Below are 42,014 nucleotides of genomic sequence, written 5' to 3' on the forward strand. Positions count from 1 at the left end.
TACAGGGATCGCGTCTGGGCTTAGTCGTTAGGCACCGGCAAGGGGGCCTCACTGTTCCAGGCCGTAACCGGCCGGCTGAACTGGTTCTCGGTCTGGAAGTGAGCCATGCGCCACTGCCCCTCCTCCAGCGCAAAGCGCACCGTCAGCCGCGCAGCATTCAGGTGCGATGCACCGTCGGCAAAGGTGCTGGTCTGCAACATCACCCAGCGCCCCACACCCTGCTCGCCGTCCATCTCGATCACCTCACTGGTGAGAAAGTGCACGTTCAATGCAAAGTGCGCCGGGGTTTTCATGTAGGTGGCAAACATCGCACGGATCGCCTCACGGCTACGGTAGCCGCCAAAGCTGGCGGCATACCGGGCGCCCTTGCCTTCCCACACGGCTTCACGGGTAAACAAGCCAGCCAGTTCGTCCAGCGGGGTGCTGCAATCGAGCTGATCGCACAGTTCCATATAGCGATTGATGCACACCCGAATGGCCTGCTGACGCTCGAACACCTGCAAGCGGGCCTGCAACTCATGCAAGTCAGTCATTGCTGCCCCCGTTGCCGCCATACAGGTTGAGCAACAAACGCTCGGCCACTGCCAGCAGCTTCTCGTCCGCACCTTTGGCCCCCACCAGTTGCAGGCCCACCGGCAGGCCGGCCTCGCTACCCAGTGGGATGCTCAACGCCGGGTGCCCGGACAGGTTGAACGGCCGCACCAGCGAGGTCATGCCCAGTACGGCGCGAGTGTCGCTGGCCTCCTCCAGCCGCAGCGGGAAGTCCGGCATGGTCGGCAACGCCAGTACATCGTAACGGGCAAGGGCTTGGTCGACTTCCTCGGTAAACCGCTGGCGTACCGCCTCTGCCTCAGCCAGCGCGGCATCATGGGTCTGCCCCGCCGCCGCCAGGCGCCCGGCGATGTCACTGCCAACCTTGCCGGTTTCCAGCAGGTGGCCACAGACCTGGAAGGTTTCGCGGTTGATCACCACCATGCCAGCCTCATACGCCGCGCCAAAATGCTTGAGCTCGACATTGCCCAGCGGCAAGCCGCTGGCGCTGAGTGCCCCCTGCACCGCCTTATGTATGCCCACTTCAGCCGTTACCCGCAGCACACCGATACGCGCCTTCGCAGGTACCTGGGCGGGCACGAACGTCGGGTCTATCATGGCCATGGCGCGCACCAGCATCGGTAGGCTCGCAGCGAACGGGCCAACACAATCGAGGCTGCTGCTGGCCGGCATCACCCCTTGGCGGCTGACCCGGCCAAAGGTCGGCTTCAAGCCGAACACGCCACAGCAACAGGCCGGCACGCGCACCGAACCACCGGTGTCGGTGCCCAGGCTGAAGTCGACCAGGCCAGCAGCCACTGCAGCCGCCGAGCCGCTGGACGAGCCTCCGGGAATACGCCCCGGAAAACGCGGGTTGGCCGCCGTGCCGGTGTGGCGGTTGATACCGGTAGTGCCGAAGGCCAGCTCGTGCAGGCCGACCTTGGCAGTCAAGCGCGCACCGGCCGCCAGCAGGTGGCTGACCACCTCGGCATGCCGCACCGCCAACGGCGCATCCTCCAGCGCTTGGCTAGAGGCACGGGTGGCGGTGCCGGCGACATCGATGGTGTCCTTGATCGCGACCCGCGGGCCGCTGCCGCCAAGGTCGAGGGGTTCTACGATTATTGTCATTGTCATACCGCCCTTTGGATGAGGGAGCCTTGCCAGATACTTGAAATGTCAACTGAATATTCCAGCACCTAGGCGCACCTTTGTAATAGCCAAATGCATGGAAACGTCTATGATGTCGCGACTATTTCCGCACACGTAGTGAAGCGATGAGCACTTCGAAGAACACAGGCCACAGCCATCACGATCCGGCCAGCGATGAGTTTCGCAAGGAAGACTTCCCTTTTTACTGGCTGGCCCGTGTGCATGGCCGCTACACCCAGAACATGGAACGGCTGCTGAAGAAGATCGACCTTGACGTGCCGCGCTGGCGCGTATTGTGGATCCTCAACGAGAACGGCGAATCGAGCATTTCCGAAATCTCCACCCATGCCATCGCCAAGCTGTCGACCATCACCAAAATCGTCTATCGGATGAAAGACGACGGCCTGGTCGACACCGCCCCCAGCCCCGAGGACGGCCGCGTGACCCAGGTACGCATCACCGAGGCTGGGCTGCAGAGCATCGCGCGCATGCAGGATGTGACCCGCGACCTGTTCCAGCGCAGCTTCAAGGGGCTGACCGAGGCGCAGGTGCAGCGGTTGAACAAGATGCTCGAAGTGGTTTTCCATAACCTGGATACCTTCTAGGCCGCAGGAGCACGTTCAGCAGGCCTTGGAGGTTTCGCACACCCGGTGATACGCGCGGTTGAAGTACACCAGCCCATCATCGGCACCGCCCTGGCGGATGTCCTGGATCTCGCAGTAGAAAATGCTGTGCGAGCCAACTTCATGCACCTGGGCAATGCGGCAGTCGAAGTTCACCAACGCCTCCTGCATCACCGGCGCCCCGCTCTCCAGGACCGTCCACAACGTCGAGGCAAAGCGTGCTTCCATGCTCAGGTTGCGGTTGGCGAACACCCCGGACAACTCCTGATGGGTGCCGGCCAGCACGTTCACGCACAAGGCGCCGTTGGCCTTGAACTGCTCGTTGGAATACGAAGCACGGTTCATGCAAACCAGCAAGGTGGGCGGTGAGTCGGTCACGCTGCACACCGCCGAAGCGGTGAAGCCGAAGCGCCCGGCCGGGCCGTCGGTGGTAATGACCGAGACGGCGCCACCGAGCATGGCCATTGCGTTGCGAAAACGGGTTACCTCTACCATGGTCATGCTCCTCAGATATCCAGCACCAGCTTGTTCGACTTGGCCCGCGAGCAGCACACCAGGATCTGGTCGTTCGCGGCCTTCTCTTCATCGGTCAGGTACACATCGCGATGGTCGGGCTCGCCTTCGAGTACCTCGCACATGCAGGTGCCGCACACACCCTGCTCGCAGGAAATATCGATGCGTATACCCACCTGGGCCAAGGCATCGAGGATGGTCTGGCCCTCGGCGACCTGCACAGTCTTGTTGCTGCGCGCAGCGACCACTTCGAAGCCCTGGCCAGTGGCGTCGACCTCGACCTGGAAGTACTCCTTGTGAATGTGCTCCTCGGCATAGCCCTGCTGGCGCGCTCCTGCGATCACCCAGTCCATGAAGCCCGACGGGCCGCAGGTGTACAGGTGTGTACCGGGCATGCCAGCGCCGAGTACATCGGCCAGGTTCAGGCGCTGCGTCACCTCTTCATCGTCAAAATGGGTAACCACCCGTGCCGCGAATGGCGCATCGGCCAGCGCTTCGAGAAACGCACTGCGGCTACGCGAGCGCCCACAGTAATGCAGTTCGAAATCGGCGCCCTGCTGGTGCAAGGCGTGGGCCATGGCAATCATGGGTGTGATCCCGATGCCGCCACCCAGCAGGATCGAACGGGCGGCGCCAGCCGCCAACGGGAACAGGTTGCGCGGTGCGCTGATCTGTACCTCGCGCCCCTCCATCAGGGCCTCGTGCACACCCACCGAACCACCACGGGACGCCGGGTCTTTCAAGACGCCCAGGCGATACACCGTCACATCCGCCGGGTCGCTGCACAGCGAGTACTGGCGCACCAGGCCGGGCGCCACATGGATGTCCACGTGCGCGCCGGCCTCGAAAGCCGGCAAGGCAGCGCCGTCGGCTCGCCCAAGGTCGAGTACGACCACGTCGGCCCCTTGAATCTCGCGTTTGCGCACGACTACGTTCAACAGTTCTTCATTCATGCTCGGTGTCCTGTAGTAACCAGGGGCGCGCGGGCGCCCCGTCAATGTCAACGCATGAACAAGCCGCCGTTCACGTCCCAGGTCGCCCCGGTGGTGAAATAGGCCTCGGGCCGTGCCAGTTGCACGATCAGGTCACCCAGAAAGTCGGCATCCCCCAGGCGCTGTACCGGAATGTTGGCCAGAAGGCCCGGCAGCCGTTCGACCGGCACCGCGGCATGCACCGCTGGCGAGTCGACAGGGCCCGGGGCGATGGCATTGACGGTAACGCCGCGAGCGGCAAACTCCTTGGCAAACACCTTGGTCAGGGTGATGATCCCGCCCTTGCTCGCCGCATAGTGCGCGCCGGTGGCCGTGCCGCCGTTTTGCCCTGCCAGCGAAGCCATGTTGATGATCCGCCCGTAACCGGCCTCGGCCAGGTACGCGCCGAACACCTGGCAGCCGAGGAACACGCTGCGCAAGTTCAGGCCGACCACGGCGTCGAACTCTTCCGGGCTGATCTGCATCAGCGGCGTGGTCCTGGTCACGGCGGCGTTGTTCACCACCACGTGCAAGCCGCCGAAGCGCTCAAGCACCTGGGCCAGGGCCTGCTCGAAATCGGCCTTGCTGGCGACATCCAGCTTTACCGCCAACGTGCGTCCAGCCTGCCCTTGCAGCTGCTCGGCAGTGGCCTGGGCAAGTGCCAGGTCACGGTCCGAGACCACTACGTCGAAGCCTGCGGCCAGCAGCCGGGCGCAGAAACGCTGGCCCAGGCCCTGGCCGGCGCCGGTTACCAATGCGACTTGGTTCATGGCCTCGCCCTCAGAGGATGTAGCCGATACCGGCGAGGGTATCGTCACTGTTGATCAGGCTGATTACCTTGCGATGGACCCTGAACCCGCCCTCGGCTCGCACCAGGGTGTACGTGAGGTCGGCGCTGTAGTGCTTGAGGCTTTCCTTGCGGAACTCGCGCACGTTCTGCGCAGCGCGCACGGTGACATTGACGCCGTCGTCCGCGAGCACACGGATACGCGAAATCGTGCGCACGGTACGTGGCTGCGGGCTGGTCGAGATCGACTCGCCACCGATGAGCCGCTGCACACGCAGGGCACGCATGTGGTGGTCGTCATAGGCGTAGTTCAAGGTGTTCTCGTAGTCGCTTTCCTTGGGGTCGATCGGGATGATGTAGGTGCCTTTGTCAGTCCACAGGTTGAGCCAGGCGTCGTACTCGCCATGGTCGAGCATGTCGCCTTCCTGCCAGATGAACGCGGTGACTTCGTTGAACAGGTTCAGGTTCATCATTTGGCCTCCGCGGTCATCATCTTCTTCCACTGCTGGTACGCCGCGCGCATGCCGGTCTCGGCACTGACGTCGGAAATCAGGCCATCGGCGCTGGGCTTTTCACCCACCAGGCCACGGTTGAGCATGATCCACAGGTCTTCACCGGCGCGGGCGCCCTTCTGCACCCGCTCCCACGCCTCGGAATCGTCCGGGGTGCCGAAGCCCATCGGCCCCTGGAAATGCTCGTGCAAGCGCAGGCGATAGCGGTTGGCCGCCGCCGGGCCGCCATCCATGGTGATTACCGCATGATGGATTTCGGTTTCGCTCACCGAAATCGGCTGCAGCACACGGAAGAACGCCATCGAACAGGCCACATTGGGGAACAAATTGAGGTTGAAGCCCGAACCACCGACCGCGCGGACGATGCGCCGCACCTGCGCCTCGTCGATGCCTTCGTCGCGCAGTTCGGCGGCAAGGCTTTCGAAGCGCTCCGGGATCGGTTTGTCGAGGTCGGCCTCCAGGTCGACCAGTTCGGGGATCATCACCATCACGCTGTGGCCGTTGCCCAGGTCTTCGACATAGCCAGGGCCCTTGACGAAGTCGAACAGCTCCAGGGTCTGCTCATCGACCGAGGACAGGAAACTTTTGTGCACCAGCGGGAAGTGGTAGGCGTCAGTGGTGTTTTCCAGCTGGATCTTCCAGTTGCCGGGGAAGCGGAAGCGGTGCTCGCCCGGCACTTTGATGCCATAACCGGCGCCCTGTTTCATGAACAGGTCCATCCACTTCTTCGCCGCACCGAGAAAGTCCTCCAGCGGCTCGATGTCATCCTTGAACGTGGCGAAGACCATGCCGGCGTAGCTTTCGGTGCGCAGGCTGACCAAGGGCAGCTCGGCCTTGTCCAGGCAGTCGCCGTAGCTTTCCGGGTGCGGGATACCGCGCAGCGAACCATCCAGGGCATAGCCCCAGCCGTGGTACGGGCAGACAAAGCTGTTGGTCTTGCCCTTCTTGTGCTCGCAGACGGTGGCGCCACGGTGCCGGCAGCGGTTGAGCAGCACGTTGATGGCCTTCTTGCGGTCGCGTACCACGATCACCGGCTGCTTGCCGATGTAGGTGGTCTTGTAACTGCCGGCTTCGGGGATTTCGCTTTCATGGGCGACCCAGATCCAGGTGCTGTGGAAGATTTTTTCCAGCTCGGTATCGAACAGCGCCGGGTCGGTGTACAGAGAGGTGTGGACACGGTCGGGCTGCACCAGCTCGGCCGGATCGATTGCCAGGTTGATGGCGGGAATCAGGTTGCTCACGGGATTATTCCTCTTCTCAGGCGCGCTGGATGATCAGTTCACGGCCAACACGGGCCTCGACCTTGGCGTAGCGCCACAGCTTGTAAGGCCCCTCGCCCACCGCCGTGGTGCGGAACAGGTTGCAGGCGGCGTGCACGGCCTCGATGTTGGGCACATCGGCCAGCAGGTAGGTGGTCCAGGGGAAGCCATCGGACGGCCCGACCATGGCTTGGTCATCGTCCATGTTGCCCAGCACGCGTACCCCGGGCAGGTCGTGGATGCCGTTCCACATGGCGCTGAAGGCGGCCCACACCTGCAGTTGCTCTTCACGCGGGGCATCGAAGAAGTTCTGGTTGATGCCCATGCAGAACAGCACGCGCAAGGCTTTTGTGTCGCTCATGACAAATCTCCCGAGGGTTACAGGTAGCCCGGCAGGGGCTGTTTGCCGAAGAACATGGCTCCGGCGTTCTGGTAGGTGACGTCGCCCATGAAGGCGTGCTGGGTGACCACTTGCGCATCGTTGACGCAGCGCGCCAGTGGGCTCTCGTTGTAGATGCCAGTCATGCCGGACAGCAGTTGCGCACTGCGCGCCACTTCGGCGGCAACGCGCGCGGCATGGGTCGAGGACAGGCGCAGCAGGTTGGTCACCTCGACCGGCACCGGGTCGCCAGCCAGCACATGCCCCCAGGCCTGCTCGATGGCTTCGTAGAAGAAGGCCCGCGCCGAACGCAGGGCGGCCTCGGCCTTGGCCACGTCCACCTGGGCCAGCGGCCGGTCGGCCAGGGCCGGGGCGCCGGTGACCGAAATGCGCCCGCTGGCCATGCCCGACAGCTCGTCCAGTGCGGCGCGGGCAATGCCCAGGCCGACCACCGACAGCACCTGGGTGGCGAACGACAGCGACGGGTAGCGGAAGAACGGCTCGTCCAGGTTCGGCTTGCCGCCACGCACGAAGGTCCACTGCTCGCCCACCCGTACATCCTCGACCACCAGGTCGTGGCTGCCGGTGCCGAGCAGGCCGACGGTGTCCCAGGTTTCTTCGATGCGCGCCTGGCTGCGCGGCAGCACCGCCAGGCGCGGCAGGTCGAGCTTGTCGCCGTTGCGCGGGGTGATACCGACGCCAACGATATCGGCGCCCATCGAGCCGCTGGAGTACTTCCAGCGGCCGTTGACCTTGAAACCGCCGGGCACGGTTTCGGCCGGCTGCGGCGGGAAGATGCCACCGGCGAACACGGTGTCAGGGCTGTTGCCGTAGATTTCGGCGATGGTATCCAGCGGCAGCGCCGCCAGGTACACCGGGCTCATGCCGAAGCTGGCGACCCAGCCGGCAGAGCCGTCAGCGTGGGCGATGCGCTCGATCATTTCGCAGAAGGCCGCTGGCGAGCACTCCAACCCACCAAAGCGCTTGGGCACCAGGGCGCGGTATACGCCATGTGCTTTGAACGCATCGATCACGTCGCGGGAAATATGGCGCTGGCGATCGAACTCGCCGAGGCGGGCACGATCACGAACGCCGTCAAGCAAGGCCTCGAAAGCAGGGCCGCAGGCAAGCGCCGACAGGGGCGCGTCACGCAGGCAAAGCGAATCCATGGACTATCTCCGTCTCAGGCGCGGTTCGGGTGTTGAGGCTGGGAATGGCGGGCGGCGCTGGCCACTGGCAAGCACCGGCCACGCGGGGAAGCGAAGGCAGGTTGGGGCGGCATATCTGTCTCTCTTGTTTTGGGTGCCGGTGACAGATATTTGCGATTATTTACGTGAATTGTCAATTGAATTTTCACGCTAAACACAAAGAGAATCACCTCGCTCACTTGCGCTTGAAAACAGATAAAACCACGTTAATCGTTGATTTATGTGGATTTTTTATAAGAAACAGGTAGACCTGAGCTCACGCGCAAGCGAAAAATATTTAGACCACTTTTCACGTAATTCGGCGAGGGATATTTCGAAAGGACCAGAGGGGGGAAACAGAAGGGAAATGCAGATGGATTTTCAGCGGACAGCAAAAAGCCCAGGCCCTCCCCGCACGGAAAGGCCCAGGCAAAAAACACAGTGAAAGACGCTCAGAATGCCGGGGGCTGCTGCGCAGCCCCAACGTTCTGCGCCTGGTACTCAGCCTTCCTGCAACGCACGCGGCCGGTGGCTGCGCGCCTCGGCCTCCGGCGCCGCGGCCCCCTGCAGGTGGAAGTCGAACGAAAGCTCGGCAAAGCGCTCGCCTTGCACGCCACGGTCACGCGCCGCCGCCGCATCTTCGACAAAGCGCAGCTCGCCAATCAGCCCGTCACGGGTAGCGTAGGCAAAGTCGTCCCACAGGTACTTGTCACCCTCGAAGTTGATCTGCGTGGTCAGGTGGCGGTACCCCGGCGCCGAGATGAAGAAGTGCACATGCGCCGGGCGCTGGCCATGACGGCCGAGCAGGTCCAGGCATTCCTGGGTCGGCCCCTGCGGATCGCAACCATACCCCGACGGCACGATCGAACGTGCACGGTAGCGGCCCTCGGCATCGGTGATGATGCGCCGGCGCAGGTTGTAGTCGGACTGGGTCGAGTCAAAGTACGAATAGGTGCCCTGGGTGTTGGCATGCCACAGGTCGACGGTGGCACCGGCCAACGGCTTGCCGTCGGCATCGAACACCTGGCCCTGGAGGAACATCACCACACCTGGGTCGGTGCCGTCGTCCATGCGCACTTCGCCTTGCGCCAGCGGCGCCCCGGCGACGTACAGCGGGCCTTCGATGGTGCGCGGAGTGCCGCCAGCAAGGCCGGCTTCGGCGTCCTTGGCGTCTTGCAGCAGGTCGAGGAAGTGCTCGATGCCCAGGCCAGCAGCCAGCAGGCCCGCCTCGTTACGGCCGCCCAGGCGGTTGAGATAGTCAACGGCGTGCCAGAACTCGTCTTCGGTGATCTCCAGGTCTTCGACCAGGCGTGCAGTGTCTTGCAGCACGCGCAGGATGATCTGCTTGAAGCGCGGGTTGCCTTCGGCATGGTCCAAGCCAGCAACCTGCTTGAAGAAGGCTTGAATGTCGGCAGTGTGGGAAATTTTCACGGTCATCGTGCTTACCTCATATTGTTCTTGTCAGGTAGACAGGTGCGAATCAGCGGTCGTCGCTGTGGATCGACGAGGGATGCCGGCACAGGCCGTCGACCTCGATGTCCATGTACGGGAACAGTGGCAGCTGCATCAGCGTGTCATGCAGCGCCTCGACGCTGGGCACATCGAATACGCTGTAGTTGGCGTAGTGCCCGGCAATGCGCCACAGATGGCGCCAGGTGCCTTCGCGCTGCAGGCGCTGGGCCAGTTCCTTTTCGTCGGCCTTGAGCTGGGCGGCCTTGGCCGGGTCCATGTCGACCGGCAGTTTCACGGTCATCTTCACGTGGAACAGCATGGTTATCTCCTTGCTTGCTTATCAGCGACGGGCGAAGCGCGCCAGGCGCTGTTCGTCCAGGGTCAGGCCCAGGCCTGGGGTACGGGGGATGTGCAGTTGGAAGTCGCGGTACTGCGGCGGCTCGTTGACGATTTCCTCGGTCAACAGCAGTGGCCCGAACAGCTCGGTGCCCCAGGTGAGCTGGCGCAGCGTGAGGAAGGCATGGGCCGAGGCCAAGGTGCCGATCGAGCCCTCGAGCATGGTGCCGCCATACAGGGCGATGCCGGCGGCCTCGGCAATCTGCGCGGTGCGCAACACGGCGCGCGGGCCACCGTTCTTGGCGATTTTCAGGGCAAAGATACTGGCGGCGCCGTCGGCGGCCAGGCTGAAGGCGTCTTCGACGCTTTCGATCGACTCATCGGCCATGATCGGTGCCGGGCTGCGCTGGTTCAGGCGCACCTGGCCACCGCGATTGATGCGCGAAATCGGTTGCTCGATCAGGTCGATGCCGTTGTCGCCCAGTACCTGGCAGGCACGAATGGCCTGGGACTCGTCCCAGTATTGGTTGACGTCGACACGCACGCTGGCGCTGTCGCCCAGCTCACGCTTGATCGCCACCACGTGTTTGAGGTCCTGCTCCACCGGGTTGGCGCCGATCTTCAGCTTGAACACACGGTGGCGGCGGATTTCCAGCATGTGCTGAGCTTCGGCGATGTCGCGGGCGGTGTCGCCGCTGGCCAGGGTCCAGGCCACTTCCAGGCTGTCACGCACACGGCCGCCCAGCAGCTCGCTGACCGGCAGGCCCAGGCGCTTGCCCTGGGCGTCGAGCAAGGCGCTTTCGAGGCCGGACTTGGCAAAGGTGTTGCCCTTGGCCAGCTTGTCCAGCTTGAGCATGGCGGCATTGATGTTGTCTGCCGGCAGGCCGATCAGCGCAGGTGCCAGGTGCGCGTCGATATTGGCCTTGATGCCCTCGGGGCTTTCGTAGCCATAGGCCAGGCCGCCGATGGTGGTGGCCTCACCGATACCTTCCACGCCATCGCTGCAGCGCACGCGCAATACCACCAGGGTCTGCTGCTGCATGGTGTGCATTGCCAGCTTGTGCGGGCGAATGGTCGGCAGGTCGACGATAATTGCCTCTATACGTTCAATCAGCGCACTTGTCATTGTTGCCAGGTCCCGTCAGATCGGGCTGCCAGTTGCAGGCCCGAATGGTGCATTTACTTGATTGTTCAAGGATTGCGCGAGACCCTGATGACAGTCCAATATCAAATGAATCTCCCACCATACCCTGGAGGTCTGATGGAGCTGCGCCACCTGCGTTACTTCAAGGTTCTGGCCGAGACCCTGAACTTCACCCGCGCCGCCGAGTTGCTGCACATCGCTCAACCGCCGTTGAGCCGGCAGATCAGCCAGCTGGAGGACCAGCTCGGCACCCTGCTGGTGGTGCGCGAACGCCCGCTGCGGCTGACCGAAGCGGGTCGCTTCTTCTACGAGCAGACCTGCACCGTGCTGCAGCAGTTGCAGAACATCAGCGACAACACTCGTCGTATTGGCCAGGGCCAGCGCCAGTGGCTAGGCATCGGTTTTGCCCCCTCCACCCTGTACAACGTGCTGCCAGAGCTGATCCGCGAGCTACGTCAGGACAGCGAGCTGGAGCTGGGCTTGAGCGAGATGACCACGCTGCAGCAAGTGGAAGCGTTGAAGACCGGGCGCATCGACATCGCCTTCGGGCGCATTCGCATCGATGACGCGGCCATTCAGCAACAGGTACTGCGCGAAGACCCGCTGGTGGCCGTGCTGCCCAAGGGTCACCCGCTGGCGGGTAGCCCGCTCAGCCTGGCCCAGCTGGCGGGCGAAGCGTTCATCCTCTACCCGGCCAACCCTCGGCCCAGTTATGCCGACCATGTGCTGGCGCTGTTCGCGCAGCACGGCATGAGTATCCGCGTCAGCCAATGGGCCAACGAATTGCAGACGGCCATCGGCCTGGTGGCTGTAGGTGTAGGGATAACCCTGGTGCCGGCGTCGGTACAGCAGCAGCATCGCACCGATATCGAGTATGTCGGTTTGCTGGATAGCGGCGCGGTCAGCCCGATCATCCTTAGCCGGCGCAAGGGGGATGTGAGCCCGGTGGTGCAGCGGTGCCTGGCGTTGATTGCGCAGCAGGCAGTCTGAGTGAACAGCACAGGACCTTGGGGGCAAGCGTTTTAGCGGACATCGTTTGTTGCGGGTGCACTGCGAGATTCAAGGTCGATTTCCGTTGGCCACCGGACCTTGGGCGCTAGGCGATGCATGGGGCTAAGACCATCGTCATCGTTCCAGTCCCGGGGTGGGTGGACGAATTTTGGTAGGGCGTCAGGGCCTCAGCAAAGCCACGACTCCTCTTAAGCTGAACGTTGATCTTGGTAGTTCTAGATACACGTCATCATAGTAATTGGGTGATGGCCTTACATTTTTCACGTCGCATCTGAGATCAGGTATTTCTCTGACATGGGGCAAATCGTAGCTCCACCCAAGCGACCGCTCCCATTGAGTTTTTGATCCGCGATTAATCATTTTCCCCTCGCTCACATACCTCTAGGTAAGCACTCGGAATAGTCCGATCTAGCCAATACATGACCAACAGCGTTGCTCCAGTTATTGTGCGCTTCCCGACAGTGGGCATAAGCTCCACTACGCCTGAGACCTCCAACCAGCAAACACCGTTCTGCTCACTATATTTTCGCTGTTTTATTACTATAGAATCAGCTTTATAGTCGGGTATCCTTGGTGGGGTGAAACTAGAAAATCTTGTAGATTTCGATAACTCCTCTGTAGTGATAGCGTGAAAGTCATCAACAACAATGGTCTCTCCACCTTTGTACTCAGGAAACTCTCCGTCGCCGACGCGGTGGACAATTAGAACCCAGCGAAAAGCAGAAGCACCATCTCTATAGTTTGGCAAAACCACCTGAAATCTAAGTTTTTGCTCTGTCACCAGACCCACTAGACCTCCAATTTTCGGCGCTGCGGGATCTGTTACCATGCTCGACTCAAAATTTAACTTCGCCTTAACACCAAGAACTGCTGCATTAAGCTCTGTAAACGCAATATCTGCGTATTCAGGCGCATCCCAATGTACTGCCGGTGCTTCATCTCCTTTTCCAAACCAGCAGCGCCTTGCCCAACGCTCCAATGCTGAAGATCTATTTTTTTCAGCCTGCTTGCTCAATGCAAATGCAGTCAAGCTCAATATTACAGCGAGGCCTAAAGGTCCTAAAATTAGCGATTTAAATACGGCACCAGCAAAAGCCACAGCACCTATTCCGTAGAATACAGCAGAAGTAGCATGAAGAATCCGCGCTGTTTTATCCCCCGCTGCCGAAGCTCGCTTGGCGGCGGATATTGCTTGTGCGGTATCGAAAACTCCGGCTACTGCACTGAACAAGGCGCCGAACTTAACGAGCGCTACTCCAACTGCTGGTACGCCGCGGGTCCAAGGCGCTTTTATATAACCAGCGCTGGAGCGCATAACGAGTCCAACCAGTTCAATCTGCCCTCCCAATATCCCCAGCTGCGCTCCCTGCAGCGCCAGCTTGGCCTCATGCGCTTTCGGTCCAATCTCCTCCTCCGCTTTTTCCTGATTCCTGACCAGGCTGTCGTATTGAAAGTACAGCCCTCCAATTGCCAGCAGTACTTCCCAACTTCCCGCCACACCGCGCAAGCCGCGAAAGCCGGTTCGCACCAACTGCGCCGCCTGCTGCGAAGTGATCCTCATCCCCTGCAACACCTTGCGCGCATTCGCCTCCAGCGTCCCCGCCGCCACCGAGACATCCACCAAGGCTATCTGTGCCGCGCTGCTGGCCTGAGTCACCTTCATATTGGCCTCTTCAAACAACCGGCCACGCACCTCTTCAGCCGTGCCTTCGACCCACACCGTCACGCTGATCATGGTGTTGGTGAACCGTGGGTCGAGCACTGCCAGGCTCATCAACCCATGCTGGATGATCGGGCGCACCTTGCGGAACGCCTTCATCGAGCCAAATTCGAAGTCATCGATGCTGCGATGCATCCGGTCCCGTGCCTCGGCGATAGAGGCATTGGCCTTGTGCTGCAATTCGCGCAGGTGGGCACTTTGCAAGGCGTAGTACTCGCCCAGCTTCATCTTCACTTCCAGTTCGATCAGGTGCACGCCGTTGTAGAGGAACTGCGTCGCGCTGTTCAGGTGCCGCACCGCTTTTTGAATGCCAGGGAGCACGTTGGGCGCCAGGCGCTGGCTGGCCGCGTTGAGCGCGCTCTGCGTTTCGGCGATGGCCTGTTTGAGGGTGTTGCGCATGCGCAGGCCCGCGTCGTCGCTGGCAATGATCTTGCTCAAGATGCCGTAGAGCTTGTCGCTGTCGTTCCAGTTGATGGCTTCGGCAGCGGTAAAACTGGGCAGCAGCCCGGCCAGCAATGCACGGTCCCGCATCAACAACGCGCGGTAAGGTGGGCTGTCGGGGTCTTGCAGCCATTTCAGCCAGAGCGTTTCGCTGGTGCCGGCCGCTGGCACCGTACCAAGCACCACGGCCTCGGTAATACCGCCCCCCAGGCACAACGCCATGGTCTTGGCATACGCCACGCCAGACTCACGATGATCACCGTCGTAATCGTACTGCTCGGCCACCTTGAACATGGGCGTGTCGAACAGTGCGGCATACGCACGGGCGTCCTTGTCGATGTAGCGCTGGAACTCGGCTTCCTGCTGGTCGTATTCGGCCTGGAACGCCGCCCGTTGCGGTTCGTGGTAGCGCTCTTCAAGCCGCTCGTCACTTTCCAGCTGCGCACGCTCGACCAGGCGCTGACGCTCTACTGCCGGATCCACGAACACCGGAGGCCCGTCGCCGGTCATTGGCTCCAGCGACGGTATTTTCTGTGCCGCCCACTGCCGGTGCGTCGCGCGAATGATCTGCAGAATTTGTGAAGTCTGCAGTTGATACGCCCGCATGGGCTCTTCGCGCCAGACTTGACGCTTCACCACCCAGTTCAGTCGTTGATGGTTGTACTCCTGAATCAAGCCAACGGTGTCGTCGAGCACCACCGCCAGCACACCGCTCTCCAGCTTGTGCCGGTTCATCGCGTTGACCAGGTACCCCTTCAGTGCAAACCGGCGCAGCCAGCGGGTGTGAAAGCCATGCGCACTGTCGAACGGCGAACACCCGTGCTGCGCGTACTCGAACACCTCCTTGTCGATTTGCAGGTTGTCAGGCGTCATGGCGATGCCCAGCAATTCGGGGTTGTTGCGCGCCTGAGTCAGGTCCAAACCCTCAAAGCGATGCGCAGGTGCCGTGCCGCGTTTGTAGGCATTCAGCACGCTCACCGGCCAAGGGTCGCTCGAAAAGGCCAGCCAGGCGCTGCCATAGCGGTCGGTATCGATGTTCAGGAAAGATGAGGGAATGTCGTGGTTTTCATTCACGCACTTTTCGGGGAGTGGTGCGGGCAGGCCGTCGAAAGGTTCGTAGGGGTTGAAGCGGCGCAGGTGGCCCTGCTCGCTGACTTCGTAGGCATGCCAGACCTGTTGGTCCAGCAGCACGTACAGGTAGCCCATGCGCAAGGTGCGCAGGCCCATTTTCGTCGAAACATGTAGGCTGCCGGCAACAGTGGTGACACAACCAGGACGTGCATCCGGCACTAAGGCGCGGCGCAGTGGCAGAATCGGCAGGCCTTGCCGCTCGCAGGACATGCACTGGTCGTGCGGCAGCCCGGCTTCGGCTACCGCAATGGCGATACGTTGGCTAAGGGGCATAAGCGACCTCGCGTAGAAAGGGACCCTGATGGTCCCTGAACCCTAACGAGGAATCGCTTGCCGGAGGCTCAGTGGGCTTCCTAAAAACCTGTAGGAAACTTCTCTAAATCAACCACTGGACGGTCACGCCACTGTCGGCTCATTAATTGTGCTCACGGCGACGATGGTAAGCCACCAGCAAAAACACGAACCACAACGGCATCACGCATAGCGCCAACCGGGTATCCGGCTGCAGCGCCAGCAGCACCAGCACAAAGCCGAGAAAGCCCAAGGTCGTGACTGCCATCGGCACCCCGCCCGGCAACTTGAACAGCGAGGCGTCGTGCGCAGCTGGGTTGCGTCTGCGATAAGCCAGGTACGCAGCAAGGATCATCGACCAGGTGAAGATCACCAAAATCGCCGACACCGTCGAGATCAGCGTGAACACGGTCATCACCTCGGGAATGATGAACAGCAAGCTCAACCCGATCAACATGCACACCCCGGAAAACACCAGGCTGTACACCGGCACGCTCAGTGCCGAAAGCCTGGCGAACAGGGCCGGTGCGTTACGCCGCTCGGCCAGGCCGAACAACATCCGGCAACCCGAGTACACCCCACTGTTGGCCGATGACGCAGCTGACGTCAGCACCACGAAATTGATCATGCCCGCCGCCGCCGGAAAACCCGCCAGCAGGAACAGTTCGACGAAGGGGCTGCGGTTGGCCGGCACTTCGGCCCACGACACCACGCTGATGATGCACACCAGCGCCAGGATGTAGAACAGCAGGATGCGCAGCGGGATGGTGTTGATCGCCTTGGGCAGCGAGCGACGCGGGTTCTTGGCCTCGGCGGCGGTGGTGCCGATCAGTTCGGTACCGGCGAAAGAAAACACGGCAATCTGGAACCCGGCAAAGAAACCGCTGATGCCATGGGGCAGCACCGCACCCGGCGCGACCACGTTGGACAGCGAGGCGACCACACCATTGGGCGAGGTATAAGAGGTAGCGATCATCACCGCCGCCGTGATGATCAACAGCACGATGGCGACGATCTTGATGATACCGAACCAGAACTCCACCTCGCCGAATATGCGCACCGCCAGCAGGTTCAACCCCAGCAGCACGAACAGGGTGAAGAACGCGGGCAGCCAGGCCGGCGCATCGGGGTACCAATACTGAAAGAACCCCGCCACCACGACCACGTCGCCGACCACCGCCACGCTCCAGCTCAGCCAGTACGACCAGCTCAGCACAAAGCCGGCGCGCGGGCCCAGGTAATGGGCAACGATGTCGGCGAACGACTTGAAGCGCAGGTCGGACAACAACAGCTCGCCCATGGCGCGCATCACGAAGAAGACGAAGAACCCGAGGATGGCGTAGACCAGAAGGATCGAGGTACCGGACAGCGCGATCACCTTGCCCGACCCCATGAACAGGCCGGTGCCGATGGCGCCTCCGATGGAAATCAGCTGGATGTGGCGGTTTTCCAGCGTGCGTTGCAGGTGCCCGTCACGGGCGGGCTCTGCCGGTTTGCTTTGCTCAAGGCTTGCGGACATGTCTTGCATGGGCGACCTCTTGTTATTGTTGGTCTGGCTAGTCGTGCTGTGCCGTGGCCAGCGTAGCCACGGCTTGTCGCGGGGCTTACCGCGCGCTTTCGAAGCCTTGCAGGGTGTTCACCGCGTTGATGCCGATCTCATCGACCATGTAGCCGCCTTCCATCACGAACAGGGTCGGGATGCCAGCACTGGCGATCTCGGCGCCCATGCGCAGGAAGTCTTCACTGGTGAGTTTGAAATGGCTGATCGGGTCGTCCTCGAAGGTGTCGACGCCAAGCGACACCACCAGGTATTCGGGCCGATGCGCGACGATGCGCTTGAGCGCGTCCTGCAGGGCCAGCTGGTACTGCGCCCAGCGCGTGCCTTTGCCCAGCGGGTAGTTGACGTTGAAGCCTTCGCCTGCCCCCACACCCTGCTCATGGGCGTAGCCGGAAAAGTACGGGTAGGACACGTGAGGGTCACCATGCAGGGAGGCGAACAGCACATCGGGGCGATCGTAGAAGATGTTCTGCGTGCCGTTGCCGTGGTGGAAGTCCACGTCCAGCACGGCCACACGCTTGGCGCCCTGGCTCAGGCAGCGCTCGGCGGCGATGGCAGCGTTGTTCAGGTAGCAATAGCCGCCCATGTATTCACGCGCCGCATGGTGCCCAGGCGGGCGGCACAGGGCGAAGGCACTGTCGGCACCGTCGATGATGCGCTGCATGCCGGTCAGGGCAACGTTGGCGCTGCTGCGTACCGCCTCCCAGGTGCCAGCGGTGATCGGCGCGCCGGCGTCCATGGCGTAGAAACCAAGCTTGCCGTCGATGAAGCCGGGCTCACGGTCGATGGCCAGGTCACGCACCGGCCACACCAGCGGCAGCGCGTCGTGGGTCTTGCCGGTGGCGGCCCATTCCTGCCAGGCGTTTTCCAGGAAGCTCACATAGCGTTCGCTGTGCGCCGCCACGTAGCAGGCACGGTCGAACGCCTGCTCGGCGATGACATCGCCCAGGCCGGTGCCGAGCACCCGGGCCAGCACGGTGTCGGCACGCTGGGGGTTTTCAAACGATGGCGTTATCGCGCCGTCCTTGAGTTCCGAGCCATGGTGCAAGCGGTGGTTGTTACTAAAGACTGTCAGCACGCGAATATCCTTTTCCAAGGGAGTTACCGGGTAACCAATTTTCGCGAGAGACCGCTGGAAATGCTTTGCTTTATGCTCAGCCAAACCGGATTCTTTAGCAAAGTATTCACAGGACCACCAAGCCATGAGCAAAGCTTTTGCTATCGAAGAATTGGACGAAACCGATCGCGAGCTGCTGCGCCTGTTGCAGGCGGACGGCACCCTTTCGAGCGCGGCACTGGGCGAACGCCTGTCGATGACCGTGACACCCTGCTGGCGTCGGCGCAAAAGGCTGGAAGAGCTGGGCATCATCAAGGATTACCAGGCCAACCTCGACCGCAGGAAATTGGGGTACGACGTGATGGCATTTGCCCAGGTGCGCTTTGGCAACCACTCGGCCAATGCGCCGGACGAGTTCGAGCAGGTGATTCTGAAGCTGCCGCAGGTGCTGTCCTGCCACAAGGTGACCGGTGAGGCCGACTATGTGCTGACCGTACTGGCGACCGACCTGGAAAGTTATGGGCGGTTTGTGGAAGAAGTGTTGCGCCGGCAGCCGGGGATTGCCTCGATCCAGTCCAGCCTGGCGTTGCGCGAAGTGAAAGCGGTTTCGCGTGTCCCCGTACCCTGAAGGCCGCTCCTATACAAAGCGCGCGTCAGGGCCAGTGTCTACTCTGGCAAGCTATACCGCTCGGCAAAGTACTGCCGGAAAAAGTCCACCGCCACCCGCACCTTGGCCGAACTGGCCAATGGTGAGGTGTACACCGCCCAGATATCCGCTGGCTGGCGATAGTCCTCCAGCACCTGGACCAGGCGCCCATCCTGCAGGCTGTCGTGCACATCCCACCACGAGCGCAGCAAGATCCCGCGCCCGTCCAGGCACCACTGGTGCGCCACTTCGCCATGGTTGGTCGACAAGCCGCCGGTTACCCGCACGCCTTCCTCACCGTCCGGCCCCATCAACTGCCACACGCCAAACGGGTGATCACGTTCCTTGATCACCAGGCAGTCATGGCTGGCCAGTTCGCCCAGCACCTTGGGCGTACCGCGCCGGGCCAGGTAAGCCGGCGCCGCGCACAGTACCCGGCGGTTACGCGCCAGCGGCTTGGCGATCAGGTTGGGCGCAATGGCGTTGCCCACGCGGATGTCCAGGTCGACGCCTTCGGCAATCAGGTCCACCAGCCGGTCGTGCACGTCCAGGCGAATGTCCAGGCGCGGGTAACGCTCGGCCAGCTCCGACAAGGCCGGCGCCACGAAGCGGCGGCCCAGGCCAAGGCTGCTGGCAATGCGCAATTGCCCGGCCGGCTCACGGTGCTGGGCACTGATGTCATCGCCCATGCGCTGCACCGCATCGAATATCTGCAGCGCCCACTGATACACCCGCTCACCCTCCTCGCTCACCGTCACCCGCCGGGTGGTACGGTGCAGCAGGCGTACTTCCAGGGTTTGCTCAAGCATGCGGATGCGCTTGCTGATGTACGCCGCCGACATGCCCAGCTCGTCCGCGACGGCGGCAAAGCTGGCGCGCTTGGCCACCTGAAGGAAGATATTGAGGTCGTCGAGGCTGGGCAGATTATTCACGTATCGTGTTCCAAGAATCCATGATTGGCCAGATTATCTCCGGATAAAGCCCTTATAGCATAACCAGCACCTGTTCCCTGGATAACGAGTGCACCCCATGAGCAAGCCTTTCAGAATTGCGGCAATCCCCGGCGATGGCATCGGCAACGAAGTACTGCCTGAAGGCATTCGTGTAGTCGAGGCCGCTGCGCGCAAGCATGGCCTGGACATCAGCTTCGAGTTCTTCGAGTGGGCCAGCTGCGACTATTACCTGGCCCACGGCAAGATGATGCCGGACGACTGGTTCGAACAGCTCAAGGGCTTCGATGCCCTGTACTTCGGTGCTGTGGGCTGGCCAGACAAGGTGCCGGACCACATCTCGCTGTGGGGTTCGCTGCTCAAGTTCCGCCGAGACTTCGACCAATACGTGAACATCCGCCCAGTGCGCCTGTTCCCTGGCGTGCCTTGCCCGCTGGCAGGTCGTGAACCAGGTGACATCGACTTCGTGGTCATCCGCGAGAATACCGAGGGCGAATATTCGTCGCTGGGTGGGCGCATGTTCGAAGGCACCGAAAACGAGTTCGTGCTGCAGGAATCGGTGTTCACCCGTCGCGGCGTCGACCGCATTCTCAAGTACGCCTTCGACGTGGCCCAGACCCGCGAGCGCAAGCACGTCACCTCGGCCACCAAGTCCAACGGCATGGCCGTGAGCATGCCGTACTGGGACGAGCGCACCGCTGCGATGGCTGCCAATTATCCGGAAATCAGCTGGGACAAACAGCATATCGATATCCTCTGCGCGCGCTTCGTGCTGCAGCCGGACCGCTTTGACGTGGTGGTGGCTTCGAACCTGTTCGGCGACATCCTCTCCGACCTCGGCCCAGCCTGCGCCGGCACCATCGGTATCGCGCCGTCGGCCAACCTCAACCCCGAACGCAAGTTCCCGTCGCTGTTCGAACCCGTGCACGGCTCGGCACCGGACATCTACGGCAAGAACATCGCCAACCCGATCGCGATGATCTGGTCGGGTGCGCTGATGCTCGACTTCCTTGGCAACGACGGCGCCGACCCACGCTACCGCGCCGCCCACGACGACATCCTCAAGGCCATCGAGCAGGTCATCGCCGCCGGTGATGTCACCCGCGACATGGGTGGGCAGCAGTCCACCCAGCAAGTTGGCCAGGCCATCACCGCGCTGGTCGAAGCCTGACGCACAGGGGCCGATTGTCAGAAGTGTCTGACAATCGGCCCCTTGCCTCTTGCTAGCGGCGCAGATTGTATGCAGAATCTGTTAACCATTAGATATTAGTAAACTAAAGGTTAACAACCACGGAAGGAGTTGTACCGCTACACCCCGGATGCCTGCCGGGTATGACAAGTACGCCAACGTCCCAGGAGACGATGATGTCGCACAAGAATAAAAAGATTGATGTGTTCCTGATTACCGTGAGCCTGATTGCCGTGCTGCTCACCGTGATCGGCCTTGCAGCCTTCCCCGCCCAGGCTGAAAGCGCCGCCAACCAGTTGTTCGAGCTGTCCACCCGCACCTTCGGTACCAGCGTGCAGGTGCTGGTGTTCGCCAGTACCCTGGCGGTGCTGTACCTGGCTTTCAGCAAATACGGCAACATCCGCCTGGGCAGTGGCAAGCCTGAATACGCCACCGCCACCTGGGTGTTCATGTTCATCTGTGCCGGCATGGGGTCCTCGACCCTGTACTGGGGCGTGATGGAATGGGCCTACTACTATCAGACCCCAGGCCTGAACATCGCCGCCGCCACCCCCAAGGCGCTGGAGTACAGCGTGGGCTACTCGTTCTTCCACTGGGGCATCAGCGCCTGGTCGATCTACGCCTTGGCTTCGCTGGCCATGGCCTACCACTTCCATGTCCGCAAGAAGAGCGGCCTGAACCTGGCGTCGATTATCGAAGCGGTGACGGGTTTCAAGGCCACCGGGCCAGTAGGCCGTACTGTCGACCTGATCTTCCTGCTGACCATGATGGGCGCCCTGACCGTATCGCTGGCCCTCACTGCCTCTACCCTGACGCGCGGCCTGCATGACCTGACCGGCACCCCGGATACCTTCACCGTGCAATTGATGGTGATCGGCGGCGTGGCGGTGATGTTCTCGCTCAGCTCCTACATCGGCATCGATGGCGGCCTGCAGCGCCTGAGCAAGATGGTGTGCATCGGCGCGCTGGTGTTTGCCGCTGTCGTCCTGCTGGTCGGCCCAACCCAGTTCACCCTCAACAACACCGCCAACTCGATTGGCCTGATGATCCAGAACTACGTGCACATGAGCCTGTTCACCGACCCGGCCGGCGACGGTGCCTTCACCCGCAACTGGACGGTGTTCTACTGGCTGTGGTGGGTGTCGTACGCCCCGGGCGTAGCCATGTTCGTCACCCGCGTTTCGCGCGGCCGGCAGATCAAGGAAGTGGTCCTGGCCCTGCTGCTGGGCGGCAGCTTCGGTTGCTGGTTCTTCTTCGGCGCACTGGAAAGCTACAGCATGCACCAGTTCATCACCGGCGCGGTGGACGTACCGAAGATGCTGGCCGAGCAAGGTGGTGAATCGGCTGTAACCCACCTGCTGCTGGCGTTGCCGTGGGGCCAAGTGTTCCTTGGCGTGTACCTGTTCATCATGGCCATCTTCTGCGCTTCGCACATGGATGCCGCAGCCTACGCGGTGGCAGCCACCAGCACTCGCAACCTGCGTGAAGGTGACGACCCGACACCGACCCACCGCCTGTTCTGGTGTGTGGTATTGACCCTGGTGCCGTTGGCCATGCTGTTCGCCAAGGCTTCGCTGTCGACCATGAAGACTGCCGTGGTGCTGACCGCAATCCCGTTCATGGTGATTCTGCTGGTGAAGATCTACGGCTTCCTCAAGTGGATGGTCGCTGACTACGGCCAGGTACCGGCCCACATCATCGAAGAAGAGGCTGCACGGATGGCCGGTGAACAACCTGCCGAGCATGCACCGCGCAGCGCTGCTGCCGTGCATTGATGAAATCAAAAGGGGCCGCACTGCGGCCCCTTTGAAGGGTTGCAATTTTTTTTGCCTGATCTGTTAACCAACAGATACGCGTTAACCAACAACTAAAAACCGAGCTTGTGAGAAACCTGTCATGAACGACTTCAAACGCCTGCCCGCCGATTTCTGCGCAAACGCCGACGAGGCCTTCACCATCCCGGCCAATTTCTACACCAAGGCCGCAGTGTTCGAACACGAGAAAGAAGCCATCTTCGCCCGCAGCTGGATCTGCGTGGGCCACCGCAGCGAAGTGGCAGACAACAATGCCTACATCACCCGCGAAGTAATTGGCGAAAGCATCATCGTCGTGCGCGGCCGTGACAGCGTGCTGCGTGCGTTCTACAACGTCTGCCCGCACCGTGGCCACCAGTTGCTCAGCGGCAGCGGCAAAGCCAAGAACGTCATCACCTGCCCATACCACGCCTGGACCTTCAAGCTCGACGGCGAACTGGCCCACGCCCGCAACTGCGACAACGTGGTGAACTTCGACAAAGAGAACTCCACCCTGGTGCAGCTGCGCGTAGAGGAATATGCCGGCTTCATCTTCATCAACATGGACATGGACGCAGGCTCTGTCGAAGACCAGTTGCCAGGCCTGCAAACGCGCATGCGCGAAGCCTGCGCGGTGATCGACGACCTGCACCTGGCAGCACGCTTCGTCAGCGACACCCCTGCCAACTGGAAGTCGATCGTCGACAACTACCTCGAGTGCTACCACTGCGCCCCGGCGCACCCAGGCTTCTCCGACTCGGTCGACGTCGGCCAGTACAGCCACACCATGCACGGTAACTGGACCCTGCAATATGGCCTGGCCAAGCCTTCGGAACAGTCGTTCAAGTTCGACGAAAACGTGAAGGACCCGTCGTTCGCCGGCTTCTGGGCCTGGCCGTGCACCATGTTCAACGTGCCGCCAGGGGCCAACTTCATGACCGTGATCTACGAGTTCCCGGTCGATGCCGAAACCACCCTGCAACACTACGACATCTACTTCCTCAACAAGGACATCACCGAGGAACAGCAGAAGCTGATCGACTGGTACCGCGAAGTGTTCCGCCCAGAAGACCTGCGCCTGGTCGAAAGCGTGCAGAAGGGCCTCAAGTCGCGAGGCTACCGTGGCCAGGGCCGCATCATGGCCGACCGCGAACGCAGCGGTATGAGCGAGCACGGCATTGCCCACTTCCACAACCTGATCGCCGTGGCCCACCTCGACGATTGATGGCAACCGCTCCACGTTTTTTTGCACGTAAAGGTGCGCGGCAGGGCCTGCCGCGCGCCCAGGCAGTCGAGGTGAACCATGGCCAACACTTATGAAATGTTCAGCGTCCGCGTAACCGACGTGGAACAAGCCACGCCGCTGATCAAGCGCTTTACCCTGGCCCGCGAAGACGGCGCGGCGATGCCCGCCTTCACCGGCGGCAGCCATGTCATCGTGCAGATGCAAGGCGCCGACGGCAGCCAGTTCAGCAACGCCTACTCGCTGATGAGCGACCCGCGCGACACCCGCAGCTACCAGATCGGCGTGCGCCTGGAAGAGCAGTCCAAAGGCGGCTCGGCGTTCATGCACCAGCAGGTGGAGGTCGGCACTCGCCTGACCATCTCCTCGCCCAACAACTTGTTCGCCCTCGACCCTTCGGCTGGCCGTCACGTGCTGATTGCCGGCGGCATCGGCATCACCCCGTTCCTGGCGCAATTGCACGAGCTGGAAGGCGGCAGCACCGACTACGAGCTGCACTATGCCTTCCGTGCGCCAGAGCACGGTGCGTTCCAGGACCAGTTGGCCAACGGCCCGCACGCTGCCAACACGCAATTCTACATCGACAGCCTCGACCGCAAGCTTGACCTGGCCGCCTTGTGCGCGGGGCTGGACGCGCAAGCGCACCTGTACGTCTGCGGCCCCAAACCGCTGATCGATGCGGTCATCGCCTGCGCAGCCCAAGCCGGCATCGCCGAACAGCGCGTGCATTGGGAACAGTTCGCCGCCACCCCGGTCACCGGCAGTGCCTTTACCGTGGTGTTGGCGCAGTCGGGTGTGGAGTTGCAAGTGGAAGAAGGCATGACCATTCTGCAGGCCATCGAGAAGTCCAAGGCCGCCAAGGTCGAGTGCCTGTGCCGCGAAGGCGTGTGCGGTACATGCGAGACGGCCATTCTTGAAGGTGAAGCCGAGCATTACGACCAGTACCTGAGCGACGAAGAAAAAGCCGCGCAGCAGAGCATTATGCTGTGCGTCTCGCGCGCCCGTACGGCGCGGCTTGTGCTTGATCTCTGACAAATGCGGTCCCTGTAGGAGCGGCCTTGTGTCGCGATGGGCCGCACAGCGGCCCCAGGATCTTTGCCCTGGCACACAATTGCCGGGGCCGCTGTGCGGCCCATCGCGACACAAGGCCACTCCTACAAGGAGTTGCAAATCGCCCAGGGCCGTCAACCCAAAGTTGACAAGTTGCGTATACTGGCAGGCTCTTGGCCCAGATCAGGACACCCTGCCGATGTTGGAAAACAGCTTCGCCTTCCGCCTCAAGGAACTGCTCGAGCATCACAAGCTGACCCTGCAAGCCGTGGGCACGGCCTTGGGTATTTCGCGCACCGCCGTGCACAAATGGACCCGTGGCGGCGAGATCGACTACGACAACCTGCGCAAGCTGGCCGACTTTCTCAAGGTCAACTGGATCTGGCTGCGCTATGGCGACGAGGCACTGCAGAACATCCAGCAACCACAGGTGGTCGAGCTGCCCATGACCGACCTGCGCCGGCGCCTGACCGCCGAGATCATGGAAAGCGAAACACGCATGAAGCTGGCCCAGGAAGGCGCGCGCATCGTCACCTGGGAATGGAACCTGATCAGCGACGAAGTTACCTACTCGCCCAACGTCGAGCAGGTCTATGGCTGGCCGGTCCACCACAACGAAGACTTCTGGAGGCACCTGCCCGACGAAGACGTGCAGCGCATGCAGGGGATGTACGCCGACGCGGTGGCCGACGGCAGTGGCTGCGAATGCGACTTCCGCATCACCCGCCCGGACGGTGAAGTGCGCTGGATTTCTTCCCGCGCCACGGTCGTGCGTGACAGCGCCGGCCGCTCGGTGAAAATGGTCGGCATCAGCATGGACAACACCGAACGCCAGGTCGCCCAGCAGGCGCTGAGCCAAAGCGAGGAGCGCTTTCGGGCGATCTTCGAGCTGGCCTGGGGCGCCCTCGCCTACATCGACCCGGACGGCACCTGGCAGCGGGTCAACAACAGCCTGTGCGAGCTACTGGGCTACCGTGCCGACGAGCTGTATGGCATGACCTTCCAGCAGATCACCCACCCCGACGACCTGGCCCAGAACCTGCAGTTGCTGCAGCGCATGCTGGCCGGCGAAACCGAGCGTTACGAGGTGGAAAAGCGTGTGCGCCACAAGAGCGGCGAGTACATCTGGGTACGCGCGCGCACCTCGCTGCAGCGCCGTGCCAATGGCGAGCCGGAGCACCTGATCAGCGTGTTCGAAGACATCGGCGCCGAGCGCCAGGAGCATGAGCGGCTACAGGCGCACATCGCTGCGCTCGAGGCTCGACTGGCGTCCCGCTAAGCAACCTACAGGACGTCGTCAAAAGCCGAGCGCACAGCGTGCACAACGCGCTCGGCCCGTGCGGCATCCTCCAGCTCCGGGTAAGCCTTTTTCAACTTGCCGGAAACCTGCCAGCCGTTTTCCTTGAGTGAGCGGATAATGCGACTGGCGTCCGGATCGGGCATTTCCAGCACGTCCTTCAGGTGCTCCTGGGCACGCCGGAATACCACCAGCACCCGCGCTTCATCGGCCATCTCCTTGCGCACGGTATGCTCGATGACTCGCGCGGTGTACAACACATGCGCGGTCAAATCCGGGTATCGCCAGGCGACGGCCGCATCATCGTACTCATCGAACATGAAGTTGCTCGAGGTGCCGTCCGTGTAAGTGGTGGCTTTGCCAAACCGATATGACGCCCCATAGCGCTGCATGAACGGCCTGGAAAATACTTCCAGCACCTGGTCGTATCCCACACGAAACGCGATCGAACTGGTGATGGTAGCGGACACCGGCAGGATGACCCCGGCAGGCATGGCCTTGTCGCGAATCAAGGTGTCATTGATGAGAAAACGATGGATGCGGCCATTGCCATCACGCATCGGGTGGATGTACACGAAACCAAATGCCAAAACGGCGGCCCTGGCTAACGACTCGGCACCTCGTGTAGCTGCTTCGAAAGCCTTGAGCCCATCGATCAGCTCCGCGACCTGGCCGTAATGGGGCGCGATGTAGTGCACGATGTCTTCGCGCATGGTCGCCTGCCCGACAAAAACAGGGGACTGCCGCAACCCCAGACCAAGTGCTTCGTGCCCCAATATCCCGGCCTGCAACTTGTGCAGCGATCGCTCGCTCAGCGGTTCTTCGACAGTGCCACAATACCTGGCAATCACGTGCGCAAACCGTTGGATCCTGTCCGCTTGATCGGCTTCTTTCTCGATTAGAAAGCTGGCGCGCGACTCCTTGAAGGTCAACCACCTGGCGCTGCGCAGCAGAATGTCGGCACCGAAGGCCTGGTCGAGTTCACCCAATGCAGCCGCCAGGTCGAATGCCAAGGCATTTTGAACCTCCTCGGTACGGCGTAGCACTGGGCAGAAACCTGACGTACCCGGCAAGTTGTCGTTTACCCGCCAGCGGCGCACACGCAGTGGCGAGGTACGAACCAAATATTTATGACTGGCGACGGCATCACAGTAGGCACCATTGCCGACATCCGGCACATCCAGTCGGGTGCCTGTGAGCCATTCGTAGAAAAAACCGGTACGGCGGGCAAACTGGCCAAAAGGGGATTGCCTGCACCAGGCCTCGACCGGCTCAGGGCCCACGGCAGCAAACAAGCGCGCAAAGAACTCGAGGTGAATGTCCTCGTATTTGAGGCCGAATTCGAAATGCCCTGCAAAATTGTCCGATGGCCGATAGCTTGGCGGGTATTGATTGCTCACCAGCCCGTCGCTGTCACGGCTCACCCGGGTGGTTCCGATCGTCGATTCGACACGAAGTGGCTGCACCATCGTGATGCCATATCGATCGGCCAACGCCCTGAATCCTACCTGCATTGCTGAATCCTTTACCTTTTGCCCGAAAACGCTATCTACTCAAAGAATTTACGCGAAAACATTAACGCCGCAAGTACGAAATGACTAACGGATCAACGAAAACGTTAACAAATGGCGATTTCTGGTGAAAAACGCTAACAGGGTGGCATCAAGCGACTACCACCGCAGTCCCCTGTCGCAACCAGTCGATAAACCGTGCAAACAGCTCCGACTGCGAGTTGATCTCCAGCTTCAGGTACAGGTTCTTGCGGTGCATGCGCACGGTCTCCGGGGAGATACCCAGTTCCAGCGCAGTGGACTTCACCGAATGCCCACGCAAGATCATGTGTGCCACCTCTCGCTCACGGTCGGTCAGCACTTGGCAGCCAAAACTGTCGAACGCCGCCTGCAGGCTGCCGCGCTCGGCTGAGGCAGGCTCGGGGTCCAGGTTGTGCCTGGCATAGCGCCCCAGCAGTTCGCGGACCATCGGTTCCAGCGCACGCAACAGGTCGATTTGCCCGGCACTCAGGCGCGTGCCGCTGCAGCCCTGGAACAGGCTCAGCGACAGCTTGCGGCCTGCGCTGAGGTCGACGATGTAGTAGCTGTCTTCACTGCAACCGGTGCCCAGGTAATAGGCCTTGTAGTAGTCGCTGTCGAAGAAGTTGTCGGGGGCGATTTCCTGCAAATGGTAAAAGCCTTCGGCCAGCCCGCTTTGCACGGCCAGGCAGAACGGGTCAAGCAGGTAGCCTGCGCTGAAATAGCGCTCCAGCACTGCGGCGCGGTGCAGCTCGGGAATACCTTGCTGATAGAGCAACTGCGGTGCGCGCCCCTGGCACTCGAGGCTGATCATCATCGACTCGACCTGCACCAACTGGCCGATGGCAGCGGCCACATATTCCAGTGCATCGGGGGTTTCGCTTTGCGCCAGCGCGCGCTGCAGCGCCGCGTGCCATTGCTGCAGCGCGCCCATCGTGAGGGTAAGCGGGGTGTCGGGAGAGGCCTGTGTCATGCCCGGCAGTCTAGCTTGCCAGGCACGCCCCCGCACAGCCCTTTGCGCCAGGTTCATCGGCCCTGGTACAGGCCAAGCGCAGTCAATTCACGTGCTGTTTCGATGATGCACTGGCGCAGGGTCTCGACGATTTCGTCCACCTGCGCATGGGTGATGATCAACGGTGGCGACATCACGTTCAGGTGCATGATCGGGCGTACCAGCAACCCTTTGGCCTGGGCCTTGCTGTGGATGCGCTCACCGATGTTCACCTCGTCCGGGAACAGCGCCTTGCTGGCTTTGTCGGCAACGAACTCGACACAGGCCATCAGCTTCATGCAGCGCACATCTCCCACCAGCGGCAGCTCGCGCAAGCTTTGCAGGCGCTGCTCCAGGTAACTGCCAACGTCCTTGACGTGATCGAGCAGTTGCTCGCGCTCGATGATCTCGATGTTCTTCAGCGCCGCCGTGCAGCACACCGGGTGACCACTGTAGGTGAAACCATGAGTGAAGCAGCGCCCCTTGCCCGGCTCGGCGATCACCTCCCAGATACGCTCGGAGAAGATGCACGCGCCCAGCGGCAAGTAGGCCGAGGTCAGGCCCTTGGCGGTGGTGATGATGTCGGGGGTGACGCCAAACAGTTCTTCACTGGCGAAGAAGGTGCCCAGGCGTCCGAACGAGGTCACCACTTCATCGGCGACGAACAGGATGTCGTAGGTCTGGCACAGTTGCCACATGCGCAGGAAGTAGCCCTCGGGCGGAATGATCACCCCGCCCGAACCCATGATCGGCTCGGCGAAGAACGCCGCCACGTTGTCGGCACCCAGCGACAGGATCTTGTCTTCGAACTCGGCCACCAGGTAGTCGAGGAACTCGGCCTCGTCCATGTCGTCCGGCGCGCGGTACGGGTTGGGGTTGGACACGTGGTGGATCAGGTCGTGGTGATAATCGAACTCCGGTACCCGGTCGGCGGCCTTGTTGCCAATCGACATGGTCAGGGTGGTGGAGCCGTGGTAGGCGTTGTAGCGAGCGATGATGTGTTTCTTGTGCGGCTTGCCACGGCAGTTCTGGTAGTACTGGATCAGCCGGTAGGCGGTGTCGACAGCGGTCGAGCCACCGGTGGTGAGGAACACATGGTTAAGGTCGCCCGGCGCCAGTTGCGCAAGCTTCTGGCACAGTTCGATGGCCACGTCGTTGGCCATGTCGGAGAACGGGTTGGAGTACGCCAGCTGGCGCACCTGGTCGGCGATGGCCAGGGCCATTTCCTCGCGGCCCAGGCCGATATTGGTGCACCACATGCCGCCGACGGCATCGAGGAAGCGGTTGCCGTGGGCGTCACGAATGTACGCGCCCTCGCCGGCGACGATGTTCAACGCACCTTGCGCGCGGTGCTCATCGAACACATGGTAGCCGTGCATGTAGTGGGCCTTGTCGGCTTCGACCAGCGGGTCGTGGGCAATGACGAATGCTTTGCTTGGGGTGGCCATGGGCAGCTCCTTGGCGGGAATCGTTGGGCAGTGTTCAGAAACCGGTCTTGACCGTGCTCCAGACCCGGGTGATGGCACGCATGTCCTTCGGGCTCTGGGTTTTCTGCGCGAACAGGCGTTCACGGGTTGACGCGTCCGGGTAGATGGCCGGGTCCTGGCGGATGTCATCACGCACCAGCGCGGTCGCGGCGGCGTTGCTGTTGGCGTAGTGGATGTAGTCGGTGACCTTGGCCATGGTCTGCGGCTGCAGCAAGAACTCGATGAAGCGGTGGGCGTTGGCCGCGTGCGGTGCATCCTTGGGGATGTACAGGTTGTCGAACCAGATCAGCGAACCTTCCTGGGGGATGAAGAACGACAGTTTGATGTCCTTCTTCGCTTCCACCGCGCGAGCCTGGGCGGTGGCGTAGTCACCGGACCAGGTCAGCGCCAGGCAGACATCGCCATTGGGCAGGCTGGTGAGATAATTCACCGAGTCGAACTTGCGAATGTACGGGCGGATGCCCAGCAGCAGCTGTTCGGCCGCCTTGAGGTCAGCCGGCGACGCGCTGCGCGGGTCCTTGCCCAGGTACTGCAGGGCCAGCGGGATCACTTCGGTGGGTGCGTCCATCAGGGTGACGCCGCAGTCGGCAAAGCGCGAGACGATCTTGGGGTCGAACAGCATGGCCAGCGAGCCGATCGGTGCGTCGGGCATGCGCGCCTTGATCTTGTCGACGTTGTAGGTGACCCCCGAGCTGCCCCAGGTGTAGGGCGCCGAGTACTTAAGGCCCGGGTCGTAGCCCTGCAGGTTGTCGACCACCTGTTGGTCGAGGTTGTGCCAGCTGGGCAGTTGCTGCTTGTCCAGCGCCTGGAATACCCCGGCACTGATCAGCGGGGGAACGAGGGAGGCGTTGAGCATGACCAGGTCATAACCGGAGCGGCCGGTGAGCAGTTTGGTCTGTACCGTTTCGTAGCCGTCGAAGGTGTCGTAGATGACCTTGATTCCGGTGGCCCTCTCGAAGTCGGCCAGGGTGGTTTCGCCGATGTAGTCGGTCCAGTTGTACAACCGTAACGTATTGGCGCTGTCCACCTCTGCCGCCTGGGCCAGGCTGGCGCCAGACGCCAGCAGCAGACCACCAATCACCTTCAGTACCTTGCGCATGGCAACTCCATCGTGTGAATGCTCCGGAATCGAGCCGATGGGTTCACTATCGTGGGATTTGCCGAGGGGGGACATACCCCGAATGTGTGGGTGGTCGCTTTTAGTGCCTAGCTGCGTGCGCGCTTTTTTGTAGGAGCGGCATCGTGCCGCTCATACGAGAAACCGCGCACGGCTCAAGGGAGTGGGTACAACGCCTCATCGAACTGTGCCAGGCGCGGGAACACCAATGGCTGGTCGTCCGACAGTTGCTCCAGGCGCTGCCGGTACTGCTGTAGAAAATCCTGCCGCGCCTCATCGCTGATATACGGCACATGCCAGGCCACGAACGGCGGCAGCACCTCGAACCCGACATAGGCCAGCGTGCCTCGCAGAATCGGCCGCAGCATGTCCTCCAGCGGGCCATGAATCGCCCCCTCGCCAAACATGTGCTCGCGCCCACCCAGGGTCACGGTCACCAGCGCCTTCTTGCCGGCCAACCCACCTTGGTCGTAGAAGCGCTTGCCGCCATAGCACACCCCCGACACCAGCACCCGGTCGATCCAGCCCTTGAGCATGGCCGGTGCCGAGAACCAGAAAATCGGGAAGTTCAGCACCAGCAAGTCGGCCCACAACAGCTTGTCCAGTTCCTGCTGGATATCTGCGGCAATGCCGCCGCGCTTCACGCCCTGGCGCTGCTCCAGCGCATACACCAGGTATTCAGGGTTCTCACGCTGGGTAAAGTCATCGGCACTGGCCACCGGGTTCCAGCCCATGGCGTACAGGTCGCTGACCTGCACCTGGTGGCCCTGGGCGCGAAAGGTTTCCACGGCCTGGTCACGCAGGGCTGCGGTGAACGATTGCGGCTCGGGGTGAGCATGGACGATCAGTACATTCACAAACACTCTCCTCATACAAAACTGGTTGTCTTGCCGCAGGGGCTCAGCACTGCACCGCTTTGACCTCGACGAACTCCGCCAGGCCCTCCTCGCCCCACTCGCGGCCGTTGCCCGACTGCTTGTAGCCACCGAACGGCGCCTGGTAGTTGAACCCGCCTCCGTTGATGAAGCACTGCCCGGCACGTATCTGCCGCGCCAGGGCAAGGCCCCGCTCGCGGTTGCCGGCCCACACCGCGCTGGACAGGCCGAACGGCGAATCATTTGCCAGCGCAAGCGCCTGGGCCTCGTTGGCATAAGGGATCAGGCACAGTACCGGGCCAAAGATTTCTTCCTGGGCAATGCGCATGCGGTTGTCGACGTCGGCGAACAACGTCGGCGCCACGTAGAACCCGCGCTCGAAGCCGCCGTAATCACCGCCGCACACCAAGCGCGCGCCCTCCTCCTGGCCTGCGCGAATGTAGTCGAGCACGGTACGCCGCTGGCCTGCCGAACACATCGGCCCGAGGAAGCTGGCCGGGTCACGCGGGTCGCCCATGACCAGTGCACGGGTTTCGGCCTCGGCAATGTCCAGTGCCTCGGCATAGCGGCTGGCCGGCAACAGCATGCGGGTCAGCGCCGTGCAGGTCTGCCCCGAGTTGATCATCACGTCCTGCACGCCATGGCGCACCGCAGCATGCAAGTCGGCGTCGGCGGTGATCAGCAGCGGCGACTTGCCGCCCAGCTCCAGGCACACACGCTTCACCGTCGGCGCGGCCGCTTGCGCCACCCGCACCCCGGCGCCGGTGGAGCCGGTGAACGACACCATGTCCACCTGTGGGTGTCGGGCCAGCGCCTCGCCGACCTTGGCCCCGGGGCCACTGACCAGGTTGAACACCCCGGCCGGCAAGCCGATGGCATCGACCATTTCAGCCAGCAAAAACGCGTGCAACGGCGTTTCCTGGCTAGGTTTGACCACCACTGTGCAACCTGCAGCCAAGGCTGGCGCCAGCTTGCCGATCATCTGGTGCAGCGGGTAGTTCCAAGGGTTGATGAATGCGCATACGCCAACGGCTTCGCGGTACACCAGCGAGTTGCCGACTTCACGCACTTCATCCATCAGCCCGGCCAGCTCGGCGTACTGCGCCAGCCCGGCAATCGGGCCTTCGACCTGCACCGCCTGGCACCACTGCACCGGCATGCCCAGCTCATCGGTGATGACCGCTGCCATTTCCGCCGCACGGTTTTTCAACTGCGTGGTCAATGCCCGGATATACCCTGCGCGCACATTGGACGGCGTGCGCGACCAGCTATCGAAGGCCCGTCGCGCCGCCATCACCGCCCGCTCGACATCGGCCTCGTCGCCCAGCGGTACACGGCCGATGGCCTGCTCACTGGCCGGGTCGATCACCTCGGCCACGCCCTGCCCGCTCGGCACCTGCCAGGCGCCGTCGATATAAAGCCGCGCATACTCACGCATCGGCCTGCTCCTGCATCAGTTCGCCAGCACAGCGGGCAATGCGCTGGCAGGCGTCGGCCAACGCCTCGCTGCCGAGCACCAGGCCCAGGCGAATGTGCCCGGCGGCGCTGGGGCCAAAGGCCTCACCCGCCAGCACCGACACGCCCTGGCTGTCCAGCAGGCGGTCGGCGAAGGCCTGGGCGCTGAGGCCGGTATCGCGGATATCGACCATCACGAACATGCCGCCGTCGGGCTTGAGCGCCTTGATACCAGGGCAGCCTGCCAACTGCTCGCACACCAGGTCGCGGCGCTGGCGGTAGGCCTCACGCATGGCATCCAGCTCGGGCAGTTGCTGTTCCAGCGCCACCACGGCGGCATCCTGGATAAAGTCCGGCGAGCCGTACAGCATGCACAGGGCGAGGTTTTCCAGGTGCGTGGCCAGCTCGGCCGAACCGACTACCCAGCCCATGCGCCAGCCGGTCATGGCATGCGACTTCGACAGGCTGTTCAGGGTCGCGGTGCGCTCGGCCATGCCCGGCAGGCTGGCGGGGCTGACATGCTCGCCTTCATACAGCAGCTCGCTGTACACCTCGTCAGAAATCAGCCAAAGGTCATGGGCGATGCACAGCTCGGCCAATGCCTCCCAGGTGGCACGCGGCAGGCTCGCCCCCGACGGGTTGTGCGGGCTGTTCAGGGCCAGCGCGCGGGTGCGCGGGGTAATACGCTCGGCAACGTCACGCGGGCACACGCGAAAGCCGTTCTCCGGCTTGACCGGCACCGGCACCACCTTGGCACCACAAGCCCCGAACACCGCCTCGTAGGTGACATACATCGGTTCGGCGACGATCACCTCGTCGCCTGCTTCGAGCACGCATTGGGCCACGCAGTACAGCGCGCACTGGGCCCCCGCCAGCACCGTCACCTCATCGGCGCTTACAGCCTGGCCGCTGCGTTGCCGGTGGCGGTTGGCGATGGCCTGGCGCAGGGCCAGCTTGCCGCGCACATCGGCGTAATGGGTGTGGCCGGCCCGCAGGCTGTCGATGGCCGCCTCGACGATCGGCGCGGGGGTGTCGAAGTCCGGGTCACCCACCGACAGCAGCAGGATATCCTTGCCCTCGGCCTGCAGCGCCAGGGCGCGGTAGTGGATGTCCCAGGCCGCGGCCCCGTCGCCGGCGATGCGTTGAGTGAGCTTGGCGTAGCGCATGGCAATCTCCCTTCAATAGCGGTTTCAGTCGACGAGAATCTTCGGGTTGGAACTGCCCCACACGGTGTACAGATCGGCCAGCAGCGCGCCGTTGATTTCTTCCATCTCGGCCTGGGTGATTTCGCCCCCGGCCTGTTTGCCGAACAGCACCACTTCGTTGCCGCCCTTCACGTCCGGGAAGTCGGTGACATCCACCATCAGCGTGTTCATCGACACCTTGCCCACCACCGGCACACGGTGGCCGTTGATCAGCACATGGCCCTTGTTGGTGAACACCCGGCGGTAGCCATCGGAGTACCCGACCGTGATGTTGGCCAGGCGCGAGTCACGGGTCAGGGTAAACGTGCGGTCATAGCCGACGGTGTTGCCGGCCGGGTAGCTGTGCACCGCCGCCACGTGCGACTTGAACTGCATGGCGCGTTTGTACTCGGTACGCTCCGGCACGGTATCGCCGAACAGCGCGCCACCGGTGCGCACCATGTCCAGGCGCGCCTCCGGCACTTCCAGGGTGGCGAACGAGTTGGCCGCATGCAGGGTGAGCTTGCTGCGGTCGAGCTTGGCGTGCTTGATCAGCCAATCGGTCTGCTCATTGAATGCCGCCAGGCCCTTGCGCACATCGTCCTTGTCTTCGACGGCGAAGTGGGTCATCAACGCAACCAGCTCGAGGTGTTTCTGGTCGGTGATCTGCAGCGCTTCGCCACGGCCGGACCAGCTGCCCATTTCCACCCCATTGCGGCTCATACCGCTGGAGTTGAGTGCCATATGGATACGCAAGGTCTTGCCATGGCGCGCGGCGATGGCGTCAACCTGGCGGGCGAACTCGGCGCTACCGACCAGTTCTTCCATGTCGTACTGCAAGGCATCTTCCAGCTCGCTGAGGCTGGCCAGGCGCACCCGCACCAGTTGCCCGGTGAAACCGCTGGCGCGGACCACGCGGGCTTCCTCGTTGCTGGCTACCGCCACGCAGGGCACGCCCTGGGCGATGATCGACGGCATCACCAGGCCGATGCCGTGGCCATAGGCATCAGCCTTGAGCACGGCGCACAGTTTGGACTTGCCGGCCAGCTCGGCCTGCAAGGTGCGGATGTTGTGCTGCAGGGCGCTGGCGCTGACTTCGACCCAGGCGTTGCTGTTCTGCACGGTCAGGGCGTTGGTGCCGTTGTCCATCGACAACGGCGGTGCGGCATACAGGGGGGCCTGGCCAGTGATCAGCAGGGCCAGGGATGCGGCCAGAAGGGTGCGGCGAAATGGCATGATGTTCACTCTGGTTCTTGTCGTTGTGCGCGCCTTAGCAGACGCAGGTGTGTTTGAGTTCGATGAAGGTCACGCCTGGGGTGGCGAAGCCACTGGCCAGGTCGGCCTGCAGCGCGTCCAGGTCGCGTGGCTGGTGCACTGTGCAACCGAAGGCGCGGGCCAGGCCGATGAAGTCCGGGTTGCGTGGCAGCACGCCGACCGGCTCGATATCCAGGCCGAGCATATCGTCGCGGATCTGGCCAAGGGCGTCATTGTTCCACAGCAACACCACCAACGGCCGCTGCAGTTCTTCGACCGCCGTGGCCAGCTCCTGGGCGGTGTAGAGGAAGCCGCCGTCGCCCACCAGCACCAGGCCGGGGCGGTGGTCGGTGGCGAACATGCCGCCGATGCCGGCTGGCAGGCCATAGCCGAGGGTGCCGTAGCCGGTGGGGTGCAGCCAGCTGCGTGGCGCCCGGCTGGCGAAGGCGTAATTGCCGGTGTAGGCCAGCTGGGTCATGTCACTGCTGATGAAGGCATTGTCGGGTAGTACGGCGGCAATGCGGTCCAGAATGGCCTGGTGGGTCGCCTGCAACGGTGCATGCCCATTGCGGATGGCCTGGCGCAGGTTGGCTACCGCCTCGCTGGCCTGGGCAGGGTCGCGCTGGAGTGCTGGCAGGTGCTCCAGCAAGCCGGCCAGGGTTTGCCGGGCGTCTCCCAGCAGGGCAATGGCACAGGGATAGAAATCGTTGAACTTGCGCGGGTCGATGTCCACCCGCAGCAATTCGCCCGTGATCGGCAAGCGTTCGCGCCAGAAGTCGGTGTCGGCCATCTCGGTGCCTACCGCCAGCACCACATCGGCCTGGCTGATCAACTGCCAGCCAGGTTCCACGCACAGGCTGGCCCCCGCATTCAGGGGAGCCTGCGGTGGCAGCAGGCCCTTGCCGGCCACGCTGGTGAACACCGGTGCCGCCAGCCGGGCGCTCAACTGCGCCAATTGCTCGGCCGCGTGCAACGCACCGCCACCGGCGATGATCATGGGCCGCTTGGCCGTGGCCAGTTTCAGGGCAGCCTGGTCGAGGGTTTCGCGGCACGGCTGGCCACGCGCAGGGCGGCGCACCACCTCATCGCTCCAGTCACGGCTGACGCGCGCCGCCAGCACGTCCAGCGGCACCGAGATATGCACCGGGCGTGGCCGTTCGCTGTCGAACACAGCCCAGGCGCGGGCGATCAATTCGGGCAGGTCGTCGCCGCGCAAGGCCACAGCCGAAAACGCGGTGATCGGCGCAGTCATGGCACGCTGGTCCTGGGTTTCATGCAGGCAACCCCAGCCCTTGCCCAGGCTGGCGGTGTGGTTGACGCTCGAAATCACCAGCATTGGTACCGAGTCGGCATAGGCTTGACCGATGGCGGTGGCGGCGTTGGTCACACCCGGGCCGGTGATGACGAAGCACACCCCCGGCTTGCCGCTCACCCGCGCATAGCCGTCAGCCATGAAACCGGCGCCCTGCTCGTGACGGGTCAGCACGTGGCGGATGCCACTGCCCGGCAAGCCTCGGTACAGCTCCAGGGTGTGCACCCCAGGGATGCCGAACACGGTCTGTACGCCGTAGTTGGCCAGCAGGCGCACCAGTGCCTGGCCGGCGGTCAGGGTCAGCTCATTCATGTCGTTCTCCTTGCGCCTGGCCGAGGCGGATCAGCGCATCGACCGCGGTGGTGCCGTGGGCACCGACCATCAATGGGTTCACATCCAGCTCAAGCAGTTGCCCGGCGTTCTCACAGGCGTAGTCAGCCACCGCACGAATGGCCGCGACCAAGGCGTCGAGGTCGGCGGCCGGGCGGCCACGGAAGCCTTGCAGCAGGGTGGCACTGCGCAGGTTCAGCAGTGCGGTGCGGATGGCGCTGTCGGTGGTAGGCAGCAACAGGCTGGCACTGTCCTTGAGCAGTTCGACCAGCACGCCGCCGGCGCCGATTACCAGGGCAAGGGCAAAGTCGGGTTCACGCTTGATGCCGACAATCAACTCGGCCAAGGGCGCCTCGGCCATGGGTTCGAGCAACACCTGATCAAACGCGACCTGCGGGGCGTAGGCAGCGATGCGCTGGCGCATCTGCACCAGTGCGGCGTCCAGGGCAGCGGCATCGCGCAGGTTCAGCGCCACCGCACCGGCCTCGGTCTTGTGCGGCAGCTGTGCGCTTACCGCCTTGAGTACCAGCGGGTACCCCACGCCGGCAGCGTCTGCCACGGCACGCTCGGGTGTACTCAGCACACCCGCTGGCACGGGCAAACCGAAGGTGCGCAGGGCTTGCTTGGATTGCCATTCGTCCAGCAGCCGGCTTTCGCCCGCAAGGGCCTGCGGGCACAACGGCATGCGTGCGGCCTCGCCCTGCTCCAGCAAACGCTGGCGGTTGCGTTGGTAGGCGACGATGCGGCCCCAGGCCGCCAGGCCATCTTCCACGCCCTGCAGGGCCGCAATGCCCCGTGCATGCAGGCGCTCGCGCGCGCTGGCAGGCAGAAGTTCGGGGAATGCCGAGGTGACGAAACCGATTTTGCCGTGGCGTTCGAGGGCATCGCTGTACAGCCCCAGCAGCAGGTCGCACTCCTTGCGTTCACCGGTGAACGCCGCCGGGTAGTCCAGCACCAGCATGGCCGCACCCGCTGCGCCGCTCAGGGTGCTGTCGAGCATGCGTTGCAAGGCCGCTTCATCGCCCCAGATGGCAGTGGTGAAATCCAATGGGTTGACCAGGTTGGCAAATGCCGGTAGCACCTCGGCCAGCGCCGTCACCTGCCCTTGTTCAAGTTTCGGCAGGTGCAGTTGGTTGCGTTCGGCATAGTCGGCGATCAGGCCAGCATCGCCACCTGAACAGGCCAGCGCGATGAGTTCGCCGTCTGCGGGCAAGCGCCCGCAAGCGGCTGCCTTGAGCGTTTCGACAAAGCTCACCGGGCCGCTGACGCGGATTACACCCAAGCGTTGGAACAGGCTGTCGTACAGGGCGTCGGAGCCGGACAACGAGCTGGTGTGGCTCAGCGCCAGTTCAGCGCCGATCTGCGACACGCCTGTCTTCAGGGCAATGATCGGTATGCCCTGCTGCAACGCCTTGTAGGCGGCGCGGGCAAAACCCGGCACGTTCTTCAAGCCTTCCAGGTGCAGCCCGATGGCCGTTACCCGTGGGTCATCGAGCAGCACGTCCATCAGCTCGGCCACGCCCAGTTGTGCCTGGTTGCCGACCGAGGCCATGTAGGCTACCGGCAGTGAGCGGTCGCTCATGGACAGGTTGTAGGCAAAGTTGCCACTTTGCGTGAGGATCGCCACGCCTTTCTCCACCTGCTGGCCGCCATGCGCGACCGGCCACAGGGCAGCGCCATGCAGGTAGTCGAGCAGGCCGTAGCAGTTGGGGCCGAGCAAGGCCATGTTGCCGGCGGCGTCGAGCAGGCGCTGCTGCAGCTGGCGCCCCTCCTCACCGCTTTCGGCAAAGCCCGAGGCATAGCAGATGGCGCCACCGGCGCCGCGTGCGGCCAGCTCGGCAACGCACTGCAAGGTCAGTTCGCGGTTGGTGGCGATGAACACAGCGTCCGGGGCATAAGGCAAGTCGGCCACCCGTGCCACGCAGGGGATGCCTTCGAGGCTTTCATGCTGTGGGTTGACCAGAAACAGCTCGCCGCCAAAGCCACCTTTGGCGCAGCGCTTGAGCGCCCGAGCCATGCTGCGCCCGCCGACGAAGGCCAGGTGCCGGGGCGCCAACAGGCGCTTGAGGTTGTCACGAATCGATTGCGACATGGGGTTCTCCAGGCGCTCAGCGCAGCAGCGGGCGCAGCAGTTCGCGGGCGATGATGTGCCGCTGGATTTCCGAGGTCCCCTCCCAGATGCGTTCGATACGCGCATTGCGCCAGATGCGCTCGACCGGCCCTTCGTCCATAAGGCCCATACCGCCAAATATCTGCACGGCTTCGTCGGCCACCTTGCCCAGCACTTCGCTGGCAAACAGCTTGGCCATGCCGGCCTCGCCGTCGGTCATGCTGCCCTGGTCCATCTTCCAGGCAGTGTGCAGGGTGAGCATCTCGGCGGCGCGAATCTGCGTGGCCATGTCGGCCAACTTGAACGACACACCCTGGTAGCTGCCAATGGCCTGGCCGAATTGCTTACGGTCGGCGGCCCATTGCAGCGACAGGTCGAGTGCGCGCTGGGCCTGGCCCACGCAGTTGGCGGCGACCATCACCCGGCCTGCGGTAAGCCAGGCGTTGGCCACTTCCCAGCCCTTGCCAACCTCGCCCAGTACCTTGCTGGCCGGCACCCGGCAGTCGTCGAAGAACAGTTCGTAGGTGTGGTAGCCACGGTTGCTGACGCATTTGGGGCCACGGCGGATGGTCATGCCCGGCGTACCACGGTCCACCAGCAACGCCGTGACCGCATTGCGCTTGCGCCCGTTGTGCTCGTAGGTGTCGGTGACCGCGAAGACAATGGCGAAATCGGCGTGGCCGGCGTGGCTGATGAAGTGCTTGCTGCCGTTGATGACAAAGTCATCGCCCTGGCGCACGGCGCGGGTCTTGATGGCGTTGGCATCGGAGCCGGCGCCCGGTTCGGTGAGGGCGAAACAGTCTGTTTTCTCGCCCTGCACGCAGGGCAGCAGGTAGTCGTTGATCTGCTCATCCTTGCAGGCCATGAGAATTTTCGACGGCCGTGCGACAAATACATGCAGGGCCCAGGACACCTTGGACAGCTCACGCTCGATCAACGCCTGAGACAAGTAGTCCAGGCCGCCGCCACCGACTTCCTCGGGCATGTTGAAGGCATAGAACCCAGCGGCGATGGCCTTGCCGCGGATCTGTGCGGCCAGCTCGGGTGACACGGCATCGGCGCGGTCCACCGCTTCCTCATGGGGCAGCAGCTCTTTGGCGACAAAGCTGCGTACCGCTTCCACCAACATTTCTTGTTCTTGGGTCAGTTGGAAATTCATCTGCAAAGGTCCTGGTCAGGGTCGGTATCGGGTTACTGGCCTATGAAACGGGGGGCGCGGCGTTCAACCGAGGCTTGCAGCGCCTCGACGCCATCCTGGCTGCGGCCGCACAACAGGCCGGCGTGGCGCTCGGCTTCCAGCTGCTCGGCCAGGGTGCGCCGGGCGCCGTCACGCATCAGTTGCTTGGTCTGCGCAAAGGCGAAGGTCGGGCCGCAGGCCAGGCGCCCGGCCAACTCGGCGGCCACGGCGGGCAGTTGCTCGTCGGCACAGACTTCACTGACCAGCCCAGCCGCCAGGGCGCGCTCGGCGCCCCACAGTTCATCGAGGAACAACAAACGCTTGGCCTGCTCGCTGCCGATCAGCCGTGGCAGGTGCCAGCTGGCGCCGGCATCGGGGCTGTAGCCCATGCTGGTGTAGCCGGCCTTGAAACGCGCCGAGGCGGCGGCGATGCGCAGGTCGCAGCACAGGCTGAGGTCCATGCCACCGCCCACGGCGGTGCCGTTGATGGCGGCGATGGTGGGTTTGGCGAGGCTGTGCAGGCGCAACATCAGAGCATGGGCGGTTTCGGTCCAGCCGTAGCTTTCCAGGGTGCCTGCGGCTTCGGCGGCAGCCCATTCGGCCAGGTCGGCGCCGGCGCAGAAACTGCGCCCGCTGCCGGTGAGTACCACCACGCGTACCGCCGGGTCGCCGTTATGGCTGTCGAGCAAGGCATGCAGTTGCTTGAGGGTTGGGATATCCAGCGCGTTGCGCTGCTCGGGGCGGTTGAGGGTGATCCAGGCAACGCCGGCTTCGACGTTGCTCAACAGTGACGACGACGGGGTGGTCATGGGGGCCTCGGTGTTGTTGTGATGGTTTGGGGAGGACTTGATGAGGGAGATACTAAACGAGTGTTCAACAAGGCGGGATGGGCTGTTACAACTTCGCACAACTCGGTTTTCGGTGTTACACAGCTGGTTTTTGCCTTTGCATTTTCAGGGTCTGTGAGATCGAG

Annotated in this window: 36 protein-coding genes; 8 read left to right on the plus strand and 28 right to left on the minus strand. The window is 62.8% G+C overall.

Annotated features, from left to right (window positions below; genetic code table 11):
* Positions 1-20 precede the first annotated feature (20 nt).
* The gene (locus tag APH35_RS22265; RefSeq protein ID WP_060515532.1) at positions 21-533 is read right to left on the minus strand and encodes a nuclear transport factor 2 family protein; all 513 of its coding nucleotides are present in this window, start codon (positions 531-533) and stop codon (positions 21-23) included.
* Positions 526-1,659 (minus strand): amidase, encoded by a 1,134-nt coding sequence (locus APH35_RS22270; RefSeq protein WP_060515533.1) that lies wholly within the window; start codon positions 1,657-1,659, stop codon positions 526-528. Before APH35_RS22270 ends, APH35_RS22265 begins: the two co-directional genes overlap by 8 nt.
* Positions 1,660-1,805: 146 nt before the next feature.
* Here APH35_RS22270 and APH35_RS22275 point away from each other — a divergent pair, with 146 nt between their 5' ends.
* Positions 1,806-2,285, plus strand: a complete 480-nt coding sequence (locus APH35_RS22275; RefSeq protein ID WP_012271863.1) for a MarR family winged helix-turn-helix transcriptional regulator — start codon at positions 1,806-1,808, stop codon at positions 2,283-2,285.
* 15 nt (positions 2,286-2,300) lie between these two features.
* Here the strand turns inward: APH35_RS22275 and APH35_RS22280 are convergent, their stop codons facing one another.
* From APH35_RS22280 to APH35_RS22325, 10 genes are all read right to left on the minus strand, one after another.
* A complete protein-coding gene (locus tag APH35_RS22280; protein ID WP_012271862.1) occupies positions 2,301-2,798 on the minus strand; it encodes a flavin reductase in 498 nt (165 codons plus the stop codon).
* An 11-nt stretch (positions 2,799-2,809) separates the two neighbouring features.
* Entirely contained in the window at positions 2,810-3,769 is a 960-nt protein-coding gene (locus tag APH35_RS22285; protein WP_060515534.1) for a PDR/VanB family oxidoreductase, read from the minus strand.
* 47 nt (positions 3,770-3,816) lie between these two features.
* Complete coding sequence (locus APH35_RS22290; protein WP_060515535.1) at positions 3,817-4,557, minus strand: SDR family NAD(P)-dependent oxidoreductase; 741 nt, start codon at positions 4,555-4,557, stop codon at positions 3,817-3,819.
* Between the two features lie 10 nt (positions 4,558-4,567).
* Positions 4,568-5,044, minus strand: coding sequence for an aromatic-ring-hydroxylating dioxygenase subunit beta (locus tag APH35_RS22295; RefSeq protein ID WP_041166471.1), 477 nt, complete (start codon positions 5,042-5,044; stop codon positions 4,568-4,570).
* The gene (locus tag APH35_RS22300) at positions 5,044-6,327 is read right to left on the minus strand and encodes an aromatic ring-hydroxylating oxygenase subunit alpha (RefSeq protein ID WP_060515536.1); all 1,284 of its coding nucleotides are present in this window, start codon (positions 6,325-6,327) and stop codon (positions 5,044-5,046) included. Before APH35_RS22300 ends, APH35_RS22295 begins: the two co-directional genes overlap by 1 nt.
* Before the next feature lie 16 nt (positions 6,328-6,343).
* Complete coding sequence (locus tag APH35_RS22305) at positions 6,344-6,706, minus strand: hypothetical protein (protein ID WP_012271857.1); 363 nt, start codon at positions 6,704-6,706, stop codon at positions 6,344-6,346.
* Between the two features lie 17 nt (positions 6,707-6,723).
* On the minus strand, positions 6,724-7,893 hold the full coding sequence (gene iacA / locus APH35_RS22310) for an indole-3-acetate monooxygenase (protein WP_012271856.1): 1,170 nt from the start codon (positions 7,891-7,893) through the stop codon (positions 6,724-6,726).
* 519 nt (positions 7,894-8,412) lie between these two features.
* Positions 8,413-9,348, minus strand: a complete 936-nt coding sequence (gene catA / locus APH35_RS22315; RefSeq protein ID WP_060494559.1) for a catechol 1,2-dioxygenase — start codon at positions 9,346-9,348, stop codon at positions 8,413-8,415.
* Between the two features lie 43 nt (positions 9,349-9,391).
* Positions 9,392-9,682, minus strand: coding sequence for a muconolactone Delta-isomerase (gene catC, locus APH35_RS22320; RefSeq protein ID WP_003256111.1), 291 nt, complete (start codon positions 9,680-9,682; stop codon positions 9,392-9,394).
* 21 nt (positions 9,683-9,703) lie between these two features.
* Positions 9,704-10,825 (minus strand): muconate cycloisomerase family protein, encoded by a 1,122-nt coding sequence (locus APH35_RS22325; RefSeq protein WP_060515537.1) that lies wholly within the window; start codon positions 10,823-10,825, stop codon positions 9,704-9,706.
* Between the two features lie 135 nt (positions 10,826-10,960).
* Between APH35_RS22325 and catR the strand changes: the two genes are divergently transcribed.
* A complete protein-coding gene (gene catR / locus APH35_RS22330; RefSeq protein WP_012271853.1) occupies positions 10,961-11,833 on the plus strand; it encodes an HTH-type transcriptional regulator CatR in 873 nt (290 codons plus the stop codon).
* A gap of 373 nt (positions 11,834-12,206) precedes the next feature.
* Here the strand turns inward: catR and APH35_RS22335 are convergent, their stop codons facing one another.
* From APH35_RS22335 to APH35_RS22345, 3 genes are all read right to left on the minus strand, one after another.
* Positions 12,207-15,419 (minus strand): T6SS effector BTH_I2691 family protein, encoded by a 3,213-nt coding sequence (locus tag APH35_RS22335; RefSeq protein WP_060515538.1) that lies wholly within the window; start codon positions 15,417-15,419, stop codon positions 12,207-12,209.
* A gap of 142 nt (positions 15,420-15,561) precedes the next feature.
* Positions 15,562-16,965 carry an amino acid permease gene (locus APH35_RS22340; protein ID WP_060515539.1) on the minus strand — a complete coding sequence of 468 codons (1,404 nt, stop codon included), beginning with the start codon at positions 16,963-16,965 and terminating at the stop codon, positions 15,562-15,564.
* Positions 16,966-17,041: 76 nt separating this feature from the next.
* Positions 17,042-18,073 (minus strand): histone deacetylase family protein, encoded by a 1,032-nt coding sequence (locus APH35_RS22345; RefSeq protein WP_012271849.1) that lies wholly within the window; start codon positions 18,071-18,073, stop codon positions 17,042-17,044.
* 124 nt (positions 18,074-18,197) lie between these two features.
* Between APH35_RS22345 and APH35_RS22350 the strand changes: the two genes are divergently transcribed.
* Positions 18,198-18,680 (plus strand): Lrp/AsnC family transcriptional regulator, encoded by a 483-nt coding sequence (locus APH35_RS22350; RefSeq protein ID WP_012271848.1) that lies wholly within the window; start codon positions 18,198-18,200, stop codon positions 18,678-18,680.
* 38 nt (positions 18,681-18,718) lie between these two features.
* Here APH35_RS22350 and APH35_RS22355 read toward each other — a convergent pair whose 3' ends face one another.
* On the minus strand, positions 18,719-19,630 hold the full coding sequence (locus APH35_RS22355; protein ID WP_060515540.1) for a LysR substrate-binding domain-containing protein: 912 nt from the start codon (positions 19,628-19,630) through the stop codon (positions 18,719-18,721).
* Positions 19,631-19,727: 97 nt separating this feature from the next.
* Here APH35_RS22355 and APH35_RS22360 point away from each other — a divergent pair, with 97 nt between their 5' ends.
* The 5 genes from APH35_RS22360 to APH35_RS22380 all read left to right on the plus strand — a co-directional run bounded on the left by APH35_RS22360 (position 19,728) and on the right by APH35_RS22380 (position 26,202).
* On the plus strand, positions 19,728-20,819 hold the full coding sequence (locus APH35_RS22360; protein ID WP_012271846.1) for a tartrate dehydrogenase: 1,092 nt from the start codon (positions 19,728-19,730) through the stop codon (positions 20,817-20,819).
* Positions 20,820-21,013: 194 nt separating this feature from the next.
* Positions 21,014-22,612: a BCCT family transporter gene (locus APH35_RS22365; protein WP_012271845.1), complete on the plus strand. Its 1,599-nt coding sequence runs from the start codon at positions 21,014-21,016 to the stop codon at positions 22,610-22,612.
* A 121-nt stretch (positions 22,613-22,733) separates the two neighbouring features.
* Positions 22,734-23,855, plus strand: a complete 1,122-nt coding sequence (locus APH35_RS22370; protein ID WP_012271844.1) for an aromatic ring-hydroxylating oxygenase subunit alpha — start codon at positions 22,734-22,736, stop codon at positions 23,853-23,855.
* A gap of 78 nt (positions 23,856-23,933) precedes the next feature.
* Entirely contained in the window at positions 23,934-24,905 is a 972-nt protein-coding gene (locus APH35_RS22375) for a PDR/VanB family oxidoreductase (RefSeq protein WP_012271843.1), read from the plus strand.
* A 217-nt stretch (positions 24,906-25,122) separates the two neighbouring features.
* On the plus strand, positions 25,123-26,202 hold the full coding sequence (locus APH35_RS22380; protein WP_012271842.1) for a helix-turn-helix domain-containing protein: 1,080 nt from the start codon (positions 25,123-25,125) through the stop codon (positions 26,200-26,202).
* Between the two features lie 5 nt (positions 26,203-26,207).
* Here APH35_RS22380 and APH35_RS22385 read toward each other — a convergent pair whose 3' ends face one another.
* The 12 genes from APH35_RS22385 to APH35_RS22440 all read right to left on the minus strand — a co-directional run bounded on the left by APH35_RS22385 (position 26,208) and on the right by APH35_RS22440 (position 41,850).
* Positions 26,208-27,734, minus strand: a complete 1,527-nt coding sequence (locus APH35_RS22385; protein WP_060515541.1) for a Fic family protein — start codon at positions 27,732-27,734, stop codon at positions 26,208-26,210.
* A 148-nt stretch (positions 27,735-27,882) separates the two neighbouring features.
* On the minus strand, positions 27,883-28,779 hold the full coding sequence (locus APH35_RS22390; protein ID WP_012271840.1) for a helix-turn-helix transcriptional regulator: 897 nt from the start codon (positions 28,777-28,779) through the stop codon (positions 27,883-27,885).
* A complete protein-coding gene (locus APH35_RS22395; protein ID WP_012271839.1) occupies positions 28,776-30,188 on the minus strand; it encodes an aminotransferase in 1,413 nt (470 codons plus the stop codon). The genes APH35_RS22390 and APH35_RS22395 overlap by 4 nt, the downstream gene beginning before the upstream one ends.
* A gap of 34 nt (positions 30,189-30,222) precedes the next feature.
* Positions 30,223-31,326, minus strand: a complete 1,104-nt coding sequence (locus APH35_RS22400) for a polyamine ABC transporter substrate-binding protein (protein ID WP_060515542.1) — start codon at positions 31,324-31,326, stop codon at positions 30,223-30,225.
* A 173-nt stretch (positions 31,327-31,499) separates the two neighbouring features.
* Positions 31,500-32,201: an NAD(P)H-dependent oxidoreductase gene (locus APH35_RS22405; RefSeq protein ID WP_012271837.1), complete on the minus strand. Its 702-nt coding sequence runs from the start codon at positions 32,199-32,201 to the stop codon at positions 31,500-31,502.
* 43 nt (positions 32,202-32,244) lie between these two features.
* Positions 32,245-33,657, minus strand: coding sequence for an aldehyde dehydrogenase family protein (locus APH35_RS22410; RefSeq protein WP_060515543.1), 1,413 nt, complete (start codon positions 33,655-33,657; stop codon positions 32,245-32,247).
* On the minus strand, positions 33,650-34,840 hold the full coding sequence (locus tag APH35_RS22415) for a pyridoxal phosphate-dependent aminotransferase (protein ID WP_060515544.1): 1,191 nt from the start codon (positions 34,838-34,840) through the stop codon (positions 33,650-33,652). The genes APH35_RS22410 and APH35_RS22415 overlap by 8 nt, the downstream gene beginning before the upstream one ends.
* A 24-nt stretch (positions 34,841-34,864) precedes the next feature.
* A complete protein-coding gene (gene alr / locus APH35_RS22420; RefSeq protein WP_012271834.1) occupies positions 34,865-36,094 on the minus strand; it encodes an alanine racemase in 1,230 nt (409 codons plus the stop codon).
* 34 nt (positions 36,095-36,128) lie between these two features.
* Positions 36,129-37,736: a 5-guanidino-2-oxopentanoate decarboxylase gene (locus tag APH35_RS22425; RefSeq protein WP_060493371.1), complete on the minus strand. Its 1,608-nt coding sequence runs from the start codon at positions 37,734-37,736 to the stop codon at positions 36,129-36,131.
* On the minus strand, positions 37,729-39,846 hold the full coding sequence (locus tag APH35_RS22430; protein WP_060515545.1) for an acetate--CoA ligase family protein: 2,118 nt from the start codon (positions 39,844-39,846) through the stop codon (positions 37,729-37,731). The genes APH35_RS22425 and APH35_RS22430 overlap by 8 nt, the downstream gene beginning before the upstream one ends.
* A 16-nt stretch (positions 39,847-39,862) precedes the next feature.
* Positions 39,863-41,023 (minus strand): acyl-CoA dehydrogenase family protein, encoded by a 1,161-nt coding sequence (locus tag APH35_RS22435; RefSeq protein ID WP_012271831.1) that lies wholly within the window; start codon positions 41,021-41,023, stop codon positions 39,863-39,865.
* A gap of 32 nt (positions 41,024-41,055) precedes the next feature.
* On the minus strand, positions 41,056-41,850 hold the full coding sequence (locus tag APH35_RS22440; RefSeq protein ID WP_012271830.1) for an enoyl-CoA hydratase/isomerase family protein: 795 nt from the start codon (positions 41,848-41,850) through the stop codon (positions 41,056-41,058).
* Between the last annotated feature and the right edge of the window lie 164 nt (positions 41,851-42,014).

The organism is Pseudomonas sp. NBRC 111132, from assembly GCF_001320565.1.
GTDB lineage: Bacteria > Pseudomonadota > Gammaproteobacteria > Pseudomonadales > Pseudomonadaceae > Aquipseudomonas > Aquipseudomonas putida_P.

Coding starts and splice junctions, on each gene's coding strand:
- APH35_RS22265 (WP_060515532.1), bottom strand. CDS start 533: ATGACTGACTTGCATGAGTTGCAGGCCCGCTTGCAGGTGTTCGAGCGT.
- APH35_RS22270 (WP_060515533.1), bottom strand. CDS start 1,659: ATGACAATAATCGTAGAACCCCTCGACCTTGGCGGCAGCGGCCCGCGG.
- APH35_RS22275 (WP_012271863.1), top strand. CDS start 1,806: ATGAGCACTTCGAAGAACACAGGCCACAGCCATCACGATCCGGCCAGC.
- APH35_RS22280 (WP_012271862.1), bottom strand. CDS start 2,798: ATGGTAGAGGTAACCCGTTTTCGCAACGCAATGGCCATGCTCGGTGGC.
- APH35_RS22285 (WP_060515534.1), bottom strand. CDS start 3,769: ATGAATGAAGAACTGTTGAACGTAGTCGTGCGCAAACGCGAGATTCAA.
- APH35_RS22290 (WP_060515535.1), bottom strand. CDS start 4,557: ATGAACCAAGTCGCATTGGTAACCGGCGCCGGCCAGGGCCTGGGCCAG.
- APH35_RS22295 (WP_041166471.1), bottom strand. CDS start 5,044: ATGAACCTGAACCTGTTCAACGAAGTCACCGCGTTCATCTGGCAGGAA.
- APH35_RS22305 (WP_012271857.1), bottom strand. CDS start 6,706: ATGAGCGACACAAAAGCCTTGCGCGTGCTGTTCTGCATGGGCATCAAC.
- iacA (WP_012271856.1), bottom strand. CDS start 7,893: ATGGATTCGCTTTGCCTGCGTGACGCGCCCCTGTCGGCGCTTGCCTGC.
- catA (WP_060494559.1), bottom strand. CDS start 9,348: ATGACCGTGAAAATTTCCCACACTGCCGACATTCAAGCCTTCTTCAAG.
- catC (WP_003256111.1), bottom strand. CDS start 9,682: ATGCTGTTCCACGTGAAGATGACCGTGAAACTGCCGGTCGACATGGAC.
- APH35_RS22325 (WP_060515537.1), bottom strand. CDS start 10,825: ATGACAAGTGCGCTGATTGAACGTATAGAGGCAATTATCGTCGACCTG.
- catR (WP_012271853.1), top strand. CDS start 10,961: ATGGAGCTGCGCCACCTGCGTTACTTCAAGGTTCTGGCCGAGACCCTG.
- APH35_RS22335 (WP_060515538.1), bottom strand. CDS start 15,419: ATGCCCCTTAGCCAACGTATCGCCATTGCGGTAGCCGAAGCCGGGCTG.
- APH35_RS22340 (WP_060515539.1), bottom strand. CDS start 16,965: ATGCAAGACATGTCCGCAAGCCTTGAGCAAAGCAAACCGGCAGAGCCC.
- APH35_RS22350 (WP_012271848.1), top strand. CDS start 18,198: ATGAGCAAAGCTTTTGCTATCGAAGAATTGGACGAAACCGATCGCGAG.
- APH35_RS22360 (WP_012271846.1), top strand. CDS start 19,728: ATGAGCAAGCCTTTCAGAATTGCGGCAATCCCCGGCGATGGCATCGGC.
- APH35_RS22365 (WP_012271845.1), top strand. CDS start 21,014: ATGTCGCACAAGAATAAAAAGATTGATGTGTTCCTGATTACCGTGAGC.
- APH35_RS22370 (WP_012271844.1), top strand. CDS start 22,734: ATGAACGACTTCAAACGCCTGCCCGCCGATTTCTGCGCAAACGCCGAC.
- APH35_RS22375 (WP_012271843.1), top strand. CDS start 23,934: ATGGCCAACACTTATGAAATGTTCAGCGTCCGCGTAACCGACGTGGAA.
- APH35_RS22380 (WP_012271842.1), top strand. CDS start 25,123: ATGTTGGAAAACAGCTTCGCCTTCCGCCTCAAGGAACTGCTCGAGCAT.
- APH35_RS22385 (WP_060515541.1), bottom strand. CDS start 27,734: ATGCAGGTAGGATTCAGGGCGTTGGCCGATCGATATGGCATCACGATG.
- APH35_RS22390 (WP_012271840.1), bottom strand. CDS start 28,779: ATGAACCTGGCGCAAAGGGCTGTGCGGGGGCGTGCCTGGCAAGCTAGA.
- APH35_RS22395 (WP_012271839.1), bottom strand. CDS start 30,188: ATGGCCACCCCAAGCAAAGCATTCGTCATTGCCCACGACCCGCTGGTC.
- APH35_RS22400 (WP_060515542.1), bottom strand. CDS start 31,326: ATGCGCAAGGTACTGAAGGTGATTGGTGGTCTGCTGCTGGCGTCTGGC.
- APH35_RS22410 (WP_060515543.1), bottom strand. CDS start 33,657: ATGCGTGAGTATGCGCGGCTTTATATCGACGGCGCCTGGCAGGTGCCG.
- APH35_RS22415 (WP_060515544.1), bottom strand. CDS start 34,840: ATGCGCTACGCCAAGCTCACTCAACGCATCGCCGGCGACGGGGCCGCG.
- alr (WP_012271834.1), bottom strand. CDS start 36,094: ATGCCATTTCGCCGCACCCTTCTGGCCGCATCCCTGGCCCTGCTGATC.
- APH35_RS22425 (WP_060493371.1), bottom strand. CDS start 37,736: ATGAATGAGCTGACCCTGACCGCCGGCCAGGCACTGGTGCGCCTGCTG.
- APH35_RS22430 (WP_060515545.1), bottom strand. CDS start 39,846: ATGTCGCAATCGATTCGTGACAACCTCAAGCGCCTGTTGGCGCCCCGG.
- APH35_RS22435 (WP_012271831.1), bottom strand. CDS start 41,023: ATGAATTTCCAACTGACCCAAGAACAAGAAATGTTGGTGGAAGCGGTA.
- APH35_RS22440 (WP_012271830.1), bottom strand. CDS start 41,850: ATGACCACCCCGTCGTCGTCACTGTTGAGCAACGTCGAAGCCGGCGTT.